The following is a 57,671-nucleotide window of genomic DNA, read 5'->3' as shown; positions in this document are numbered from 1 at the left end:
CGTCATCCTCGAGGGGTTCGTCTTCGCCCTCATCGGCCTCCAGCTCAACACCGTCGTGCAGGACCTCGTCGAGAGCGAGCGCAGCCTCGGGCAGACCCTGACCGCCGCGGCCGTGGTGCTCGTGGTGGTGATCCTCGTGCGGCCGCTCTTCGTGTTCGAGTCCTACGTGCGCAACCGCTTCAACGGCAGGTGGTTCCGCCCCCTGCGCATCCGGCTCTCCCGCGGCCACCCGTCCCTGCGGTGGATGCGCGGCTCGGCGGAACCGAAGCTCAACTGGCGCGAGCTCACCGTCATCTCGTGGACGGGCATGCGGGGCGTGGTGACCCTCGCCGCCGCCGTGTCGGTCGTGGCGAACCCGGTCGACATCAAGGCCCAGGACACCATCTTCATCATCGCGTTCATCGTGACGGTGGGGACCCTCCTGCTCCAGGGACTCACCCTGCCGTTCGTGATCCGGTCGCTCAAGGTGCAGGACCCGGCCGAGGGCGAGGAGGACGTCCGCAGCGAGATGCGCCTCAACCAGCGCACGACCGAGGCCGCGATCGAGCTGCTCGAGAAGCGACGTCCGGACTGGTCGAAGCAGTACGGCGACGAGGCCGTCGACGCCGTGGTGAACCGGCTCAAGGCCCGGCTCGAGCGCCAGGCGGAGACGTTCCGCCGCGACGCCGAGGAAGAGGAGGACGAGGAGCGCAACGCCCCGGTCCGCCTGCGGGGTGCCCAGATCCAGGACATCCGGCGGGAACTGCTCGACCGTCGCCGCGAGATCGTGCTCGAGGAACGCGAGAAGGGCAACCTCGACGAGGAGGTCATGCGCCGCGTGCTCGTGACCCTCGACGCCGAGGAACTCGCGATGGACTCGGCGCAGGCGTCGCGCAGCCGGTCCTGACCGCGACCAGGATCCCGGGCGTATCCTGGCGGCCCGACCCAGAACAGGAGCGCATCGCCGAGTGAGCACGCCGCGGAACGACGTCCCCAGGAACAACGACCTCCCGGATCGTGACGGGGGGCCGCGGCAGTCATCCGCTCCCAAGCAGCGCACGACACGTCCGTCCACCCGCGGTGGTTCGAAGCCCCGACGCGGTGCCCCGGTCGCCGGCACCCGGCCGACCCGAACCGGCTCCGGTGGTTCCGGTCGCGTCCGGCAGGCACCCGTCCCGGAACCGCAGCGCATCAGCGGCTACCGGCGCTGGTTCGGGACGCTGCACCCGTCGCTCCAGTTGATCGGCCTGCAGCTCTGGATGCCGCTGTTCTTCATCGTCGGCTTCTGCCTGTGCTACGTCTTCGCGTTCCACGCCCCGCACCCGCACGACGTCCCCGTGGCCCTCGTCGGCAGCGACCCGACCCTGGTGGCCGCGATGCAGAAGGCGCTGCCGGGCGAGTACCTCTTCCACACCTACGACTCCCTCGCGCAGGCCAAGCGCGACGTGCTCGCCGGCACCATGGCCGTGGCGTACGACCCCTCGACGAACGAGGTCTTCAAGGCCACCGCGCACCAGTTCCAGGTCGCCTCGCTCGTCCCCGTGACGCTGACCACCGTCCTGACCGGCATCGGGGTCGCCGCCCCCACCGTGACCGAACTGGCTCCGCTGCCCGCCTGGGACGAGTACGGCACCGTCGCCATGTACGTCATGCTCGCCTGGTGCATCGGCGGCTACATGGTCGCGATGTTCATCGGCATCATGGGCGGCCCGCTCCGACACCGCACCCGCATGGCCGTCATCGTCGTCGGTGGCCTGGTCATCTCGCTCATCACGAACACCCTCGCCGGGCCGGTGGTCGGCGCCATCCACGGACACTGGATCGAGCTCGTCCTCATCGCCTGGGGCTGGATCGTCGCGATCGGCCTCGCCGTCAACGGGCTGAGCTACTTCGTCGGCCGGTTCATCGCCGCGCCGGCCATGATCTGCTTCGTCTTCCTGTCGATGCCGTCGTCCGGCGGCGCCTACCCGAAGTGGTTCATGCCGGAGCCGTTCGCGTGGCTCAACAACGTCGTCGTCGGCTCGAGCATGGTCGACATGATCAAGCACCAGATCTACGGCGTCGGCCCGTCGTACTCGCGCGGCCTCATCACGATGGCCTGCTACGCCGGCGCCGGACTCGTCCTCATGTACTTCGGCAAGAAGTGGTGGGAGCGCCGACGCATCCGTGCCATCGTCACCGGCCGCACGACGATGTTCCAGGACGCCCAGACCGCGAACCGCGAGTTCCTCGGCAAGCAGCGCGACGCCGAGCTCGAGCGCCACGGGCTCACCTCCACCGAGACCGGCACGCTGAGCGTCCTCCACGACGACGACTGGGAGGACGAACGCGTCGGTGGCGACGTCTTCATGGGCGGTCGCGACGGCCTCGAGACCGAGACCACGCCCACGGGTCGCATCCCCGTCGTCCGTGGGGACCGCACCGGTCCGGTGCAGCGTCCAGGAGGCGCGGCGACCGGCCCCCGCACCCGTCCCGTCCCACGGGCCGACGGGTCCAGGGCACCGGGTCGCGCCGACGCCACGGGTCGCGCCGCCGACGGCGCCGGCGAGCGCCCGCACGGTCGGCACGCGGACCGCTGAGCCCCGGGCTGCGCGCGCAGCCCCGCGCGCGCGGCGCCCGTGCGTGTGCGGCGCCCGTGCGTGTGCATGTTCCGACATCGCACGCGTCGATCGACGGGCACGATGTCGAACGGTGCACACGCATCCGATGCACGTGCACACTTCGACACTGTGCCAGTCGATCGACGCGCGCAGTGTCGCACGGTGCACGCGCATCGACACGACCGACGCCCGGATCGCCCGCGCAGGGCGCGTATCCTGGGGGCATGAACCCGCGCATCGCCTGGCACCGCGTCCTCGTCACCGTCGTCGTCGTGTTCCTCGTGCTGACGGTCGGGTTCTACGCGGCGAGTGTGCTGCTCGCCCCCGCCGACGGCCGCAACGTCGCCGGGCTGTTCGTCGGCTGGGCGATGTTCGCGATGATCGGCGCGATCGTGTTCGGCATCATCGACTTCTTCGTGCGCCCGCTCGGCGGACGGAGCGGTGACGCCGAGGTCATCGCCGCGGCCGAGGAAGCCCGCACCGGCAGCACCCGCACGCAGACCCCCACCCGGTAGGACGACGCGCTGGGACGGCGACGGGTCAGGGTCCCGACGGCGCTGCCACCCCGGTGCCGGTGTAGCCCGACACCGTGGCATCGTCCTCGGCGAACGTGAACCGCGCCCGCACCGATCCCCCGCCGAGCACGCCCGGCAGCCAGTACTTCGCGTCGTCCCACATCGCGTCGAACGGCACGGCGTCGACCGGGATCCAGCGGGGTTCGAGTTCGTCGCTGCCCGACGGGCTGCCCTGCCAGCGGCGGCAGACGAAGACGTCCGAGACCTGGGACCAGGACGGGCGGTACGGGAACCGGTAGTCCAACGTGCCCCGCGCCTCCAGGTCCGCCGCGTCGATCCGCAGGCCGACCTCTTCCGCGACCTCGCGCACCGCCGTCTCGACGGCGGACTCCCCCGGTTCCCGCTTGCCGCCGGGTCCGACGAGCCGGCCGGTCCCGAGGCCGCGTCGCTTCTCACCGAGGAGCACCTCGGGGCCCTGCTCGCCGTCGCGCACGAGGTAGACGACGACCACGGCTGGGTGCTGGGACTTGCTCGGGTCGCGTGGGGTCACGCGTCCAGTCTGGCCGAAGTTCTGGCGTAGGCTTTTTCCATGGCGGGCACGCTGCGGGGGCACCATGGCTGAGCCGGGCAGGACCGGGCGCAGCCTCGAAGTGCTGCGCGCCGAGGCAGCCGAGGAGATCTCGATGATCGTCGAGCACCGCAGCCGCCAGGGCGAGGACCCGTGGGAGTTCATGCCGACGCTCCCCACCGTGGACGAGCAGGTCGTGCTCATCCTCCGCGCCGACTCCGTCGAGCTGGACGCCGCGATCGGGCAGCGGAGCGCGCAGTGGTCGATGCACCCCGCCTCCGGGCAGGGCACCCGCCTCGGCGAGGAGTACCACCGGCTCCGCCGCATCGCGCTGCAGCACCCCGAGCTGACGCCGGCAGTGTGGAAGCTCATGGGCGCGCTCCCCGAAGCCGGCTAGGTCGTTCCCGGCCGGGCTGCGGTTGGATGGCCCCATGACCGAAACCGTGCTCGCCGTCCTGAACCAGCCCTCCCGCGATCGCGCGCCGCACGACCCCGCGGCGGACGCGTTCACGTGGGCGAAGCCCCTCGAGGAGCACGTCCAGGTGCAGGACCTCGGCATGATCCGCGGCGACGGGGTCTTCGAGACCGTCACCGTGATCGACGGGCACCCGCAGGCGCTCGAGGCACACCTGGCGCGCTTCGGCCGCTCGGCCGCGATGCTCGACCTGCCCGCACCCGACACCGACGCCTGGCGCCGGGCGATCGAGGCGGTGTGCGCCCGGCTCGACCCGGTCCGCGAGGCCTTCGTCAAGACCGTCCTCACCCGCGGCGTCGAGGGAACGGACCGCCCGACGGGGTGGGTCTACGCGGCACCGTCCGGCGACTCGACCGCCGCACGCACCGAGGGCATCTCCGTCGTCACGCTCGACCGCGGCTACCGGCACGACGTCGAGCGGACGTCCCCGTGGCTGCTGCAGGGCGCGAAGACGCTGTCGTACGCGGTGAACATGGCAGCGCTCCGCGAGGCCGGCCGACGCGGAGCGGACGACGCCGTGTTCGTCTCGACGGACGGCTACGTGCTCGAGGGCACGCGCGCGAACCTCGTCCTCTCCGTCGGCGGGCGGCTCGTGACGCCGCGCACCGACATCGGGATCCTCGCCGGGACGACGCAGGCCGACGTGTTCCGCTTCGCCGAGGAAGCGGGCATCGAGACCGCCTACGAGCTCCTCACGCTGGACGACTTCCACGCGGCGGACGCGGCCTGGCTCGTCTCGAGCGTGCGCCAGGCGGCCCCGATCCGGTCGGTGAACGGTGTCGCGCGGGCGATCGACGCGGAACTCACGACGCGGATCAACGACTTCCTGCTGGCGCGCGAGGTCTGAGACCCGCCTGCGGGCGGCGGACTGGAGGCGCGGTGCGGGCCCGCACCGTGCCTCCCGTCCGGAACCTGGTCGCTACCAGCGCGGCGTGGTGACGCCCGTGCCGTCGGCCCACTCGAAGACGGACTCGCCCTCGATCCAGACGCGCGTCGCGCGGCTGGTCGCGTCGAGCGGGTCGCCGTCCCACAGGACGAGGTCGGCGTCGTAGCCCTCGGCGAGGCGGCCGACGCGGTCCCCGAACCCGAGGAAGTCGGCGGGGTTCGTCGTGAGCGCCTCGAGCGCGGTCTGGCGGGGCAACCCCTCCTTCACCGCCGCGGTGGCCTGGTCCACGAGCATGCCGATCGGGACGACCGGGGCGTCGGTCGTGATCGCCACGCGGACCCCGGCCGCCGCGATCGCCGCGAGGTTCGGGATCCCGCGGTCGCGGAGCTCGACCTTCGAGCGGCTCGTGAAGAGCGGGCCGTAGATGACGGGGATGTCCTTCTCGGCGAGGACGTGCGCGATCTTGTGCGCCTCGGTGCCGTGGTTCACGACCAGGCGGTACCCGAACTCCTCGGCCAGCCGGATCGCGGTGGCGATGTCGTCGTGGCGGTGCGTGTGCTGGTCCCACGCGAGCTCGCCGTCGAGGACGCGGACGAGTGCCTCCTTCGTGAGGTCGCGGGCGAACGGGTCGCCCTTCGCGGCGGCGGCGTCGCGGGCGGCGCGGTAGTTCTGGGCCTCGACGAAGGCGTCGCGGATGATCTTCGCGACGCCGAGACGGGTGGACGGGGTCTGTCCCTTGCCGCCGTACACGCGCTTCGGGTTCTCGCCCAGCGCGCTCTTGATGCTCACCGTGTCGGAGATGAGCTGCTCGTCGATCGTGCGGCCGCCCCAGGTCTTGATCGCGACGGTCTGGCCGCCGATCGGGTTGCCGGACCCGGGCTTGACGACGATCGAGGTGATGCCGCCCGCGAGGGCGTCGCGGAAGCCCTCGTCGTCGATGTCGATCGCGTCGATCGCGCGAACCCCGGCCATGTTCGGGCCGGTCATCTCGTTCGTGTCGTTGCCCGCCTCGCCGTTCGCCTCCTCGTGGATGCCGACGTGCCCGTGCGACTCGACGAAGCCCGGGACGAGCCACGCACCCGCGGCGTCGACGACCGGCAGCCCGGCCGGGGGCGAGACGTCCGGGCCGATCGCGGTGATGCGACCGTCCTCGACCACGACGGCGCCGCCGTCGAACTCGGGGGCGGTGACGGGGACCACGTGTGCGTTCGTCACGACGAAGGAGTTGCTCATGCCACCACGGTACCGACGGGGGCGGACACCGCGGCCGTGCACACGACATGCAGATTCCTCGCGGCGGTGGCCGGGGCCGCTCTAGCGTCGAGCCGTCGGCCGGTCGTCCCGTCGTCCCGTCTCGTCTCGTCCCGTCTCGTCTCGTCCCGTCTCGTCCCGTCGTCCACCGTGGAGGAACCGATGCCCCGCACCGAGCACCCCTGGCCGTCCCACACCACCGTCACGCTCCCCTGGCGCAGCAGCGTGCGCGGCCCGCGGCAGGACCGCGAGACGACGTCGGTGGTGGCGTCGGTCCCGCCGCGCATCGCCCGGCTCCCCTGGTCCCCGGACGCCGACACCGCAGCGCTGCTCGACCGCGCCGCCACCGCGCTCGTGCACCTCGACGAGCACCACGGCGACCGGCTCGCCGTGCTCGGTCGCGTGCTCGACCGGACCGAGGCCGTCGCGACCTCCCGCATCGAGGACGAGCACGCCACGCTCGACGACCTCGCGCGTGCCGTGGTCGGCGTCCGGGCGAACCGCAGCGCGACGGCGATGGTCCGGGCCGGCGGGGCGATCGAGACGCTCGTGTCCTCCGCGGCGTCCGGCACGATCACGGAACGGGCGCTGCTCGCGGCCCACCACCGGCTCCTGCGCGACGACCCGGTCGACGGCCGGTACGCCGGACGCTGGCGGGACGTGCAGAACTGGATCGGAGGCGGCGCCACGCCCCGGCTCGCGCGTCACGTCCCGCCGCCGGCAGCGCTCGTGCCCGAGCTGATGGACGACCTGTTCGCGTTCCTCCACCGCGACGACCTGCACCCGATCGCGCAGGCGGCCATCGCGCACGCGCAGTTCGAGTCGATCCACCCGTTCACCGACGGCAACGGGCGGATCGGCCGCGCGCTCGTCGCCGCCGTGCTCCGGCGTCGTGGCCTCGCTCGGATCGTCACGGTGCCGGTCGCGACCGCCCTGGTCGCCGAGCGGGACCGGTACTTCTGGCACCTCGACCGGTACCGTCGAGGTGTCGTCGACGAGTGGGTCCGTGACCTCGCGATCGCGATCGGCACGGTGTGCGACGAAGCCACGGTCACGGCGCTGCTCCTCGACGAGGCCGCCGTCCCCCGCGGGTCGCGGTGGTGGCCGACCCGGGCGCACGACGCCGTCGCCCGGACCCTCCTCGACGATCCCGTCGTCACCGAGGACCACCTCGAGCAGCTGCTCGGCGACGACGCCCGCTCGATCGACACCGTGACCGACGACCTCTGCCGGGCCGGGGTGCTGCGGCCGGTGACCGAGCGGCGCCGTCGCCGAGCGTGGCTCGCGGTGGCCGTCGCCGACGAGGTGACGGCCTTCACCGACCGCGTCCACGACGCCGTCACACACCGGGCGAATAGGGTGGGGTGGTGAGCACCGAGCACGCCCAGGCCACCCCGCCCACCGCCGCCAAGCGGCCCGTGACGCGGACCCACCACGGCATCGACTTCGTCGACGACTACGAGTGGCTGCGCGACAAGGAGTCGCCGGACACCCTGGCCTACCTCGAAGCTGAGAACCGCCACACCGAGCAGGCGACGGCGCACCTCGACGGACTGCGCGACCGGATCTTCGCCGAGGTGAAGAACCGCGTGCAGGAGACCGACCTCTCGGTCCCCGTCCGCATGGGCGACTGGTGGTACTTGACGCGCACGGCCGAGGGCAGCCAGTACGGCGTGCACTGCCGTGCGCCGATCAGCGGGCCGGGGGACTGGACCCCGCCGGCGGTGACCGAGGGCGAAGCGACGCTCCCCGGCGAGCAGGTCGTCCTCGACGGCAACGCGCTCGCGGACGGGCACGACTTCTTCTCGCTGGGTTCCTACGACATCAGCGACGACGGCACACGGCTCGTCTACGGCATCGACGTCGAGGGCGACGAGCGGTACACCCTGCACGTGCGGGACCTCACGACCGGCACCGACCTCGGCGACGAGATCCCGAACACCGGGTCCGGGGCGACGTTCGACCCGTCCGGGCGCTTCGTGTTCTACCCGACCGTCGACGACTCCTGGCGGCCCGACCGCATCTGGCGGCACACCGTGGGCAGCCCGGCGGCCGACGACGTCGTCGTGTTCGAGGAGCCGGACGACCGCTACTGGGTCGGCGTCGGGGTCACCCGGTCGTCGCAGTACATCGTGATCGAGCTCGGGTCGAAGATCACCTCCGAGGCGCTCGTCCTCGACGCGGCCGACCCCACCGGCGAGTTCCAGGTCGTGTGGCCCCGGCGCGAGGGCGTCGAGTACGAGATCGAGCACGCGATCGTGGGCGGCAGCGACCGGTTCCTCGTCCTGCACAACGACGGCGCCGAGAACTTCGAGCTCGTCGACGTCCCCGCGGACGACCCCACGTCGGAGCGCGACCGGCGGGTCGTCGTCGCGCACCACGCCGAGCGTCGGATCGAGGCGGTGGACGCCTTCGCCGGACACCTCGCGCTCGAGTACCGGTCCGAGGCGCTCCCCCGCGTCGCGATCATCCCGATCGAGGGCGACGGCTACGGCGACGCGCACGAGGTCCCCTTCGACGAGGCACTGTTCTCGGCCGGGCTCGGTGGCAACCCGGAGTGGGACCAGCCGACGCTCCGGATCGGGTTCACGTCGTTCGTCACCCCGTCCGAGGTGAGCGACCTCGACCTCGCGACCGGCGAGGTCGCGGTCCTGAAGCGTCAGCCCGTGCTCGGCGGCTACGACCCGGCCGACTACGTCCAGGAGCGCGACTGGGCCACCGCCGACGACGGTACCCGCGTGCCGATCTCCCTCGTGTGGCGCCGTGACGCGGTCGACACCGACCGTCCGGCACCGCTGCACCTCTACGGCTACGGCTCGTACGAGCACTCGATCGACCCCGGGTTCAGCGTCATGCGCCTGTCGATGCTCGACCGCGGCGTCGTGTTCGCCGTCGCCCACGTGCGCGGTGGCGGCGAGATGGGTCGGCACTGGTACGAGAACGGCAAGACCCTCACGAAGAAGAACACCTTCTCCGACTTCGTCGCGGTCGCCACGCACCTGATCGACACCGGACGCACCACCGCCGACCGGCTCGTCGCCGAGGGCGGCAGTGCGGGCGGGCTCCTCATGGGCGCTGTGGCGAACCTCGCCCCGGAACGGTTCGCCGGGATCCTCGCGGCGGTGCCCTTCGTCGACGCGTTGACGAGCATCCTCGACCCCGACCTGCCGTTGACGGTCATCGAGTGGGACGAGTGGGGCGACCCGCTGCACGACCCCGAGGTCTACCGGTACATGAGCGAGTACTCGCCGTACGAGAACGTCCGCGACGACGTGCAGTACCCGAAGATCCTCGCCGTGACGTCCATCAACGACACCCGTGTGCTGTACGTCGAGCCCGCGAAGTGGACCGCGAAGCTGCGGGAGGTCGGCGCTCCGGTGCTGCTCAAGACCGAGATGGCAGCGGGGCACGGCGGGGTCAGCGGCCGGTACGCCTCGTGGAAGGAGCGGGCGTTCGAGCTCGCCTGGCTCCTCGACGTCCTGGGGCTGGCGGACGAAGCGCCCGCCGCGTGACGACTTCGTGAGCAGGAATGGTCGGGTTGCCCATCGGCACCCGACCATTTCTGCTCACCAAGCGAGCGCGCGCCGCGTCACACGCGGTTGAGCGCGTGCACCGCCTCGTCGTAGGACTCCTCGGCGAGGCGCACCCGGTCGCCCGCGAGAACCCCGTACCCGAACGTGCCCTCGCCGCCGCGCTCGGCGATCGCCGCGTTCGTGCGCAGCGTGTCGAGCGCGTGCAGGGAGCGCACCCGCTCGGTGAGGACGTCGGCCGCCGTCCCGATCCGCTTCCACAGTGCGTGCGGGAAGGCGTCGTCGCCGAGCACGTCCATCGTCAGGCGCGCGCGCATCGTCGCCTGCCAGGCGGCCTCGGTCGTGGCGCGGTCGGCGGCCTCACGCGCAGCGGCGGTGTCCGAGGTGTCGTCGGCGACCGCGGCGCGCACGAGTTCGCGGACCTCCGGCTTCACCTGGGCGACGACGTCCTGCGCGACCTTCTTCGGCGACCGGAGGGCCCACGCGGTCGGTGCGGGTCGCTCGACCGCGTCGTCGAGGGCGTCGAGGAGCTCGAGGAACGGCTCGCCGTGCAGGAACGCCACGACGTCCCGGACCGACTGGTCGCGACGTTCGCGGGTGGCCGCCAGGATCCGCTCGCGCGTCATCGCGTCGACGAGCTCGTCCTGCGCCGGGGTCGACGCGCGCGGCAGCCGGTCGATGAGGTACTCCGCCAACGCAGCGCGCGCGGTGACGGCGGCGAGTCCGTCCGCCCCCGCGGCAGCGCGGTCGACGGCGTCGCCGGCGGCGAACGCCGGACGGTACGCGCCGAGGATCGCGGCGATCTCGAGGGCGGTCTCGGCCGCCTGCCGGAGGTCGGTGGCGTCGCCGGAGCGGAGCCGCGCCTCCTGGGCGAGGAGCGCGGCGCGGAGCTTCCGCAGCCGCTTCACCAGCACGCGTGCGGTCGTTCCCTTGTCCGGCTTGTCCTCGGCCTGGAGGCGCGGTGCCGGTGCTCCTGCCAGCCCACGTGCCAGCTTGGACGAGACGGCGGCGGGGCCGGCGCCGACGGCGGCGAAGCGCCCGTCGAGCGACGCGAAGAGCTCGTGGGCGACCTGCGGGTCGACGCCGCCGACGATCTCGACCTCGACCTCGCGCCAGGTGCGCGGGGTCTCGGGGGCGTCGTCGTCGAGCCGCGTCGCGCGGACCTGGTCGTCGGCCAGCTCGGCGATCTGGTCGCCGTCCTCGTCGAGCAGCCGCGTCACCGTGCGGGTCGTCGTGATCCGGACCACCGGGTGGAGGCCCCGGCCACGGCGCTCGGTGAAGAGTGCGGCGAGGACCTCGTCGGGGACGGTGTCGGCGTCGTCGGTGAGCGGGAAGTGCTGCTCGTGCCGGACGGTGTCGGACGAGGCGCGCTTGATGTGCCAGCCGGCGTCGGGGCCACCGGTCCGGCGGCGCACCGTCACGCGGGCGGCCACGAGGTCGTACCGCTCGGTGTCCCAGTACGTCGCGTCGAGGTCGAACGGCTCCTGGTGCTCGGTGCGGATGATGCCGCCGATGCCGACGAGGTCCGGCAGGGCACCGCCCTCGGGCAGGTCGTAGGTTCGCTCGATCTCGAGGTGCGTGTCGCTCACGCGGTCCTGTCTACCAGGGCTTCCCCGTGTTCCCCGAACCGGCGGGGTTAGCCTGAGCGCATGAGCGAGACGATCACCCGCGACGCGTTCGTGCCGGAGGCCGGCGCCGTCACGATGTTCACGACCAGCTGGTGCGGCTACTGCGCGCGCCTGAAGAACCAGATGTCCAAGGCCGGGGTCGCCTACCGCGAGGTCGACATCGAGCAGACGCCCGGCACGGCCGAACTCGTCGCCGAGGTCAACGGCGGCAACCAGACCGTGCCGACGCTGGTGTTCCCCGACGGCAGCACGGCGACGAACCCCTCGCTCGCCGAGGTCCAGTCGCGCATCTGACGCCGCGGGCGCCCACGTCGAACCACGAAACCGACATCGAACCAGGCCGAAGCCCCGGTTCGATGTCGGTTTCGTGGTTCGTAGCCGGGCGCGCCGGGCGCGCCGCACGCGCCGGACGGCGCCGGCGCTAGCCGCGCTCCAGCGCCTCGGTCAGCAGCGCCGCCATCGCGTCGAGCTGGATGTCGCCGGAGTCGACGATCTCCTCGTCCGAGCCGTCGAGCGCGCGGGCGGCCAGGGACGCCTTCGAGTCGATGAGCTCGGCGATCTTGGTGTCGATCGTCTGGGCGGCGATGATGCGCCACGCCGTGACGGGCTCCTCCTGCCCGATGCGGTGCACGCGGTCGATCGCCTGGGTCTGCTCGGCGCTCGTCCACGACAGCTCGGCGAGCACGACGTTCGACGACACCTGCAGGTTCAGGCCGACGCCCGCCGCGGTGAGCGAGCAGACGATCACGGCGACGTCGGGGTCGTTCACGAACGAGTCGATCTCGGCCGTGCGCTGCGCCGGCGTCTGGTCGCCCCGGACCGTCGCGGTGCGGAGGTGTCGACGTGCGAACACCTCTTCCGCCTGGTCCATGACGTCGAGGTGCTTCGCGAAGAACACGACCTTGCCGACGTTCGAGGCGAGCTGCGCCGCGTAGTCCGCCGCGAGCTGTGCCTTGGCCCGACCGATGCGCCGCACCATCGAGAACACGTTCTCCCCGGTCGGCGAGGCGTCCTGGTCCTCGAGCTCCCAGCGCGCGACCTGGCGGACGAGCTTGTGGTCGATGCCGACGACCGGGTCCTGCCCGGTGCGGGCGTCGAGCGCCTGGTGGTACCGCTTGACGAGCTTCGCGGTGAGCTCGCGCTCGGCGTCGCGGATCGAGCGGCCGACCTCGTCGTCGAGTTCGACGGGGATGTCGGCGATCCGACGTGCCGGGATGTCCGCGGCGACGTCGACCTTGCGGCGGCGGACGATGCCCTGGTCGATGACGGCCTTGCGGGCCTCGACGAAGAACCCGGGGTCGGCCGGCGTCAGGCCGATCTCCTCGAGCTCGTTCATGAGCTTGGCGCGCGGCTTCTTGTCGTCGATCCAGCCGAGGTACTCCCAGATGGTGCGGAAGTCCTCGACCGAGTTGATCAGCGGCGTACCGGTGAGGGCCATCAGCAGCGGCGACGCGGTGCGCGACCGGATCGCCTCGGCGAGCTGCAGCACGAACTTCGAGCGCTGCGAGTCCTTGTTCTTGATGAAGTGCGCCTCGTCGACGACCATGCCCTTGAACCCGAAGTTCCCGAGCCAGCCGGCGTGCCGGTCGAGGATCTCGTAGTTCACGATGACGATGTCGGCGAACCCGTCGAGGTCGTCCCCGTCGCCGTGGATGACCGTGGCGGTGCGGTTCGGGACCCAGCGGGCGGCCTCGCGCTTCCAGTTCGTCTTGACGACGTTCGGCACGACGACCAGCAGCGGGAAGGCGTTCGCGGCCTCGGCGGCGAGGAGCGACTGCGCGGTCTTGCCCAGGCCGGGCTCGTCGGCGAGCAGGAACGTGCGGTGGCCCTGCGCCGCGGCGGCGATGAGCTCCGCCTGGTGCTTCATGAGCGTGGTGCCCGACCGCGAGTGCAGCGTCGTGGGCTCCGGCAGCGGCATCGTCGCCGCTCCCCCGCCCGCGCCGTACTCGAACGACTTGAACAGCGGGCCGAACAGCTCCCAGTTCGCCAGGCGACGCGGGTGCGCGACGGGCTGGTCGGCGAGCGCGAAGTCTGGCGGCAGGAACGGGTTCGCGAGCTGGCGCTGCACGACCGCCTGCGGCACGACGGCACGCACCGGGCTCTCCACCGTCGGCGAGGGCTCCGCCGCGATGACGAGTTCCTCGGGCTGCAGTTCCATGCCGCCCGCGATCATCATGTCGCGCTTCACGGTGCGGGTCGTCTCGCTGACCGACGCCTCTTCCGTGAGGAGTTGGATCACGCTGGTGTCCCGCGCCGCGGTCTTCGCGAGGATCGTCGCGACGCCGTCGAGCCGCTTGAGCTGCTCGGCGCGCTGCGAGTCGGTGAGTTCGGTGTCCGCCTTGACCCGTGCGCGTTCCTCGCGCATGAGCAGGGCGACCGCCTGGAACTTCGAACGGTTCGACGCCTTGAGCGGTCCACGCTGCGCCGCCGCCTCGACCTCGCGCACGGCGCGGGCGAGCACGGGGATGACGCCGTCGTTGTCGAGCGGCCTGGTGCGACGCGACGCGGTCCGCGTCCCGCCGGCTGCTCGCCGGGTGCCTGATCGAGCCAACGCTCCTCCTGTTCCGCCCGTTCGTGCGGGCGAGCCGCCCCGCGGGGCGGAAGTCCTGAACCGGCGCCTGGCACGGCTCCGGTGTTCCGGGGGCCACCGTGGCCCACCGCTTCGCCGGTCCCCGTCCGGGGGACGTGGAGTCCCGCGGACCGTTCCCATCGCGGCCACCGGGTGGGGCCGGATGCGACGGTCCGCGCCGGGATCCGGCGCCGTCACACGCACGTGATGCCCCCTCGGAGCGGTCACGGACCCGGTTCCCACGTCGGTCAAGTGACCGACTGCTGCGTCCGGAATCGACGCGGCACGCGGGAACGCGGTGCGTGCGCGCTCAGTTTACTCCCCGACCACCGACGGAGGCGACTCGACGACGCCCGCGCGAGTCGCGCCTCCTGGGATCCGCCTGCTGTCGGGTCCAGGAGGCGCGGTGCGGACGCGTCCCGCGACCGGCGTCGCGCAGGTGGTCGCGTCAGGCCTGTGGTGCGGAGCGCGGGCGGAGGAGGCCGTCGGACGGGACGATCGGCGTCGCCTCCGCGAGGGCCGCCTGCGTCGCCGCCAGCAGCTGCTCCGCCGTGTGGATGCCGTTCGCGGAACCGGTCGTGGCCTGGCCGCCGGCGTGCGCGAGCAGTTGCGCGCCGATCGCCGGGCCGATCCGGTCCGACTGGTCGGGGTTGCGCGCGATCCAGTCGCGCGCGACGGCGTCGGCGAGGCGTTCGGCGGCCGCCCCGCGCTCCGCGTCGCCGCGCGACCGGTGCCACAGCCCCGTGACGACGAGGTGCGCCACCACGGCACCGATGTCGCGCACCGGGTAGCCCCAGCCCGCCGTGTCGATGTCGAGCAGGCCGGAGATGCGCCACGGCTCGTCCTCGTCGACGAAGACCTGCTCGAGGTGCAGGTCGCCGTGCACGACCTGCTTCGTGGCCGTCGCCCAGCCGATCGAGCGTCGTCCGATGGCGTCGTAGAGCGCGTCGATCTCCTCGGCGTCCTGCGGCAGCGCGGCGACGAGGGTGCGGCGGTGCCAGTCGGCGTGGTCCATCGCGTCGGCGCGGGCCTGCTGCGTCATCGGGACCGTCGCGATCCGCCCGGTGAGCGCGGCGAGGGAGGCCACGAAGCGCGGGTCGTCCGCGATCTCGAGGATGCGACTGCCGGCGGGGACCCCGCGGATGCGTTCGAGGACGAGCAGACCGTCCCCACGGCTCGACAGCACCCGCGGCACCGGCAGTCCGGCGGCGACGAACTGCTCGTGCGACTTCTCGATCGGGGCCACCCGGTGCGGACGCACGACCTTGAGGAAGAGGGTCCCCTCGGCGGCGTCGACCCGCACCACCGCACGCTTGCCCGGTCGGTACGCCGCGACCGTGAGGGTCGGGTCGGTGACCGGCATGCCGAGAGTCGTGAGGAGCTCGGCGACGGCGTCGCGGTACGTCACCTGGGGCAGCACCGGCAGCCCGGGGTCGTTCGGGTACGCCCACACCGAGACCGGCTCGCCCGTCGCGGGGTCGGTGACGATCGCGCTGTTCTGGTCGTGGGTCCCGCCGGTGTCGACGTAGGTCAGGACCGTGGCGCGCTGGCCGTTGCGGTCCACGGTGTCGACCTCGTAGCCGTACAGGTAGCCGTTGCCCGAGGGTTCGACCGAGTGCGCGCGTGCGGCCACCACGGAGGTCCCGGAGCCGGCGAAGGCCTGCGGGATGACGCGCTCATGGTTGGGCCACACGAGACCAGTCAACCGGACGGGGCGGGATTCGTCGCGTTCGTGCACGGCTCGGCGCGCGCACCGTGGCTACCGTGGTCGTCGTGAACCCGGTCGCGCGTCTCCGCAGCTCCAGTCGCACGCCGTTCCTGCAGGTCGTCAAGACCGCGGTCGCGGTGGTCGCCGCCGTGCTGCTGTGCCGGGTGCTCATCGACGGCCCGTTCCCGACCTTCGCCGCGATCGCCGCGCTCCTCGTGGTGCAGCCGAGCATCAACCAGTCGTTCGTGAAGGGACTCGAGCGCAGTGCCGGGGTCGTCCTCGGCGTCGTGCTCGCCACCGGGTTCCACCTGCTGCTCGGCGACGCCGTGTGGGTCGTCCTCCTCGTCATCGTGCTCGCGATCCTCATCGCGTGGGCACTGCGGCTCACCCCGACCTCGGCGACGCAGGTCGGCATCAGCGGCATGCTCGTGCTGACCGCGGGCGTCGTCACGCCGAACTACTCGGCCGACCGGATCCTCGAGACCGTCCTCGGGGCGATCGTCGCCCTGATCGTGAACGCGCTCATCGTGCCGCCGGTGCTGCTCGGTCCGGCGCACCTCGCGGTCGCACGGCTCGCCCGGGACACCGCCGCCGCGTTCGAGCGGGTGGCGATCGGGCTCACCGAGGGGTGGGACCAGGACCGCTGGCACGAGGCGCTCCTGCAGGCCCGGGCGCTCCGGCAGCAGCACGCCCGCGCCGAGGCGTCGCTCACCGCGGCCCGGGAATCCCTCACGATGAACCCGCGCGGCGGCCGGCACCGGACCGTCCTCGACGAGGACATCGTCGTGGCCGAACACCTGCGTGTCCTCGTCACCCGGGTCACCGGCATGACCCGGGCGATCCAGGACAACACGGCGCCCGACCTCCGGGCCGACCCCGTCGTCGGGAGCATCGCCACCGAGGTCGCACGGATCGCAGCCGACGTCCGGGCACTCAGTGCCCGGGTCGCCGCGAAGGAGGTGCCCGTGTCGACCGCCGCGTCCCCTCGGCCCCGGTGGTCGGTGCCGACGTCGCCGCAGCACGACGAGGACGTCGCGGAGCCGGCACTCACGGCGCCGCTCGAGGTGATCCGGCCGAATTCGCGGCACTGGATCCTGATCGGGGCGCTGCTCGAGGACATCCGGCGCGTGCGCGAGGAGCTGCTCGGCGAGGACGACTGACGCGGAACGTGGGCGGGCGCGTGCGCGCTCGTGGCGCGTCAGCGTGCGGCGGACGCTGCCTCGGCCGCCGAGTGCACGATGTCGTCCCAGATCGTCGCCGTCGGCACGGTCGAGTCGCTCGAGACGACCTCGACGCTCGCGAACCTGCTGATCTCGGCCACGACGGCATCGGCCCCCGCGGCACGAGCGGCGACGCTCGCGATGTCCGGGACCGCCGCCCGGAGCTCGGCGACCACACGGTCGCGGCTGTCGTCCTCCATGTCGCCGAGCACGCCGATGCCCTTCCAAGCGGCGTCGAGCTCGGCACGCAGACGGACGAGGGCCGGGTGTTCCGGCATGTCGTTCATGGTGCCCCCACTGCGGATGTGACGTCGGGTACGCCGCTTCCGGTGCGCGAGCATAGCAACGAAGCAAGCAGTCCTCACGTCCCACGAACGGGGGACAGACCGTTCTACCTGTCCGGCCGCCGTGACTGTGACGAGATTCAGCGAGTTCAGCCGTGGGATCTCCCGCATGTACAGGTTCGATGCCACGATGGGGTAGAGGAGGTCGCTATGCGCCTGTTGGTGGTCGAGGACGATGACGAGATGCGCGCGCTCATGGAACGTGGGCTCGCGGCAGAGGGGTACCGCGTCACCGCGGTCGAGAACGGGGTCGAGGCGCTGATCGCGCTCGGCGACCAGGCGTTCGACCTGGCCGTCGTGGACGTCATGATGCCCGGCATGTCCGGCTTCGAGCTCGCCCGCCGCATCCGCGAGCGCGAGGACCCGGTCCGGATCCTCCTCGTGACCGCGCGGGACGCCGTGGACGACCGGGTGTTCGGCCTCGACGCCGGCGCCGACGACTACCTCACGAAGCCGTTCGCCTTCGCCGAGCTCACCGCTCGCCTCCGCGCCCTCGGCCGTCGCGAGTCCGCCGGCGCCCCGCGCACCATCGAGGTGGGCGACGTCGCGATCGACTCCGAGGCCCGTCGCATCCTGATCAAGGGCCAGCGGGTCGCCGTGAGCCCCACCGAGTTCGCGCTCCTCCGGCTGCTCGCACGGTCGGTGGGCACCGTGGTCGACCGCCCGAAGATCCTCGAAGAGGTCTGGGACGGCTCGCAGCACGTCGACCCGAACGTCGTCGAGCAGTACATCTCGTACCTCCGCAAGAAGCTGACCTCGCACGAGGCGACGGTCGCGATCTCCACCGTGCGCGGCCGCGGCTACCGGCTCGATCTGCTCGGGGCGTGACCGGTTCCGGGCGTGGCCTGATCCGTCCGCTGCGGAACCTGTCGCTCCGCGCTCGGATCACCATCGGGTCCACGGCGATCGCGGCGGTGGTCATCGTGCTGCTCGTGCTCGTCATGCGGTTCCAGGTGGTCAGCGTCGTCGCGAGTGCCACGCGCACCCTGCTCGACGCGGACGCCGACCCGTACGTGGCCACGCTCGAGGTCGACAGCGATCCCGACCTGTCCCCGCCGGGCAACGCGCAGCTCGTGGCCGTGGTCTCGCCGTCCGGTGACATCGCCCTGTCGACCATGCCGCCCCGCGTCGAGCGCGCGCTCGGCAGCCTCACCGAGACGAAGGCCGGGACGTCCCTCATCCGGGTCGCCGGCTCGGAGTACCGCGTCGTCGTCGAGCACCCCGTCAACCAGGCGGGTCGGTGGACGGTCGTGGCGGCCCGCAACTCGCAGGCCGAGGCGATCGTCGTCGACGACTTGACCTCGACGCTGTCGCTCACCGGGCTCGCGATCCTGGTCGCGTTCGGCGTCGCCTCGTGGGTGCTCGCGACCGCCGCCCTGCGCCCGGTGAACCGGATGCGCCGCGAAGCCGAGCGTCTCTCCGTCGCCCCCGAGCGCGCCGAGCTGCCGGTCGGTCCGGCCCAGGACGAACTCGCCTCGCTGGCGACGACCCTCAACGCCTTCCTCGCCCGCACACGCCAGGCCACCGAACGCGAGCGCCAGATGGTCTCGGACGCGAGCCACGAACTCCGCACACCCCTCGCGATCCTGACGACCCAGCTCGACCTGGCGTCCCTCGACGGGGACGACGCGGCCGCCCTCGCCGCCCACATCGAGCGGGCGAAGCTCAGTGTCGCGCGGCTGTCCCGCCTGGCGAACGACCTGCTCGCGCTGTCCCGCATCGAGGAGTCCGAGCGCCGCGAACAGGACGGCGCCGAGCAGCAGCCCACGGGCTGGTCGGACCTCGGCGACGAGGTCATGAGTGCCGTCGACCGCGTCCGGCTCATCGCGTCCGCCAAGGACATCACCGTCGACTTCGACCTGGAGTCCCCGGTCGCCGTCGGGGGTTCCGGCCCGGGCATCGGCGGCGGCACCGTGGAACCGCGGTACCGGCTCGACACCGGTGGCATGGCGCAGCTCGTCACGAACATCGCCGGCAACGCGGTCTCGGCGCTCCCCCGCGGCGGCGGCGTCTTCGTCTCGTGGCGCAGTGCCGGCGGCGAGGGGATCCTGCAGATCACGGACGACGGCCCCGGTGTGCCGGAGTCGTTCATCCCCGTCGCCTTCGACCGGTTCACCCGCCCCGACGAGGCCCGGAAGTCCCGCCCGAACCCCGACCCCGCGACCGGCACGATTCCCCTGCCGGGTGGTTCCGGACTCGGGCTCGCGATCGTGCGGGCCGTGGCGGAGCGTGCGGGCGGGACGGCATCGCTCCGCAATGTGCGGTCCGGCGGGCTCGAGGTCACGATCCGCATCCCCGAGGTGCAGTAGCCGGACGGTCACTGGAAGTCCCTCGACCGGGTGCGGACCGACAGGGACAGGTGTTCGATCCGGTCGGCCACCAGGTTCACGACCCCGTCCGGCGACCGCTCGAGGATCCCCCGCACGATCACGGCCGGCGCCTCGCGCGCGACCCGTCGGTACCGCCCCCACACCCCGACGCTGCAGATCACGTTCACCAGCCCGGTCTCGTCCTCGACGTTCATGAACGTGATGCCGGACGCCGTCGCCGGACGCTGCCGGTGCGTCACGATCCCCCCGACCTCGACCCGCCGTCCGGTCTCGGCCGTCGCGGTGTCCTGGACGCTGAGCACCCCGCGGGCCACGAGGCCGTCACGGACGTGCCGCACGGGATGGTCGTCCGTCGTCATCCCCGTCGACCACATGTCCGCGATGAGGACGTCACCGCTGGTCATCTGCCCGAACAGCGGCGGCTGCACCGTCACCTGGGTGTCGGGCAGCTGGTCGGGACGCTCGGCCGCGGCCTGTGCTGCCGACCACATCCCACCGCGCCGGTCGACCCCGATCGACGCGAAGGCGTCGGCGGCGGCGAGCGCCTCGAGCTGCGCCGTGGTCAGGCCGACACGGCGAGCGAGGTCGGACATGTCGGTGAAGGGACCGTGGGCATCCCGCTCGGCGACGATCTTCTCGGCGCTCTTCCGGCCGAGCGAGGAGACCTCGGCCAATCCGAGACGGACCGCGAAGGCGCCGTCCCGCCGGTGCCGCGCCGTGTCGTCGGGCGTGGCCTTGTCGAACGGCAGCACCGGGGGTTGTTCCTCGGCCAGGCAGTCGTCGTGACCCGTCGCGTGGACGTGCGCCGCGCCTCCTGGACCACCGTCGGCGTCGTCGTCGTCGGCGGCGTCGTTGTGCAGCGGCTCCAACGTGGCGTCCACGCCGGAGCGCAGGATGTCCGGTCGCAGGACGGTGACCCCGTGCCGTCGGGCGTCGGCCACCAGGGTCTGGGGTGAGTAGAACCCCATCGGCTGCGCACGGAGCAGCGCGGCGAGGAAGGCGCCGGGGTAGTGCAGCCGCATCCACGCGCTCGCGTAGACGATGAGCGCGAAGCTGATGGAGTGGCTCTCCGCGAAGCCGAAGTTCGCGAACGCCTGGATCTTGGCGTAGATGGCGTCGGCGTCCTCGCCGTGGATGTCGTTCGCGGCCATCCCGGCGTAGAGCTTCTCGCGGAGCCGGTCGATCTTCTCGTGCCCGCGCTTCGACCCCATCGCACGCCGGAGCAGGTCGGCGTCGTCCCCCGAGCACCCGCCCACCGCGATCGCCATCTGCATCAGTTGTTCCTGGAAGAGCGGGACGCCGAGGGTCCGCTCGAGCACGGGTTCGAGCGACGGGTGGATGTACGTGATCGGTTCTTCGCCCGTGCGCCGCCGGATGTACGGGTGGACCGCGCCGCCCTGGATCGGCCCGGGGCGCACCAGGGCGACCTCGATCACGAGGTCGTAGAAGCGCCGCGGCAGCAGTCGGGGCAGCGTCCCCATCTGCGCTCGGGACTCCACCTGGAACACCCCGATGGTGTCCGCGCGGCACAGCTGGTCGTAGACGCCCTGTTCCTCCTTCGGGATGGAGTGCATGTCCCACCGCTCCCCGCAGTGCTCGTCGGCGAGGTCGAACGAGTACTGCAGCGCGGCGAGCATGCCGAGCCCGAGCATGTCGAACTTCACGAGCCCCATGTAGGCGCAGTCGTCCTTGTCCCACTGCAGCACCGTCCGACCGTCCATGCGGGCGTGCTCGATCGGCACGACCTCGCCCACGGGCCGGTCGGTGAGGACCATGCCGCCGGAGTGGATGCCGAGGTGCCGGGGGAACCCGAGCACCTGCTGCGCCATGTCGACCACGGTGTCCGGGATGTCGTGGTCTTGGCTCTCGGTCACCGAGCCCCAGCGTTCGACCTGCTTCGACCAGGCGTCCTGCTGCCCGGGGCTGTGGCCGAGCGCCTTCGCCATGTCCCGCACGGCGCCCTTCGGCCGGTAGGTGATGACGTTCGCGACCTGTGCGGCGTTGAACCGGCCGTACTTCTCGTAGACGTACTGGATGACCTCTTCACGCCGGTCGGAGTCGAAGTCGACGTCGATGTCGGGTTCCTCGTCGCGCATGGCCGACAGGAAACGCTCGAACGGCAGCCCGTAGCGGATCGAGTCGACCGCGGTGATCTCGAGCAGGTAGCAGACCGCCGAGTTCGCCGCCGAGCCGCGGCCCTGGCAGAGGATGCCGCGCTCACGGGCGTACTGCACCATGTCCCGCACGATGAGGAAGTAGCCGGGGAAGTCCTTGTCCTCGATCACCGAGAGCTCGCGCTCGATGCGCTCGCGCTTCTGCGGATCGACACCGTCCGCGCTGCCGGGGTAGAACCGACGGGCGCCGCGCCAGGTGAGCTCCCGCAGCCAGGACATCGTGGTGTGCCCGTCGGGGACGTCGATGTCGGGCAACCCGGGCTTGACCGTCTTCAGCCGGAACCCGAGCTCGTCGGCGAGTTCGACGCTGTGCTCGATCGCCCCGGGGTAGCGGGCGAACCGCCGGGTCATCTCGGCCCCCGAGCGGAGGTGGGCCGTCGGTGCGGCCGGCAGCCAGCCGTCGATCTCGTCGAGACTGCGGCGGGCCCGGACCGCGGCGAGCGCCGTCGCCACCGGGAAGCGATCCGGGGTGGCGTAGTGCACGTTGCCCGTGGCCACCGTGGGCAGCACGTGCTTCGCGGCGAGCGCGGCCAGGGCGTCGTTCCGCGCGGTGTCCATCGGGTCGCCGTGGTCGGTGAGCTCGACGACGACCCCCGCCGTGCCGAACCGGTCGAGCAGGGCGCGCAGGGCGTCCTCGGCCGCGGACTCGCCCCCGCGCTCGAGCGCCTGCCGGACGGCCCCCTTGCGGCACCCGGTCAGCACGCGCCAGTGCCCGTCCGACCGTGCGGCGAGGTCGTCGAGGTCGTACCGGGGTCGTCCCTTCTCGGCGCCGGCGGCCAGGTGCGCCCGGGTGACGGCGCCGGCGAGCCGGTGGTACCCGTCCTGCCCGTCCGCCAGCAGGAGCAGGTGCGTGCCCTCGGGGTCGGGTACGCCGTTCTGCGGTTCGGTCAACCCGAGGGACAGCTCGGTGCCGTACACCGTGGCGACGGTCGGGTAGGCCTCGGCCACCTCGGCCATGCGCGCGGCACCGTAGAAGCCGTCGTGGTCGGTGAGGGCGAGCCCGTGCAGGTGCAACCGAGCGGCCTCTTCGAAGAGCTGTTCCGGGCCGCTCGCGCCGTCGAGGAAGCTGAACGTCGAGTGCGCGTGCAGCTCGGCGTACGGCACGACCGGCACGTTCGTGTCGTCGGCCACCGGCGGGGTAGTCGGCGCGTAGGGCTCGCGCTTGCGGGACCACGCGGGGCTGTCCCCGCCGTCGCCGTCGTGCGTGCTGCCGGGGCTCCGCTTGTCGGACAGCGCACGTTCGAACTGGGACCACGGGATCGGCGGGTTGCTGTACCCCATCAGTGTTCCCCCGTCCGGGCGGTCACGTCGCCACCGCCTCGGCCCACCACCGGTGGTCGGCGAGCACGAGGTACCACGCACGTCCGTCGGCGTCGACGAGCTGCAACCGGTGGAGTCGGCGTCCGCCGGCCTCCCACCAGCGCACGACGAGCGGCCACGGTCCGGCCCACGCGGTCACGGCGTCGAACCGGCCACCTCGCTCCCCCTCGGCACGGAACCGTTCCGGGACCCCGGTGAGGACGCCGCGGTCGTCGACGTCGACGGTGCCGCCGTCGCCGGTGACGACGTCCACCGGGCGCGGACGGTCGAGCACGGTCGCCGGCGGCGGACCGGGAAGCTTGCCGGGCCACGGGCGGTCGCGGACGGTCGCCAGCGCACGCTCGCCACCGGCGGGAGCGTCGCCCCACGGCACGAGCACCACGCGTTCGGCCAGGGTGCGCCCGCCGCCGATCCGTGGCGTGACCACCCCGTCGTGCCCGACCAGTCCCTGCACGCGGGCGAGACCGTGGTGCACGCGTTCGTCCGGTCCGGTCCCCCAGAGCCCGCGTTCGTGGTTCGCCATGTCGTCGACCGCGACGGGCTCGAGCACCACCTGGACGACCGGCGCCTCGAGCCCGGTCGGGTCCACCCCACCGGCGAGCTGCCAGCGCACCCGGTCCACCACGTCGGCGGCGTCGAACCACCGCGGGTGCACCCACGTGCGCTCGAGCAGGATGTCCCGCTCGTCGACGATGCCGACCCGGATCGTGGTGGCGACGAGTCCGGCTGCCCGGAGGCGTGCGGCGAAGTCGTCGGCGGAGCGACGGAACGCGAACGCGATCTGGTCGGCACGGTCGAGCGGGGGTTCGAACGACGCCTCGACCCGGAGTTCGGGCGGGACCGCGCGCGCCGCGACCTCTCGCGGGTCACGACCGCCGGCGAGCCGGTGCAGGAACGCCCCGGCGAGTCCGAACCGGTCGCGCACCTGTTCGTCGGCCAGCGCGGCGAACTCGCCGAGGGTCTGGATGCCGAGGCGCCCGAGCAGCATCGCGAGGTCGGCGTCGCCGAGCACGCCGAGCGGCAGCCCGGCCAGGAACGGCGCCGAGCCGTCGACGGGCACGATCCGCACCCGCTCCCCCGGACGTGCCGGGCGAGCCCGTGCGGCCTGTTCGGCGGCGAACGGGGTGTCCGCGACGCCGGCGCGCACCCCGGGAGCGCCGTGGTCGGCAGCGATGCCGGCGAGGGTCGCCGCGGCGGCTCGTTCTCCGCCGTAGTACCGGGCCGGCCCGCGGGACCGCAGCGCGAGGGTGCCCGGGCGGAGCACCTCGACACCGGGGACCGCCGCCTCGACCGCGCGGATGACCGGTTCGAACGCCCGGTGGTCGAGCGCGTCGTCGTAGGGCTGCACGACGAGCTCGGGGCAGCGCGCCTGTGCCTCGCGCACGCGGAGCCCACGGACCACGCCGTGCTGCCGAGCACTGGCGGAACTGGCGTACACCTGGCCCTTCACCACGAGGGCGAACGGGTGGTCCGGCGGCGACCCGGCAGCGCGAGCGGCCGCGATCACCGGCCAGTCCGGGCACCACAGCACGATCGTCCGGGTCGGCGGGGGCTCGGGCAGCGCCCCACCGCGGGCGAGTGCGTCGGCTCGGATCGACCGCGCATCGGGCACGCCCGCCGCACCCGCGCCGGCCCCGGGCCCGCGTCCGGCGAGGGCACCGGTGACCCGGGACCCGGTCGTCCGGGTCCGGCCGCCGCCCCGGGGGCTCACGACGCCACCGCCACGGGACGCAGCACGGGTGTCGTCCGGCCGGGGCCGGACGCCGCAGCGGTGGGGACGGCGGCCCGGACCGTGCCGTCCGCCGCGGGCAGCAGCAGGTCGGCGTCCACCGGTCGCCCCGCTCCGGCACGACCGGACGCCGACACCGTGACCCGTCGTTCCGTCAGGAAGCCGTGCCCGTCCCCGATGCCGCTCCACTCGGACCGGGTCACCCGCAGCGAGACGTCGGCCCCGGGCCAGGACCCGAGCGCGACGAGCGCCCCACCACGCTGACGCAGCCGTGCCGACAGCCGGGAGACGTCGCCGGGCACCACCCGACCGAGCGGACGGGTGAGGACGATCTGGGCGACGTCCGCCAGCGCGGCCGTCACGGTGAGCCACTGGTCGCCCGGGTCCGGCACGAGCACGAGCCGTTCGAGGTCGATGCCGGCCGCGGCCGCTGCCTCGACCCCGAAGGACGGCACCCCCACCACCGCGCACCAGGCACCGGCGGCCGAGGCTGCCTGCAGCATCGTCATCGCGAGGAGCACCGACTCGTGCACCGAGTAGGACCCGCCCACGCGGATCGCGCCACCCGGCAGGAGCGGTGCGAGCGCCTCGGCCGTGGGCAGCCCCTCGGTGTCGACCCGGGTGGACTCCATCTCGGCCACACGCGACCGCAGCGAGGTGATCCGTTCGAGTGCGGCGCGGGCGTCACCGAGGTGGTCGACCCGCCGCACCGGCCGGGCAGGACCGGGCCGCCCGGTCGGCTCTGGGTGAGCCCCGGGCGATCGGAGTGCCGCCGCCGTCTGCATGCCCTCATATTCGAACATGTGTTCGATGATGTCAATCGGGTCCGACATCCTGTGGACAGTTGCTTCGAACACGCGTTCGACACGCCGTGTGAGCGGTGGATCAGCGCCCTGTGGAGGAGTACTCCGGCACCGCCGCCCGACGATCCGCCGTCACCAGCGGGCGACGGCCCCCACACCGGCGAGCACCGAGCGCGTCTTCGTCTCGACCTCGTCCGCCTCGTCCGTGGCGACCGACGACCACGTCACCGCGCCGCCGGCACCGAACGACCGCGACCGCACCGTGCCCCGGTCGTCGATGACCGTCACCAGTGTGCGGATCACCACCGACAGGTCGACCGCGCCGCTGGCCGAGAAGTACCCGATCGCACCCGAGTACAGCCCGCGAGGCCCGTCCTCGAGCCGATCCGCGATCCCCATGGCACTGATCTTCGGCGCGCCGGTCATCGACCCCGGCGGGAACGCGGCGTGCACCACGGCTGCCCGCGACGTCCCCTCGGGCAGGACCGCACCGATCGTCGACACCATCTGGTGCACGCTCGCGTACGTCTCGACGTCACAGAGCCGGTCGACGTGCACCGACCCCGGTACCGCCGTCCGGAGCAGGTCGTTCCGGAGCAGGTCGACGATCATGACGTTCTCGGCACGGTCCTTCGCGCTCACGGCGAGTCCGGCACGGACCGCTTCGTCCTCCACAGGGTCGTCGGAGCGCCGACGGGTCCCCTTGATCGGCTCCGCGGACACCGTCCCGGACGCATCGATCCGCAGGAACCGCTCAGGAGACCGGCTCGCCACGCGCAGCGGGCCGAGCCGCAGGTACGCACCGAACGGGACGGGGTCCGCCGCGCGCAGCCGCAGGTACTCGGTCAGGTGGGGGTCCGTGGCGGAGCCCCGCCGCGCCTCCTGGACCGGCGGCACCGCGAAGGCGGTCGTGAGGCACACCTGGAACGCGTTGCCCGCACGGATCTCCGCGCGGCACGCGTCCACCGCCGTCTCGTAGGCGGCGCGCGTGACGCGCCCGGTCGCCGGAGCGGGGCCCGGGAGGAACGGGGCCACGTCGTCGACGTCGACCCGCGTGACCGGAGCGGTCACCGTCTCCAGCCATGCGCGGTTCCGCGCGCTGGCCCCGGGTTCCGCATCGCTCGCCAGGGCGAGTGCCCAGGCGTCACCGGCGGCGTCCACGACCACCGCGCGGTCGACGAACCGCAGGTCCGCGTCCGCGTGCCCCTCGGCCGTCCGGTCGACGCCGCCCGACTCGCGACCGAGCTCGTAGCCGAGGAACCCGACCCACCCGAGCGCGAAGCCGCAGCCCGCGACCGGTTCCGGCAGCACCGGGGTGCGCGCGAGCAACTCGGTGAGGACCGCGAAAGCGGGTCGGTCCGATCCCTCGGCGGTCGCGACGCCCCCGAACCACGATCGGGACGCCGGGGTCGTCTCGACGAACGCCCGTCGCGTCTCGTGCCGGAACCGCGCTGCGAACGGGCCGTCCGTCAGCGCCAGGACCGACCACCGGGCACGGGCGCGCGCGGTCGGGGGCGAACCGGCCGGCAGCGAGGAGTCGAGCCAGACCACGTCGGCGCCGGACGCGGCGGCGAGGGCGCCGAGGTCGGGAGTCGACGGCAGCCGCCGGACCTCGATCCGGGCGGACGCGGGTGCTGCCGTCAGACCGCCGCGATCGTCCACGAGGCCGCCGACGAGGACCCGGGCTCGAGCACGACGAGTCCGGCGTCGGACCCGGCGTTGAAGGCGTCCGGCGCACAGGTCATCGGCTCGACCGCGAGACCCGCACGGTGGTACTCCGGCACGACGTGGTCGGCGGTGTGCACCTGCGCCCACCCGCACTCCGGGCCGAACGAGGCACGGACACCGCGGCCGTCGGCGGCGGTGAGGACGATCGTCGCGGTGCCGTCGGCGTCGCGGTCGAACCCGGTGAAGGCGTGGTCGATGAACCGGTCGCCGATGCGCGTCGCGGAGCGCAGGTCGAACTCGTCGTGCACGGGCGCGAGGCCCGTCGGGACGAGGCGGTCCTCGGTGACCTCGAGCACCTCGGCCGCGGGCAGCGTCAGGGTCCAGTCGTCGACACGACCCTCGCCGGCGACGAGGTACGGGTGCGGACCGGTCCCCCACGGTGCCGCGTCGGCACCGGTGTTCGTGCCGGTGATCGTCGTGTGCAGCCCCTCGCCGTCGACGCGGTACTCGACCAGTACCTCGACGCGGAACGGGTACCCGTCCTGGGCGGGCACCGTCGTGGCGAGGACCGCGCGGTCCGGTTCGTGCGCGACGATCCGGAAGTCGGTCCAGGCGACCAGCCCGTGCAGGGCGTGCTGCCGCTTCGGCTCGGTCAGCGCGAGCTCGTGCTCGGTCCCGCCGAACGTGTACTTCCCGTCGACGACCCGGTTCGGCCACGGCGCCAGGACGGCTCCGCGGAAGGCCGGGCGGACCTCGTCGGCGTCGAACGGCACGACCAGGTCGCGTCCCTCGAACCGGAACGTCCGCAGTGTCGCCCCCACCGAGGCGATCTCGGCCGTGTAGCCGCCGGCGGTGATCGTCAGGGCGGAACCGGACAGGGGTGCGTCGCTGCTCATGCGCTCAGCGTACTGGGGACGCGGGAGCCGGATCGCCTCGGGCGCGCGTCCCCGGAACGAGAAGACCCCCGCGGTTCCGGAGAACCGCGGGGGTGATGGTGGATCTGAGGGGACTCGAACCCCTGACCCCCTGCATGCCATGCAGGTGCGCTACCAGCTGCGCCACAGACCCGAAGTGTTGGTGTTCCCACCGACTTCAGTGTGCCCCCGTTCCCCGGAGGCACCATAGAAGCGTACACCATGCGAACGCCGGGTGACGAAATCGTCGCCGCCACCCGGGCGCGTCGCAGCTACGCGGTGTGGTCCACCGGGAGCTCGAGCGGGATGGTCGGGCAGTCCGACCAGAGACGCTCGAGCGAGTAGTACTGGCGGTCTTCTTCGTGGAAGACGTGCACGACGATGTCGCCGAAGTCGATGAGGACCCAGCGGCCCTCGCTCCGGCCTTCACGACGGAGCGGCTTGGCCCCGGCTTCGAGGAGGCGCTCTTCGATCTCGTCCGCGATGGCGAGCACGTTGCGCTCGTTCCGGCCGGTCGCGAGCAGGAACACGTCGGTGAGCTGCAGCGGCCCGGTCACGTCGAGGGCGACGAGGTCCTCGGCCTGCTTGGCGTCGGCCGCCTGGGCGGCGATCTGCACGAGTTCCACTGCGCGTGAGGAGGCGGTCACGGATTCCTTCCGGTCGGTCGACCTGGCAGGCTGCCGGATCGCTTGATGGGTCACGATCATAAGCCACCCACCGACACACGGCCAGGCCGTGCGCGGTGGGGAGGACTCAGAACGTGTGGGTCGTGACGAGGGCCACGATGATGACGGCTGCAGCGGCGACGCCGACGGCACCGACCGTCACGCCGAGGATGAGTGGCGTGCGCGACTCCTTCGGCTTGGCCGCCGCGAGGACGACCTGCCGCGTGGAGGTGTGGCTCGACACCGCACGGCTGGCACGGACCGGGCTGGCGTCCGTGTCGGGCTGTTCGTCGTGCTGCTCGAGCAGACGGTCGACCTCGGCACCGTCGATCGGCCGGTGCGATCCGGTCGAGGACAGCGACGCCGGCAGGTCGATCGAGCCGGTGAGGATGACCTCGCCCGTGGCGTTCAGCGCGCCCGTCGGGTCGGCGAGGGCCGAGTTCGGCAGGATGATCGCGTTCGTGTTGGTCACGGCGACGCGGCGGGTGCCGGTCTCCTCGTCGTGGACCTCGGCGTCGTTCGAGTCGTGCGCCTGCTGCGACCAGTGGCCGACGGGCGGCTCGAACGCGGTCGTGAGGGGCTTCGGCTCGGCCGGACGCTGGAACGAGGCCGGCACGCGGGGGGCATCGGCGTCGCCATCGGTGTCGCCGGCGGACGACGGCGCGCCACTCGACGTGGGTGCCGAGGCAGCACGCGCGGGCTGGGCGGCGTTCTGGACCGGGACCTCGTTCGTGTCGTCCTCGTCCAGCGAGAGCGGGAACACCGCCGGCGTGGAGGACTCGATCGGGGTCGGCTGCGCCGTGGCAGGAACGTCCGGCGCGTCCGGCGTGTCCGAGTCGGCTTCGGTGTCGGACGGCTCGGTGGCCTCGGGCGGGGCCCAGGTCGAACGGTGGCGACGCGGCTCTTCGCTGTGGGCGGCGGCTTCCTCGAGGGGCTCGACCGCGTCGGGCGATCCGTCCGCCTCGGTCGCCTGCGCCACGGCTGCCTGGTCGAGCACGACCGTCTCGGCCGAGGGCTCGGGCTCGGCGGCGGCCGACGTGCCCGTCGCGTCCGGCGTGCCGGGGCGCTCCGGTCCACCGTGCAGCGCGTCGACCGAGCCGAGGACGTCCTCGACGGTGCGGTCGGACGACTGCGGCGTCGGGTTCTGCAGCGGGACGGGCTGGATCGCCTGTCCCTCGGCCGCACGCAGCTGCCGGATCTGCCTACGGGTGAGTCCGCCCGAGCCGGGGACGATCTCGGTCGCCGAGGCCGGGGGCATCGACGGCACACCGGAGCCGCCGGACGAGGCCGACGACGGCACGGCGGACTGTGCGGGTGCGCCGGGGGCGGGAGCGACGTGGCTGCCGGGACGGTGGCGCACTTCCGGCTGCTCGGCCGGGGCGGCGACGGTCGGGGGCGGCGTCACGGGCTGCGCACCGCCCGCGGCGGCACGCTCCCGCTCGCGCGCCTGGCGCCGCGACAGGGGCGGCTGCGCGTCGGACGAACTCATGCAACGCTCCGATACAGATGGTGCTTGGAGATGTACTGGACGACACCGTCGGGGACCAAGTACCACACGGGGAAACCACGTCTCACCCGGTCGCGGCAGTCGGTCGACGATATTGCCAGCGCGGGAACTTCGAGCAAGCTTACGTCTCGTTCGGGCAGACCCGTGATGCTCAAGGCGTGTCCCGGACGTGTCACAGCGACGAAGTGCGCGAGGTCCCAGAGGCCATCATGGTCCTTCCAGTCGACAATCTGCTGGACGGCGTCTGCGCCGGAGATGAAGACCAGCTGCGCGTCGGGTCGCTGCTCGTGCAGGTCCTTCAGCGTGTCGACCGTGTAGGTCGGGCCCGGGCGGTCGATGTCCACGCGGCTCACGGTGAACATCGGGTTCGACGCCGTGGCGACGACGGTCATGAGGTAGCGGTGCTCGGCGTCGGTCACACCGGACTTCATGTACGGCTGCCCCGTGGGGACGAAGACCACTTCGTCGAGGTCGAACGCGCGCGCCACCTCGGACGCTGCCACGAGGTGGCCGTTGTGGATCGGGTCGAACGTGCCACCCATCACGCCGATGCGAGGCCGCCCCGTGCTCTCGAGCATGGAGTCGCGGGTCAGTGCTCGGCGCGACCGAACTCGTCGACACCCGTCTCGTGGGTGCGCGTGGCCTCGAACTTGTGCGAGTGGCGGTAGGCCACGTCGCGGAAGCTCCAGGTCACGAACCCGAGGAACGCGAAGAAGAGGGCACCGACGAGCGGGAACACGTACGCGGGGACCCCCGAGGCGTGCTCAGCGGCTTCTGCGAGGAAGGTCATTGATCCGATGCTCCGTTCGGTCGGGGGAATTCGCCGTTCAGTCTAGCCGCGGATCTGTCCCTGCCCGCGCACGATCCACTTCGTGCTCGTCAGCTCGGGCAGCCCCATCGGCCCACGAGCGTGCAGTTTCTGCGTGGAGATCCCCACCTCGGCACCGAACCCGAACTCCCCGCCGTCGGTGAACCGCGTCGAGGCGTTCGCCATCACGACCGCGGAGTCGACCTCGGCCAGGAAGCGCTCGGCCGTGTCGATGTCGTTCGTGACGATCGACTCGGTGTGGTGCGTCGACCAGCGCGCGATGTGCGCCATCGCCGCATCGACGTCGGGCACCACGCGGACGGACAGGTCGAGGTCCATCGACTCGGTCGCCCAGTCGTCGTCCGTCGCCCGGAGCACACCGGGCACGAGCACCCGCGTGGCGTCGTCACCGCGGAGCGTGACGCCCGCGGCCCGGAGCCGGTCGGCCAGCGCGGGCAGGAGCCGGTCGGCCGCCCGCTCGTGCACGAGGAGCGTCTCGAGCGCGTTGCACACGCTGGGCCGCTGCACCTTGCTGTTCAGGACGATGTCGATCGACCGGTCGAGCGGTGCCGACTCGTCGAGGAACACGTGGACGACCCCGGCACCCGTCTCGATCACGGGCACCTGCGACTCGGTCACGACGGTCTGGATCAGTGACGCGCTGCCCCGCGGGATGAGCACGTCGACGAGCCCGCGCGCCCGCATCAGGTCGGTCGCGCCGGCACGCCCGAACTCGTCGATCGTCTGCACGAGTTCGCGCGGCAACCCCGCCGAGGCGACGGCGTCCTGGATCCGGGCGACGAGCACCGCGTTGGTGCGCTGCGCCGCCGAGCCGCCCCGGAGCACGACCGCGTTGCCGCTCTTCAGCGCGAGGCTGGCGATGTCGACCGTGACGTTCGGCCGCGCTTCGTAGATCGCGCCGACGACCCCGAACGGCACCCGCACCTGGGAGAGCTGCAGCCCGTTCGGCAACCGCGACCCGCGGACGTGCTGCCCGACCGGGTCGGTGAGGCCGACGACGTGCTCGACCGCGGCGGCGAGGGCGTCGATACGGACGGGATCGAGCCGCAGCCGGTCCAGGAGCCCGGACGAGAGCCCGCTCTCCTCGCCCGCCAGGAGGTCCTCGTGGTTGGCCGCGACGATCTCGTCCGTCGCCTGTCGCACGCCCGCCGCGATCGCGAGGAGCGCCGCGTCCTTCACCGCGGTCGTCGCCGTGGCGAGGACCGACGCCGCGTCGCGCGCAGCGACGAGCTTGTCGGTCAGGGTCGGGGCGGATGCGGTCAGCGACATGGCTCGATTCTAGGCGCGGGGGTCCGCCACATGACGGCGGTCCGGCTCACCTGTGGAGGGCCCTGGAGGCGCGGCTCCTGTGGAGGAGTCAGCACACGCCCGCAGCGCCCTCGCCCCTCGGTCCGCGCGCCCCGCGAGCGGGCACGACACGCCGCAGGCGTGCCGCCGAGGTCGCGGAATCCGTCGCTCGGAGGCGCCGAGCGTGACGAACAATGCCCCCTCGGCGGACGTGAGCGGCGCGTCGAAGCCGACCCGCGCCTCCCGTACCCCGTCAGCCCCGCGCCGCCGCCTCGAACCAGGTCCCGACCTGCTCCCCCGCCAACGCCCGCTCCACGAGCGCCGTCGCCGTCACGAGCACCGCCGTGCCGGCCTCGGCCGCGAGCCGGGCGGCAGCGACCTTCGTCCCCGCTCCCCCGGTCCCCACGCCCGCGGCACCGATCGACCCGAACGTGACCCCGGCGAGCTCGTCGCCGAACGGCACGTGCGTGATCGGCTCCGCGCCGGGCTGCTCCGGGGGCCGCGTGTAGAGCGACTCCACGTCGGACAGCAGCACGAGCGCATCGGCCCCGAGCAGCCGGGCCACGAGCGCCGCGAGCCGGTCGTTGTCCCCGAAGCGGATCTCGTGCGTCGCCACGGTGTCGTTCTCGTTCACGATCGGCAGCACCCGAAGCGCGAGCAGCCGGTCGATGGCCCGCTGCGCGTTCACCCGGTGCGTCGGGTTCTGCAGGTCCCCCGCGGTCAGGAGGATCTGCGCCGCGACGACCGCGTGCCGGTCGAGTTCCTTCTGGTACCGGAACATCAGGACGTTCTGCCCGGTCGCGGCGGCGGCCTGCTGGGTGGCGAGGTCGTCGGGGCGGCCCTCGAGCCCGAGGAACGGGAACCCGGTGGCGATGGCGCCGGAGGACACGAGGACGACCTCGGTCCCCCGGGCGTGCGCTGCCGCGATGGCGTCCACGAGCGGAGCGATCTGCCCGGTGTTGTCACCGCTGACCGACGACGACCCGACCTTGACCACGATCCGCTTGGCACGCGGGATGTCCTCGCGCCGGGTGACGGGTCCGAGGTCGGTGCGTGCGGTCGTGTCGGTCATGCCGTGGTCAGTCCCTGTCGTCCCGGTCTGCTTCGGCGGGAGACAGGTCTCCGTCCTCCGCCCACAGCCCGGCGATGCGCTCCTGCTCGAGCTCGGCACGCGCCGCGGCCTTGGCGTCCATGCGCTCGAAGTACTCCTCGCGACGCTCGTTGCGGGTCGGACGCGAGGTCGCGCCGATCCGGGCGTCGGTACCGCGGGCGCTCGTGATGAGCTCCGCGGTCGAGGTGAGCGTGGGCTCCCAGTCGAAGATCGTGCCGCCGTCGCCACCGATGACGACGGTGGACCCGGCGACGGCTCCGGCCTTGAACAGGCCGTCCTCGACGCCGAGCTTCGCCAGGCGGTCGGCGAGGTAGCCGATCGCCTCTTCGTTCGTGAAGTCGGTCTGCTGCACCCAGCGCTCCGGCTTCGCACCGCGGATGCGGTAGAAGCGGTGTTCCTCGCCGCCTTCGGCGCGGATGGTGAAGGGCTTGTCGTCGACCGCCTTGGGACGGAGGACGATGCGCTCGGCCACCGGCTCGGCGGCACGGGAGGCGCGGGCCTGCTCCACGACGTCGGCCAGCGCGAACGTCAGCTCGCGCAGGCCCTTGCGGGACGCGGTCGAGATCGGGAAGACGCGGTAGCCACGGCCCTCGAGCTCGTCGCGCACGAAGGCGGCGAGTTCTTCGGCCTCGGGCACGTCGACCTTGTTGAGCGCGATCATCTGCGGGCGCTCGAGCAGCGGCACCTGGCCCTCGGGGACCGGGTAGCGCTCGAGCTCGCCGAGGATGACGTCGAGGTCGCTGATCGGGTCACGGCCGGGGTCGAGCGTGGCGCAGTCGATCACGTGCAGGAGTGCCTCGCAGCGCTCGACGTGACGGAGGAACTCGAGGCCGAGGCCCTTGCCCTCCGACGCGCCCTCGATCAGACCGGGGACGTCGGCGACGGTGAAGCGGGTGGATCCGGACTCGACGACGCCGAGGTTCGGCGTGAGGGTCGTGAACGGGTAGTCGGCGATCTTCGGCTTCGCGGCGGAGATCGCGGCGATGAGCGAGGACTTGCCGGCGCTCGGGAACCCGACGAGGGCGACGTCGGCGATGGTCTTCAGCTCGAGGCTGACGTCACCGGCCCAGCCCTCGGTGCCGAGCAGCGCGAAACCGGGGGCCTTGCGCTTCGTGGTCGAGAGCGCGGCGTTGCCGAGACCGCCCTGACCGCCGGGGGCGATGACGACGCGCATGCCCGGCTCGGTCATGTCCGCGAGGACGTCGCCGTTCTCGTCGTACACGACGGTGCCGATCGGCAGCGGGAGCTCGAGCGTCTCACCGCTGATGCCGCTCCGCATGTCGCCCATGCCGGGCTGCCCGTTCTTGGAGGAACGGTGCGGCGAGCGGTGGTAGCCGAGCAGGGTCGTCACCTGGGGGTCGGCGACGAGGACGATGTCGCCACCGTCACCGCCGTTGCCGCCGTCCGGGCCGGCCAGCGGCTTGAACTTCTCACGGCGGACCGACACGCAGCCGTTGCCGCCGTTCCCCGCGGTGAGGTGCAGGGTCACGCGGTCGACGAAGGTCGCCATGGGTCCACTCCTTGGTGTTGCAACGAAAGAACGGGAGGGGCGGCCACGTGGCCCGCCCCTCCCGCAGAGTCAGATCGTCGAACTGCTTACGCGTTGACGATGTTGACGACCTTGCGGCCGCCCTTGGTGCCGAACTCGACCGCACCGGCCGAGAGGGCGAACAGCGTGTCGTCGCCACCGCGGCCGACGTTGGCGCCCGGGTGGAAGTGGGTACCGCGCTGGCGGAGGATGATCTCACCGGCGTTGACGACCTCGCCACCGAAGCGCTTCACGCCGAGGCGCTGTGCGTTCGAGTCACGACCGTTGCGAGTGGAGCTCGCACCCTTCTTGTGTGCCATCTTCTACTCCCGCCTTACGCGATCGAGGTGATCTTGACGCGGGTGAGCTCAGCGCGGAAACCCTGACGCTTCTTGTACCCGGTCTTGTTCTTGAACTTCTGGATGACGACCTTCGGACCGCGGAGGTCCTCGAGCACCTCGGCGGTGACCGTCACGTTGGCGAGCTCGGAAGCCGCCGACGTGATCTTGTCACCGTCCACGAGGAGCACCGGGGCGAGGTCGATGTTGCCCTTGTCGTCGGCCTTGGCACGGTCGATCGTGATGATCGTGCCGACCTCGACCTTCTCCTGACGGCCGCCGGCGCGCACTACTGCGTAAACCACGTGGAAATCCTTACGTAACTCTGCTTGAGGGAAGTCTCGGGTGCCCACTTCTGCACGAGCGGTTCCCGGAGGGCCGGGCCCGATCGGCGACGCAGGCAGAACGGCCCGCTGACACCAGGGATCGAGAATACTCGATGCCCCCAGGTCCGGTCAAACGGCGACACACGTACGATTGCCGTGTGACCGTGATGATCGACCCGCCGACGTGGCCCGCACACGACACTCTGTGGTCGCACCTCGTCAGTGACACATCATACGACGAGCTGCACGAGTTCGCTGGACGCGTCGGTATCCCACGCCGTGCGTTCGACCACGACCACTACGACGTGCCGTTGTCGCGCTACGAGGAACTCGTCGCCGCGGGGGCCACGGCGGTCACCGGGCGGGAGCTGGTCCTGCGCCTGATCGGCAGCGGGCTGCGGGTCGCCCAGCGGGACAAGCACACGTTCTGAGCGCGCGGCCGCCCACGCACGGTGCGAGGTCCCGTGCTGGGTGCGGCGGTCGCACCCTCGCACCCTGCCCGGCGCCTCGCACGCGGCACGGCGCGGTGGCGCCATGCACGGTGCGAGGTTCCGTGCTGGGTGCGGCGGTCACACCCTCGCACCCTGCCCGGCACCTCGCACGCGGCACGGCGCGGTGGCGCGCGGCGGTCCAGGAGGCGCGGCGCACCCCCGCCCCGCCGGGCACCTCCCTCGGCGCGCGGCCGACTCCCGGGCGTGGCGTGGCGTGGCGGTGCGGCGCCGTCGCGCGTGGCGAGGCCGAACGACATCGCCGAGGTCGGACGACGTCGGGGATGTCGCACCCCCGCGGGCGCAACGGATGGTGCACGCAACCTGCGACAAAGTCGACGTCGTACGACATCGACCGTGTCGCACCACGTCGGCACACGGCACACGGCACACGGCACACGGCCACGAGCCGCACGCGGCCGCTCAGCGGCTCAGCGCGGCGCCGGACCACCCCAGGGGTTCGACGGGGGCTGCGGCGGCGCGTACGGCGGCACCTGGCCCCCCTGCGCCCCCGGCTGACCCGCCTGACCCTGCTGCGACGACGGCTGCACGGTCGCCGGCGGCACCGCGTCGGCCGGTCGGACCGTCCCGGGCGTGCCGGGTGCTCCGGGTGCACGACGTCCGCCCCGGGGCCGCCCGAGCCAGAGCCACGCCGCGGTCGACGTCGCGATGAGCATCAGCGTGAACGGCACACCGGACTGCAGCGGGCGGGTGACGACGTCGATGAGGAGCTGGGCGCCTCCCGAGCGGACGGCGCTGAACGTGCCCGTGAAGACCCCGACGAGCGCCAGGGCGATCGTCCCAGCGGCCCCGGCGAGCACGGCGCGGAGGAGCACCGTCGGCAGCGGGCTCCGTCGGTCGACGGGCGTGAGGAACGCCAGCGCGAGGAAGGCCCCGGCGTAGAACGGGAACGGCGTGGCGAACACCCCGGACACGAACCCGCCGACCAGGCTGCCGCCCGCGCCGTAGCTCGCGAACGGGTGCACCACGAACGAGGCGCCGAGCAGGCCGACGAGCCCTGAGACGAACTCGACGAGGACGATCGACACGACGGCGATGAGCGCGCCGGCCGTGTTCGTGACCGACGCTCCCGGAGCGAAGGCCCGACGCGGATCCGCCGGCGTCCGCGGCGGCCGCGGAGCCGGCGCGGACCCGCCGTACTGCGGCCCGCGGTACGGGCCGCCTTGCGGCGCACCGTACGGGACACCGGACTGCTGCGGTCCCCCGTACGCTCCGCCCGGCTGCTGCGGGGCACCGGCGGGCGGCGCGGGCTGGGACCAGCCCGCGCCGTAGTACCCACGATCGTGCTGCGACCGCTGCGACCGCTGCGGATCGCCGGGGTTCGACATCGTCAGTTCCCCAGGATCACGGCGCCGTCGTCGGAGTCGTCACCCTCGGCCGTCGCCGGTGCGCTGATGCTCGGGGACGAGACGCGACGGGACCGCGAACGGCCCTGCCCCGGCTGCTTGGGCTCCGGGAGCGCCTGCAGCACGGAGTCGAGCAGGGACTCGGCGTCCCCGCTGACCTGGCGCGGCTCGCGCTTCGTGGCGGCGATCGGGATGTCGAGGATCGCGACCGAGGTCTCGGCCGGGGTCACCGGGGCACTCGAGCTCACCCGACGGCGGGTCGGCGCCTTGGCCGGCACGTCCTCGACGACGGGGGCAGCAGCGACCGGAGCCGCCGCAGCCGGAGCCGCAGCAGCCGGAGCGGCAGCCGCCGAGGTGCCCTGCTCGGGCGCGGACGGCGCATCGGGCGTCGAGGACGAGCCGGACGCGGTGTCCGCCGTCGTCTCGGGCGCACCGGCACCGCGGCCACCACGACGACGTCGACGCTTCGAGCCCGACGACTGCTCGCCGTGCTCGGACTGCGACGCGCCGGTGTCCGGACCGGACTCCGCGGCGGGTGCCTCCGGCGCCGATGCCGCCGATGACGCCGATGACGCCGAACCCGCCGACACCGCAGAGGACGCCGAAGCCGGGGTCGCAGCCCCGTCGTGCTCCTCGTGCGGGATGGTCGATGCGGCGATCCGGGACAGCGCGCTCTTCACGTCGTCCGTGATCTGGTGCGCGTGCGACGAGCCGTTCGACGACGAACCGTTGCCGGACCCGCCGTTCGACCCGTTCCCACCGTTCGAACCGTTCGAACCGTTCCCACCGTTGGACCCGCCGTTGCCGGCCCCACCGCGGCTCTTGCGACGGCTCTTCGACGGCCCCGGGTCGGCGTTGTTGTCGTTGACCTTGGCGTTGACCTCGTCGAGGGACTCGCGGAGCCCCACGCCGATCTTCTTGCGGGTCATCTGCACGAGGCCGAGCGAGGTGACCTCGGCGACCTGGTGCTTCGTCCGGTCACGGCTGAGGCACTCGACGAGTCGACGCAGCACGAGGTCGCGGTTCGACTCGAGCACCATGTCGATGAAGTCGACGACGATGATGCCGCCGATGTCCCGCAGGCGGAGCTGGCGGACGATCTCCTCGGCCGCTTCGAGGTTGTTCTTCGTGACGGTCTCCTCGAGGTTGCCGCCGGACCCGACGAACTTCCCCGTGTTGACGTCGACGACCGTCATGGCCTCGGTGCGGTCGATCACGAGCGAACCGCCGGAGGGCAGCCAGACCTTGCGGTCGAGGGCCTTCTCGATCTGCTCGTTGAGGCGGTACTCCTCGAAGGAGTCCGGGCCGTCGTAGATCTCGACGCGGTCCTTGAGGTCCGGCGCGACCGCGGTGAGGTACTCGTCGATCGTCTCGCGCGCCGCGGAGCCGTCGATGATGAGCTTGGTGAAGTCCTCGTTGAAGACGTCGCGGACGATCTTCACGAGCAGGTCCGGCTCCGAGTGGAGCATGACCGGCGCCTGGCCGTTCGCGACCTTCTTCTGGATCGCCTCCCACTGGCTGGTGAGCCGCTGCACGTCGCGGGTGAGCTGCTCCTCGGTCGCGCCCTCGGCGGCGGTGCGGACGATGACGCCCGCGTGCTCCGGGAGGACCTCCTTGAGGATCTTCTTGAGGCGCGCACGCTCGGTGTCCGGCAGCTTGCGCGAGATGCCGTTCATCGAGCCGTTCGGCACGTACACGAGGTAGCGGCCCGGCAGCGAGACCTGGCTCGTCAGACGGGCGCCCTTGTGCCCGACCGGGTCCTTCGTGACCTGCACGAGGACCTTGTCGCCCGGCTTGAGCGCGGCTTCGATCCGACGCCCGTGGTTGCCGGTGTCGACCGAGTTCCAGTCGACCTCGCCCGCGTACAGCACGGCGTTGCGGCCGCGACCGATGTCGACGAACGCCGCCTCCATCGAGGGCAGGACGTTCTGCACCTTGCCGAGGTACACGTTGCCGATGAGCGACACGTTGTGCGACTTCGTCACGTAGTGCTCGGCGAGGACACCGTCCTCGAGCACGCCGATCTCGATCTTCGAGGCGCTCGACCGGACGATCATCTGCCGGTCGACGCTCTCGCGGCGGGCGAGGAACTCGTCCTCGGTGACGACCTGGCGACGACGACCGGCATCGCGCCCGTCGCGGCGGCGCTGCTTCTTCGCCTCGAGCCGCGTCGAGCCCTTCACCTTCTGCGGCTCGGTGATGTACTCGACCTCGCGGCGGCGGGGCTCCTGGTGGTCCCGCGGCTCGCGCGGTTCGCGCGGCTCGCGGCCTTCGCGGTCGGCGCTCGTGCCGCGGCGACGCGACCGACGGCGTCCGCCGCCCTGCTCGTCGTCGTCGTCCTCGTCGTGACGGGGCGCGCGCTCGGGCAGGTCCGGCAGGACCGGGGCGTGGAAGATCAGGCTGAGCGTGCTCGTCGCCTTGGGGACGAACGGCTCGTCGCCGGGCTCCGCCGGACTGGAGGCGCTGCTCGCGTCCGCCTCGACCGTCGCGGCCGGTGCGGCTGCGGTCTCGGTGTCGTCACCGGCCGTGATGACCGGCAGGTCGCCCGTGAGGGTGCTCACGTCGTGCGGCTCGTCGCCGCCGGCGGTCGCCTCGACCGCGACCGACACGGTGGGCGCCTCCGGCGCTCCCCCGGCGTCCGGCGCTGCGTCCGTCACCGCGAACGTCTCCGCGCCGGCGTCGGACGTGCCGTCCGCCGGAGACCCGGTCACCTGCTCGACGGGACCGGTCTGCGCGGCGTCACCCCGTGCCTCCTGGCCGGCCGACCGGGCGCGCCGACCGCCGAACAGGCGGCCTCGACGCTTCGGTGCGACTTCTTCGTTGTTCGTGTTGTCGTTGTTCTGCTCCACCATGGACCTGGTGCACTCCTTGACCCCGCTCGCATCCTGTCCGGACGGCGGGAATTCTGTAGTTGTAGCGGGTGGCGACCACGCCCCCGCGTTCGCTGTCTTGTGACCGTCGCGTCGCGCGCGTCCCGGTCACGGTGCGCTCTCACCGCACCTGATCGTCCGGGCTGGGCCCGGAAAGCTTTCGTCGTCGTGCGGATGGCCGCACGACCTCCAGGGATTATCGCATGCCGCACCGGGAAAGGACCGGATCGAGCATGCGATGATGACGCCGTGAGCACGCCAGCACCTGCCGTCCGCCGTCCGATCGCCATGGGCGTCTTCCTCCTGATCACCGGCGCGGTGGGTCTCTACGGGGCGTTCCGACTGGTCATCGACGAGTTCGAGAAGTACGCGCACCCCCAGGCAGTGCTGTCCTGCGACGTCAACCCGTTCATCAACTGCTCGGACGTGATGGCCAGCTGGCAGGGGCACCTGCTCGGCTTCCCGAACCCGCTGCTCGGCGTCATGGGCTTCGTCGCGCCGATCGCCGTCGCGGTCATGCTCCTGGCCGGGTTCCGGAACGGTTCGCGCTGGTTCTGGATCGCGTTCAACGCGGGCGTGTTCCTGGCGTGGGTCTTCGTCACGTGGCTCTTCACCCAGACCGTCTGGTTCATCGGCGCGCTCTGCCCGTGGTGCATGCTCGTGTGGTCGATGACGATCCCGATGTTCTGGGTGTTCACGATCTGGAACGCCGCGCAGGGACGCTTCGGCGCCGGCGCCCAGCGGCTCGGTCGGACCCTGCTGCCCTTCTGCTGGGCCTTCCCGCTGGCGAACTACCTGTTCATCGCCGTGTCGATCCTCATCGTGTTCCCGCGGGTCCTCTCCTCCTTCTGAGCGCCCGCTGAGCGTTGCCGATGACGCGTCATCGAATTCCTGGGTCCTTCCCAGCCAGATCGGCCGATCGGCCGACCGGCACGACCTACGCTCGATGGCGATGAGCGAGAACGAGAGCAAGAAGGCCCGGCGGGAGGCAGCGCGGGAGCGCGCACGCCTCGCCCGCGCGAAGGAGCAGGCGCGTCGACGCCGCAACAAGACCCTGGGGATCAGCGGCATCATCGTCGGCGCGCTCGCGGTCGCCGCGATCGTCGTCGTGGTCGTCGCGAACTCCGTGCAACCCGCCGGCCCCGGGCCGAAGAACATGGCGAGCGACGGTGTGCTCCTGACGGGCTCGAACGGGCAGATCGTCCCGGTCACCACGAAGGCCACGCCGGAGGGCGGGAAGCCGACCCCGACGAAGCAGGACGACTCGGTCGCGAACATCACGGTGTACTCGGACTACATGTGCCCCTACTGCAACCAGTTCGAGACGAGCCAGATGTCCCAGATCCAGCAGTGGGTGAAGGACGGCTCGGCGACGCTCGAGCTGCACCCGTTCAACCTGCTCGACCGCGTGTCCCTCGGCTCGAAGTACTCGACCCGTTCGGCCGCCGCCGCGGCCTGCGTCGCGAACTACGACCCGGACGCGTTCCTCGCGTACAACACGTCGCTCTACGAGAACCAGCCGTCCGAGAGCACGCGCGGCCTCACGAACGACAAGCTCGCATCGCTCGCGAAGGCCGCCGGGGCGACGAACGAGAACGTGGCGTCCTGCATCACGGACCAGAAGTTCGCCGGGTGGGTGGCCGACGCGACGAACCGGGTGCTCAACGACCCGATCCCGAACTCGTCGCTCGACAAGGTCACCGGCACCCCCACCGTGATCGTCAACGGCAAGCAGTACAACGGTTCCCTCACCGACACGGACGCCTTCGCGGCGTTCGTGGAGCAGAACGGCGGGAAGGCGTAGTACCGGCCGCTCCGGACGACGACGGCCCCCGCTTCCGATCGGAAGCGGGGGCCGTCGTCGAGCGTGCTACTTCGACGCGGCGTCGATCTCGGTGATGACGTCGGTGAGCGTGGCGATCTTCTTGCCGTTCACGAGGACGGTCGGCGTGCCGAAGCCCTGCGTGCCCTGCAGTGCCGGATCGGCCAGCACGGCGTTGGTGGACTTCGTCACCCACCCGCGGAAGCGCTCGCTCGACAGGCACTCGGAGACGTTCGACCCGGTCGCTCCGCCGGCCGTGACGAGCTTCGCGATCTCGGCGTTCGTCAGGCCCTTCGTGCCCTCCTCCGGCTGGTTGTCGAAGAACTGCGTCTGGACGTCGAGGAACTTGTCCGGCGCGTAGTTCGCGACGCACATCGCGGCGTTCGCGGCACGGCTGGCGTACCGCGAGTTCTGGTAGCTGCGGTCGAGGATCGACACGGGCTGGATCGCGAGGGTCGCGTCGCCGGACTTCACCTTGTCGAGGATCTGGTCGGCGTAGGCGGCCTCGAACTGCTTGCAGACCGGGCAGGCCCAGTCGACGTACTCGGTGACCTGGACCTTCCCGTCGGCGGCCGCGGTGGGCACCGGGGACGGGGTGGCCTTCGCCGACACCGCGCCGGAGGTCACGGGGGTGACCGTCCCGTCGCTGCCGGTGAACTGGATCGCACCGGTCGCCATGTTCTTCGGCCCGGCCGCGGACACGGCGGGCTGGTTGTTCACGTTCACCACCACGATCGCGACGATCGCGGCGACGGCGATGATCCCGAGGCCGATGCCACCCTGCAGGAACCAGCGGTTGCGGCGCTTGCGGCGCTTCTCGGCCTCGGCGCGCTGCCGGGCGACGTCACGGGCGTGCTGGCGACGCTCGTTCTTCGTGGGACGGTCGTTGTTCGTCACGCGTCGATCCCCCGGACTCAGGCGAACCAGAGCGCGAGCTCGCGCGCCGACGACTCGGGGCTGTCGGAGCCGTGCACGAGGTTCTGCTGCACCTTGAGGCCCCAGTCGCGGCCGAGGTCACCGCGGATCGTCCCGGGCGCGGCCGAGGTCGGGTCGGTGGTGCCGGCGAGCGACCGGAAGCCGGCGATGACGCCGTTGCCGGCGACGCGCACGGCGACGACCGGGCCGGACTGCATGAACTCGACGAGGGGCTCGAAGAACGGCTTGCCCTGGTGCTCCTCGTAGTGGGCGTCGAGCAGGTCACGGGGCGCCGTCACCATCTTCAGGTCGACGATCTCGTAGCCCTTGGCCTCGATCCGGCGGAGGATCTCACCGGTGAGCTGGCGGGCGACGCCGTCGGGCTTGACGAGGACGAGGGTCTCTTCGAGATCGGACACGCGGAACTCCTGGTGTTTCGTGGTCGAACGGGGTGGTCAGTCCTCGCCGAGGGCCGCGCGTCTCGCGGCGTTCTGACGGTCGAGCTGACCGCCCTTGACGAAGCAGAAGACCCACAGCGCCAGGAACACCACGGCCACGGCGAACATGAACGGTTCGATGAACCCGGTGGCGAGGATGGCCGCCTGCAGCAGCCACCCGAACCCTACACCGGCGCGGTTGCCGGTCAGGCGAGAGGCCAGTGCCAGCACGATCATCGAGCCGATGCCGCCGCCGAACGCGACCGCCGGCGGGAGCGTCCCCTTGCCGAACACGACGAGCATCGGGAAGAAGAACATGATCGCCTCGAGCACGAGGGTGATCGACAGCAGGCTCTCCCGTGCGCCGCGATCGCGTCGCGGCCGACGGGTGCGCGGTGCGCGTGGGGTCCTGGAGGCGCGGCCCGCGTCCGTCACTTCGTCCCGCCTTCGGCGTGGACCAGGTCCATGACGCGGCCCACCATCACGATCGAGCCCGCGACGAGCACCATGGCGTCGTCCGGCTCGGCGTCGTCCGCGAGGTCACGGGCCTCCTGGAGGGCGGCCTCGAGCGACGGCTCGACGACGACCCGGTCCTCGCCGACCTCGTCGACGACGACCCGGGCGAACTCGTCCGCGTCGAGGGCGCGCTCCCCCGGCGGCTGGGTCACGACGAAGGTCGCGACGGTGTCCTTGAGCGCGCGGACGAAGCCGCGGGCGTCCTTGTCGCCGAGGATGCCGACGACGCCGACCACGTGCTCGGACGGGAACGCCACGGGGAGCGCCTCGGCGAGCGCGCGTGCGCCGTGCGGGTTGTGCGCCGCGTCGACCACCACGGTCGGACCCGTGGCGATCGGCTGGAGCCGGCCGGGGCTGGTCGCACCGGCGAGTCCCTCGGACAGGACGTCCTCGTCGAGGGCCTGCGAACCGCGGCCGAGGAAGGCCTCGACGGCGGCGATCGCGACGGCGGCGTTGTGGGCCTGGTGCCGGCCGAAGAGCGGCAGGAACAGGTCGTCGTAGCGGCCGGCGATGCCCTGCACGGTGATGAGCTGGCCGCCGACGGCCGGCGTCACGTCGACGAGCCGGAAGCCGTCCCCCTCGACCGCGAGGGTCGACTCGGTGAGCTCGGCCGCGCGCTGCAGCTCGGCGAGCGCCTCGGGCGTCTGTGCGCTCGAGACGATCGACGACGAGGGCTTGATGATGCCGGACTTCGTGCGGGCGATCTCGGCGACGGTACTGCCGAGCTGCTTGGCGTGGTCGATCGCGATCGGCGTGAACACCTGCACCTGGCTCTGCACGACGTTGGTGGAGTCCCACTCGCCGCCCATGCCGACCTCGATCACGGCGACGTCGACCGGCGCCTCGGCGAAGCACGCCAGGGCGAGGACGGTCAGCGCCTCGAAGAAGGTCAGCGGGAGCTCGCCCTTGTCGGTGAGCTCCTGGTCGGTCATCTCGAGGATCGGGGCGATGTCGTCCCAGTTCTCCACGAAGCGGTCGGCGGCGATCGGGGTGCCGTCGATGACGATGCGCTCCCGGATCGACACCAGGTGCGGGCTCGTCATGAGGCCGGTCCGGAGGCCGTGTGCCCGGACGATGCTCTCGGCCATGCGCGCGGTCGAGGTCTTGCCGTTCGTGCCGGTCAAGTGGATCACGGGGTACGACAGGTGCGGGTCGCCGAGGAGCTCGACGGCACGCCGGGTCGCGGACAGCCGGTGTTCGGGCGACTGCTCGCCGATCCGGGCGTACAGGGCCGCCTCGACGCGCTTGACCTCGTCGTCGTCCGCGCCGTAGGGCACGGCGTCGGCGGGGTCCGTCGCACCGGCGGGGCCGACGGGGATCTCGATGCCGTCCTCGGACGGTTCTTCGGGGTACTCGCTCATGCGCGTGACACCTCCACGGTCACCTTCGCACCGTCACCGACGTCGGTGGTGGTGGCGTCTGCCCCGAGGGGCACGATCTCGACGCTCGTCGACAGGGTCTCCCCCGCGATGAGCTGCTGGTGGGTGCGGACCGCCGCGTCGGCGACCTCGTCCGCACCGAGGGTGAGGACGATGCGGTCGCTGACGTCGAGGTCGGCGTCACGGCGGGCCTGCTGGACGGCGCGGACGACGTCGCGGGCGAGCCCCTCGGCCTCGAGCTCGGGCGTCGTCACGGTGTCGAGCACCGCGAAGCCGCCGCCGTCGAGGAACGCCACCGCCACGGAGTCGTCGGCGACGGTGAGGTCGAGCGTGTACTCGCCCTCGACGAGGTCGACGCCGCCGACGGTCACGCCGGACTCGGTCGCGGTCCAGTCGCCCTTCTTGGCGGCCGGGATGACCTGCTGGACCTGCTTGCCGATGCGGGGTCCGGCGGCACGGGCGTTCACGGTGAGCTTCCGCTCGATGCCGTACCGACCGAGCGACGACTCCTCCTGCTGCTCGAGCACGACCTGCTTGACGTTGAGCTCGTCGCGGAGGATGTCCACGAAGGGCTCGACGGCCGCCGGGTCGGGCACCACGAGCGTCAGGGTGGCGAGGGGCAGGCGGACGCGCTTGCCGGTGGCCTTGCGGAGCGCGAGCCCCTTCGAGGCGACGTCCCGCACACGGTCCATGGACTCGACGAGCGCCTGGTCGGCCGGGAACTCCTCGGCGTCGGGGAAGTCCTCGAGGTGGACGCTGCGGCCGCCGGTCAGTCCCCGCCAGACCGCGTCGGTCACGAGCGGGGCGAGGGGTGCGGCGACGCGGGTGAGCGTCTCGAGCACGGTGTACAGCGTGTCGAACGCGGCACGGGCCTCGGACGAGGACTCGGCGCCGAGCCAGAACTTGTCGCGCGACCGGCGCACGTACCAGTTCGTCAGCACGTCGGCGAAGTCGCGGACGGCCTGGGCGGCGAGCGGGGTGTCGAGCGCGTCGAGGTGCTGCTGCACGTCCGACACGAGCACCCGGGTCTTCGCGAGCAGGTAGCGGTCGAGCACGTCGGTGCTCGCCGTGCTCCGCGACGCCTGGTACCCGGACTCCCCCGACGCGTTCGCGTAGAGGGTGAAGAAGTAGTACGTCGACCAGAGCGGCAGCAGGAACTCGCGGACGCCCTGGCGGATGCCCTCTTCCGTGACGACGAGGTTCCCGCCGCGGATGACCGACGACGACATCAGGAACCAGCGCATCGCGTCGGCACCGTCGCGGTCGAACACCTCGGAGACGTCCGGGTAGTTCCGGAGCGACTTCGACATCTTCTGGCCGTCGGAGCCGAGCACGATGCCGTGACTGATGACGTTCTTGTACGCCGGCCGGTCGAACAGCGCGGTGGACAGCACGTGCATGACGTAGAACCAGCCGCGGGTCTGCCCGATGTACTCGACGATGAAGTCGGCCGGGTTGTGCGACTCGAACCACTCGCGGTTCTCGAACGGGTAGTGCACCTGGGCGTAGGGCATCGACCCGGAGTCGAACCAGACGTCGAACACGTCGGTGATCCGGCGCATCGTCGACTTCCCGGTGGGGTCGTCCGGGTTGGGGCGCGTCAGGTCGTCGATGAACGGGCGGTGCAGGTCGACCACGCCGTCGGCGTTCACCGGCAGTCGACCGAAGTCACGCTCGATCTCCTCGAGCGAGCCGTACACGTCGGTGCGCGGGTGTTCGGGGTCGTCGGACTGCCACACCGGGATCGGCGTGCCGAAGTACCGGTTGCGGGACACCGACCAGTCGATGGCGTTGCCGACCCACTTGCCGAACTGGCCGTCCTTGACGTTGTCCGGCACCCAGTTGATGTCCTGGTTGAGCTCGCCCATGCGGTCGCGGAACTCGGTCACGCGGACGAACCAGCTCGACACGGCCTTGTAGATGAGGGGCTTCCGGCAGCGCCAGCAGTGCGGGTAGCTGTGCTCGTAGGACGCCTGGCGGAGCAGTCGCCCGGCGTCGCGGACGGCTTTCGTGAGGGGCTTGTTCGCGTCCGACCAGAGCATGCCGGCGACCTCGCCGAACTGCGACGTGAAGACACCGCCCTCGTCGAGCGACAGCACCACGGGGATCCCCGCGGCGGCGCAGACCACCTGGTCGTCGGCACCGTAGGCCGGGGCCTGGTGCACGATGCCGGTGCCCTCGCCCGTCTCGACGTAGTCGGCGACGAGGATCTTCCAGGCGTTCTCCATGCCCTCGGTCTCCGCGAGGAAGTCGAAGAGGCGCTCGTACTCGACGCCGTCGAGCTCCGCACCCGTCAGGGTGCGGACGACCGCGGCAGCGGCGTCCTCCGCGCTCTCGTAGCCGAGGTCCTTCGCGTGGGCGGCCACGGTGTCCGACGCCAGCAGGTAGTGGACGGAACCGGCGGTGCCACCGTCAGCCGCGCCTCCTGGACCGGCGGGCAGCACCACGTACGCGACCGCAGGGCCGACCGCCAGCGCGGCGTTCGTCGGCAGGGTCCAGGGGGTCGTCGTCCAGGCGAGCGCACGCACGCCGTCGAGCCCGAGCTCCGCGGCGCGCGCACCCCGCAGCGGGAACGACACCGTGACGGACTGGTCCTGGCGCATCTTGTAGACGTCGTCGTCCATGCGCAGCTCGTGGTTCGACAGCGGCGTCTGGTCGTTCCAGCAGTACGGCAGGACCCGGAAGCCCTCGTACGCGAGCCCCTTGTCCCAGAGCTGCTTCCACGCCCACAGCACGCTCTCCATGAACGTCACGTCGAGGGTCTTGTAGTCGTTCTCGAAGTCGACCCAACGCGCCTGGCGGGTGACGTACTGCTGCCACTCGTCGGTGTACTGCAGGACGGACTTCTTGGCGGCGGCGTTGAAGACGTCGACGCCCATCTCGTCGATCTCGTGCTTCTCGGTGATGCCGAGCTGGCGCATCGCCTCGAGCTCGGCGGGCAGGCCGTGCGTGTCCCAGCCGAAGCGGCGGTGCACCTGCTTGCCGCGCATGGTCTGGTAGCGCGGGAAGACGTCCTTCGCGTACCCGGTCAGGAGGTGGCCGTAGTGCGGCAGGCCGTTGGCGAACGGCGGGCCGTCGTAGAACGTCCACTCGTCGCAGCCCTCGCGCTGGTCGATCGACGCCTGGAACGTGCCGTCGCCCTTCCAGAAGGCGAGGATCCCCTGCTCGACGGCGGGGAAGGACGGCGACGGGACGACGCCGTCTGCGTCGGAATCAAGTGGGTAGCGCACCGCGGGGCTCCTGTGGGTTGCCGGTTCTCAGGACCACGAGGACGGAGCAGGCTCCGCGGTACCACCTCGCTTGCCGCTCCGGGTGACCCGGGGCGACCGCTCGTTGCCGGGGGCGTGCGCGGCCCGGTCCGCCCGGTTCTACTGCCGACGGTCGATGGTGCTGACGGCCGGGTTCTTCCGGAGACTCCCCGGTGATGGCCGGATCGACGCCTGTGTGCACGAGTTTAGCGGACGGGAGCATGCTGGAGCGATGCCCTCGTCAGATGCTGCCCCCGCGCAGCAGGAGCGTCCCGATTCCCTGCTCACCGTCGTCATCGCGTTCGGCGCGAACCTGCTCGTCGCGATCGCCAAGACGATCGCCTCCCTGATCTCCGGATCGGCGTCCATGGTCGCCGAGGCCGCACACTCGTGGGCCGACACCGGCAACGAGATCTTCCTGCTCGTCGCCGAACGGCGTGGCTCGAGGAAGCGCGACACCGCGCACCCGCTCGGCTACGGCCGTGAGACGTACATCTGGTCGATGTTCGCCGCGTTCGGTCTCTTCACCGCCGGCGCCATCGTCTCGATCTACCACGGCATCACCGAGCTCGGGGACACCGGGCCTGCCGAGGACGTGCTCCTGAACTACATCGTCCTCGGGCTGTCGTTCTGCCTCGAGGGCACGAGCTTCCTGCAGGCGTACCGGCAGGCGCACGGCGCGGCGACGAAGCGGCGGGTGCCGGTGCTCCGGCACGTCCTGCAGTCGTCGAACCCGACCCTCCGCGCCGTCTTCGCCGAGGACGCCGCGGCGCTCATCGGCCTCGTGGTCGCGTTCCTCGGGGTGTTCCTCCACCAGGTCACCGGCCTCGCGGTCTTCGACGCCATCGGCTCGATCGCGATCGGCATCCTGCTCGGGGTCGTCGCGATCGTCCTGATCGACCGCAACCGCCGGTTCCTGCTCGGGGAGAGCACGTCCCCGGAGCTGGAGAACGCGGTGCTCGTCGAGCTGCTCGGGCGGTCGCAGATCGAGCGCGTCACCTACCTGCACCTCGAGTTCGTCGGGCCCTCGCGGGTCTACCTCGTCGCCGCGGTCGACCTGACCGGCAACGAGAACGAGGAGCACGTGGCGGTGCGGTTGCGCGACGTCGAGAAGTCCCTCGAGGAGAGCCAGTACATCGAGGAGGCCGTGCTCACCCTGAGCTACCCCGGCGACGAGTCGCTCGTGCCGACGGGCGACGACGTGCCGGAGGTGGTGCGGAACGGGACGGCCGAGGACGTCGCCGCAGGCGGGGCCGGTACGCTCCGGACCGACTGAGCCGCACGCGGCTGCTGCACGGCCGGGTCAGCCGCGGTCGGCGGGCACCAGGGTCGCGGTGTCCCCGCGGCGCTCGATCACCAGGCCGTCCCGCACGACCCACACCCGCAGCGCGTCGAGCCGGAACTCCTCGAACCGCTCCGGGTGCTCGCGCAGCAAGGCCCGCAGGTCGTCGTCCATCGGGAACCGCGGGTCGATCCCGGCGACGAGCACGCCGTAGTCCCCGTGCGTCACCCCCTGGGTCGCGCCACGACGGCCGATGAACACCGCGAACGACTGCTGCGCCGACCCCGACACGAGGACCCGGACGTCGTCCGGCACCCCGCGTTCCTCGAGGACCCCCTCGAGCCGGGCGAACCCGGTGGTGCGCGTCTCGGCGACGGTCCGCACCACGACGACCGCGGGGACGATCGTCACGACGACCGCGAGGAGCGCCACCACGGTCGTGAGCGGCGGCCGAAGCCGGGCGAGCCGGGTGTACCCGACCGCGGCGAGCGCGATGATCCAGGGCATCCACGCCTGGTAGTAGTGCGGCAGCGCGACGTTGGCCGTCGAGTAGAAGACGACGAGGATCCCGAGCGCGATCCCGAGGAGCGCGACGAGCCGGTCCGGGCGGATCGCGAACGCCGCGGCCGTGCCGACCAGGAGCACGACGACCGTCGGCCACCCGACCCCCTCGACGACCCGCACGAAGTTCGTCCACCACGGCGCGATCATGTACGTCTTCCCGAGGACCGAGATGATGTGTCCGCGGGTGTCGTGCTTGCCCTGGAACTCGATCATGAAGGTGATCGCCCGGACACCGCCGACGGGCACGTACGCGACGACGAACACCACGGCGAACGCCGCGGCGGCCGCGACGCCCCCGGTCAGCAGCCCGGACCAGCGCCGGAACAGCAGCGGGACCGCGACCAGCGCGAGCACGAGGACGGTGGTGGTGACCTTCGACGTGACCGACAGTGCCAGGAGGGCACCGGCGAGCGCCATCCACCACCAGCCGTCCCAGGCCGTGGTCCGGTCGGCGGCGCGTCGGGGTCGGGTCGCCCACTGCCAGGCCGCGGCGAGCGCCGCCACGGCGAAGAAGGTCATCAGCGGCTCGAGGAGGGCGAGCCGGTCGATCCGTGCGGCCGTGCCGGACGCGACGTCAGCCCACGTCGGCGAGTCGGCACGCGGCGTGAGCCACCAGAGCCCGGCGGCGAGCACGGCGCCCCAGTACCCGATCGGACGCCGGAGCCAGGCGAACAGGACGATACCGGTGCCGAACGAGGCCGTCGCGGCGACCAGACGGGGCCCGAGCACGCCCTCGCCGAACACGAGCTGCGCGACGCCGAACAGGTACTTGCCGGTCGGCGGGTGCTGCAGGTTCGAGGTGAGCACCCCGTGCACGTAGTCCCACCCGGCCCGCGTGTAGGTGAACTCGTCGACGTAGGTGCTCTGGCGGCCGATGTGCCAGTACGCGACGAACACCCCCGCGAGGGCGACCACGGCGAAGACCGCGGTTCGTGTCCATCGCGCGCGGGTCATGGGGAGAGAGCCTATTGGGCCGGACCTCAGTGGGAGTCGAGACCCGCTGCGACCGGGGTGAGCGCCGCCCCGACGTACTCGACGAGCGGTCGGCGCCCGACCCCGTCCGAGACCCAGACGCCGAAGGCCGCTGCGGCCGCCCCGAGCATGGCGCCGGACACCGTCTGGGGCCAGAGCGCCGCCGGGTGCTCCCCCGTCCGGCGGGCGACGAAGGCCGCGACCGCCGCGTGCTGGGCCGTCACCCGTGCCGCGACGCTCGCCACGAGCTCGGCACCGATGCCCATCACCTCGACCTGTGCGATCGCCCAGGGGACCCGGTCGGGGTCGTGGGCGCGGGCGGTGGCGAGCAGCGCGGCCTCGACGGCCCGCACCGCGGACTCCTCGGTCGAGGCGGCGAGGCACGCCGGGAGCGTCGCGACCGCGGCGTCGAGGTCGAGCCAGAGCACGTCAGACTTCGCCGTGAAGTAGTTGAAGAACGTCGCACGGCTGACCCCGGCCCGTGCGGCGATCTGGTCGACCGTGGTCCGGCCGTAGCCCTGTTCGAGGAACAGCTCGGCCGCGGCGTCGGCGAGCACCTCGGCGCTCGAGCGTCGGGGGCGGCCACCGCGGCGCATCGGTTCGTCCATGGGCCCCAGTAAACCGCTAGACTCGTCCAGCCATGATCTTGGACTCAGTACAGAAAACCACCGCAGTGGTCGCCGGCGCCGCCGCACTCCTCCTCGTGCTCGCCGGCTGCACCGGTGGCGGCACCGCGACGTCGAACAGCACACCGGTCGACGGCGGCACGCTCACGTACGCCTCGGGCGACGCCGAACCCACCTGCCTCGACCCGCACGTCGGCGGCAACTACCCGCAGGCGCTCCTGTCCACCCAGTACATCGAGGAGCTCACCGCGCTCGACGACGGCAAGCCCGTCCCCGCGCTGGCGAAGTCCTGGACGACGAGCGACGACGGCAGGACGCTCACCTTCACGCTCCGCGACGACGTGACCTTCACCGACGGCACGCCCTTCGACGCCGCCGCGGTCGTGGCGAACATCGAGCACGTGCAGGACCCGGCGACCGCGTCGAGCACGGGGTACCTCGCGCTGCAGTCGATCACGAAGGCGACGGCCACCGACGACCACACGGTCACCCTGACGCTGAGCCGTCCGGACAGCGCACTGCTCGAGTCGTTCTCGCAGCCGTGGGTCGGCATGGAGTCCCCGAAGGCGCTGGAGCGCTCGCAGGCGGTGAACTGCGAGTCGCCGGTCGGCACCGGCCCGTTCGAGGTCATCGGCTGGAAGCACGGCGACCGGGTGACGCTCCGCAAGAACGCCGACTACACGCCGCTCCGCGGCAGCACGGAGCCCCGCCTCGACGGCATCACGTGGCGCTTCCTGCCCGACTCGACCTCGCGGTACGCGGCACTGCAGTCCGGCCAGGTCGACGTCATCGACAACGCCCAGCCCGACCAGCTCACGGCGGCCTCGTCGAAGGGTTCCATCCGCGACCTCGACGCTCCGCGCCCCGGTGCGTCGAACCGCCTCGAGCTGAACTCCGGCCACGGGGTCTTCCGCGACGAGGCCGTCCGCAAGGCCTTCATCGCCGGCGCCGAGATCGACCCCGGCATCCGGTCGCTCTTCCTCGGGACGGCGAAGCGCTCGTACTCGGTGCTCTCCAGCGTCGAGCCGTACGGGTACTCCGACAAGAGCCTGTTCGAGTACTCCCCGACGAAGGCGAAGCGACTCCTCGACGACGCCGGCTGGAAGGTGGGCAGCGACGGCATCCGCGAGAAGGACGGCGAGCAGCTGACCGTCACGTTCCCGGTGTCGACGAACCAGTCCGTCCCCGCCGAGCGCAGCCTGTTCCAGCAGATCCAGGCCTCCGAGAAGGCCGTCGGCTTCAAGGTCGTGCTGCAGGAACTCGACCTCTCCAGCTGGTACGCGGCCCTCGCGGCGAACGAGTACGACGTCGTCAGCGCGCCGTACACGAAGGTGGGCGCGGACGTCCTCCGCATCCTGTACGACTCCGCCAGCATCACGCCAGCACCGTCCGGGTACTTCGCGAACCTCGCCCAGCTCGACGACCCGGAGCTCGACGACCTGCTCCAGCGGGCAGCGCAGACCTCGGACACGTCCGAGCGCGGCGACCTCTACGAGCAGGCGCAGGAGATCATCCTGTCCAGCGGCACCGTCCTCCCGCTCTACGACCAGCAGAACCACTTCCTGCTGCGGTCGAGCGTGCACGGTGTGCAGACCACCGCGGTGTCGACGCCGTGGTTCGGCACGGCCTGGATCGACCGCTGATCGCGACGTCGCGATCGTCGGACGGGAGGCACGGATTGCGTCGCGGACGTCGAGGCACGCCCGCCGCGTGGTCGGCGTGGACCCTGTGGGGACTGCGCCGCCTGGCCGGCGGCATCGGGGTGCTCTGGGCGGTCGCCACGATCGTGTTCGTCGCGATCCGGCTCATCCCGGGCGACCCGGCGCTCGCGATCCTCGGCGGACCTGGCTCCCAGGCCTCGGCCGAGGCGGTCGCGCAGGTCCGGCAGGAGTACGGCCTCGACCGACCGGTGCTCGTGCAGTACGCGGTGTTCCTCGGGCGTCTGGCGACCGGGCACCTCGGTGACTCGTACGCGTTCCGGACGCCGGTGTCGACGCTCCTCGGGCAGCAGCTCCCGGTCACGCTGACCCTGGCCGTGGCCGGGCTCGTCGTCGCCTGGGTGCTCGCGATCGTCGCCGCGTGGTGTTCGACGCAGCGCGGCCGGTTCGCCGCGGGACTCACGAGCGCCCTGAGCGTCACCGCGAGCGTCACCCCGCACTTCTGGCTCGGCAGCGTCCTCATCGTGGTGTTCGCCAGCGCCCTCGGCTGGGTGCCGGCGGTCAGCGACGGCTCGGCCCGGGGCTGGGTGCTGCCGGTCGTGACGGTGGCCGTGCCGGTCGCCGGGTACCTCGCCGAGACCGTCCGGGACGGCGTGGTCGACGCCCAGCGGTCAGCCTTCGCGCTCGCGGCCCGCAGTCGTGGCGAGACCCGCGCGGGACTGTTCGGCCGGCACCTGCTCCGGCACGCCGCACTCCCGGGGATCGCCCTGTCCGCCTGGGCGTTCGGTTCGCTCGTGTCCGGTGCGGTCGTCGTCGAGTCGGTGTTCGCGCTCCCGGGCATCGGGCGCGCACTCGTGACCGCGGTGACGCAGCGGGACATGCCGCTCGTCGCGGGCATCGCGCTGGTGTCGGCCGCCGCGTACGTGGTCGTGCTCGCCGTCGCGGACCTCGTCGAGCGTGTGGTGGACCCGCGTGCCGGCGGGACGGCCGGGGCGGGGGCGACCCGGCGTCGCGCCCCGCGCGTCACCCGGCACGGGGCGGGCGCACGGTGAGCGGGATCGCCGAACCGCGCCTCCAGGCCGGTGCCCAGGGTGACGCGTCCGCCGGACGGTCCGAGCGAGTCCGTGGGGGGACGCTCGGCCCGGCCGGATGGACCGCTGCCGCCGTCGTGGCGCTGGCCGTGGTCGCGGCGGTGTGGCCGGCGCTGCTCGGCGGTGGCGACCCGCTCGCCGTGCACCCGGCGCAGGCGCTCCAGGCGCCGTCGTGGTCGAGTCCGTTCGGCACCGACGAGTCCGGGCGGGACGTCCTCGCCCGGGTCGTCGCCGGCACGCGGGCGTCGCTCGTGGTCGGTGTGGTCGCGACGCTCGTCGGCGGCGGGGTCGGGGTCGTGCTCGGCGTGGTCGCGGGACTCGGCGGACGCGTCGTCGACGGGGTCGTCGGCCGACTGACCGAGGTCGCGTTCGCGCTCCCCCTGCTCCTCGTGGCGCTCGTCGTCATCGCGGTGACCGGCCCCGGACCCGTCCCGGCGATGCTCGCGGTCGGGTTCGCCACGGCGCCCGGGTACGCCCGGATCGTCCGCGGGCTCGTGCTCCGGGCGCGCCGCTCCCAGGTCGTCGAGACCGCCGTGCTGATGGGCCGCTCCCCCGCCGTGATCACCGTGCGGCACGTGCTCCCCGCGGCGCTCTGGCCGGTCGTGGCGGTCGGGACGCTCGGTGTCGGGCAGGCGATCGTGTGGGCCTCGGCGCTGAGCTACCTCGGCGTCGGCACCCCGCCACCCGCGCCCGAGTGGGGCGCGATGCTGGCCGACGGTCGCACGTACCTGCTGACGGCCCCGTGGATGAGCACCTTCCCCGGCCTCGCGATCGTGGTCCTGGCGACCGCGGTGACCGTGCTCGGCCGGGCGATCCGACGAACAGGAGCGATCCGATGACCGTGCTCGACGTGCAGGGGCTGACCGTCAGCATCGGCGGATCAGTGGTCGTGCAGGACGTCGCCCTGCACGTCGATGCCGGCGAGTGCGTCGCGCTCGTCGGTGCCTCCGGCTCCGGCAAGACCGTCACCGCACGGGCGGCGCTCGGCCTGTCGGCACCCGGTTCCTCGGTCCGGGTCGACCGGCTGACCGTGGCCGGGCTCGACGTCCGGGCGTTCTCGGACCGCAGGTGGCGGAGCGTGCGCGGCTCGCGGGTCGGCTACGTCGGCCAGGAGGCCCTGGGCGCCCTGGACCCGCTGCGTCCCGTCGGGCGAGAGGTCGCGGACACCCTCCGGCTGCACACGGACATGACGGCGGCGCAGCGGGTGGGGGCCGTGCGGGACGCCCTCACCGCGGTCGGCCTCGACCCGGCGCTCGCCACGGACGGTCGGCTCGCGGGCACCCTGTCCGGAGGGATGCGCCAGCGCGCCCTCATCGCCGCGGCCACGGTCGGGTCGCCGTCGCTGGTGGTCGCCGACGAACCGACGACGGCGCTCGACGCCGGGGTCGCGGTCACCGTGATGGAGCAGCTGCGTGCGGCCCAGTCGCGCGGCGCCGGGCTGCTCGTCATCACGCACGACCTCGGGCTCGTCGCGGGGTGGGCGGACCGGGTGGTCGTCGTGCACGAGGGACGCGTGGTGGAGCAGGGGCCGGTGGCGTCGGTGTTCGCGGCGCCGCAGCACGAGGCGACGCGGGCGCTGGTGCGGGCGGCGGGCGCGGGCGCGGGTGGGCCCGGCGGGTCCGGCGGGTCCGGCGGGTCCGGCGGGTCTGCAGTGTGCGAGGTGCCGGACACGGTGCGGGGGCCGGAACCTCGCACGGAGCGCGGAACCTCGCACGGTGCTGGCGTGGTGCTCGCGGCCGAGGGGCTCGCGCGAGCGTTCGACGGCGTCCCCGCCGTGCGCGACGTGTCGTTCGGGCTCGAGCGCGGGCGCGTCCTCGGGGTGATCGGCGCGTCGGGGTCCGGCAAGACCACGCTCGCGAGGATGCTCCTCGGCCTCGAACTCCCCGACGCCGGCACCGTCACGCTCGACTCGTCGCCGTGGGTGCCGCTCGACGAACGCACCCGCCGGCCCCTGCGGCACCGGGTGTCCGCGGTGGTGCAGGACCCCGGGGCGACGTTCGACGAGCGGTGGAACGTGGAGCGGGTCCTCGCGGACGCGTTCACCGGCGGCTCCGAGCGGTCGGCCCGTGGTGCGCTCGGTGCCCGCATCGACGCGGCGCTCGACCAGGTGGGGCTCGACCCGGCACTCCGCCGACGCTCGCCGCTGACGCTGTCCGGCGGGCAACGGCAGCGCCTCGCGATCGCCCGCGCACTCGCGACGTCGCCCGAGGTCATCGTGCTCGACGAACCGGTCACGGCACTCGACGCCACGGTGCAGGACGCGGTGCTGACGCTCCTCGAGCGGCTCCGGGACAGCACGGGGGTGGCGATGGTCTTCGTGTCGCACGATCTCCGGGCCGTCCGGCGGATGGCCGACGACGTGCTGGTCGTGCACGAGGGCCGGGTCGTCGAGCACGGTCCCGCCGCGACGGTGTTCGACCGCCCGGCGCACGCCGTGACCGCGCGCTTGCTGCGGGCCGCCGAGCGGCTCGCCGCGGGCCCGCGGCCCGAGGCCGGCGCCGCGTAGCGCGCGCCGCGGGCGCGGCCGCGGCCGCGGCCGCGCCCGCGCGGCGCGCGCCCCGCCTGTGGGCGCCGAGACACGGCCCGGCGGACCCCTTCGCGGGGCGGGGGCCCGGGGGACGGCCCGCCCCCCCC

At 72.3% G+C, this 57,671-nt stretch carries 48 protein-coding genes and 1 tRNA gene (1 of these 49 running past the window's edge); 19 read left to right on the top strand and 30 right to left on the bottom strand.

Annotated elements, in window-relative coordinates:
* The 3 genes from WFH25_RS12110 to WFH25_RS12100 form a co-directional block, all read left to right on the top strand.
* Positions 1-886, top strand: the 3' portion of a protein-coding gene (locus WFH25_RS12110; protein ID WP_071295413.1) for a cation:proton antiporter. 803 nt of this gene lie to the left of the window's left edge; the window shows 886 of its 1,689 coding nt (coding positions 804-1,689); its start codon lies off the left edge, out of view; its stop codon occupies positions 884-886.
* A 61-nt stretch (positions 887-947) separates the two neighbouring features.
* The gene (locus WFH25_RS12105) at positions 948-2,558 is read left to right on the top strand and encodes an ABC transporter permease (RefSeq protein ID WP_336697847.1); all 1,611 of its coding nucleotides are present in this window, start codon (positions 948-950) and stop codon (positions 2,556-2,558) included.
* Positions 2,559-2,803: 245 nt separating this feature from the next.
* A complete protein-coding gene (locus WFH25_RS12100; protein WP_071295411.1) occupies positions 2,804-3,094 on the top strand; it encodes a hypothetical protein in 291 nt (96 codons plus the stop codon).
* Between the two features lie 25 nt (positions 3,095-3,119).
* On the opposite strand, the gene WFH25_RS12095 is transcribed toward WFH25_RS12100, so the two are convergent.
* The gene (locus WFH25_RS12095) at positions 3,120-3,644 is read right to left on the bottom strand and encodes an 8-oxo-dGTP diphosphatase (RefSeq protein WP_175475779.1); all 525 of its coding nucleotides are present in this window, start codon (positions 3,642-3,644) and stop codon (positions 3,120-3,122) included.
* Between the two features lie 64 nt (positions 3,645-3,708).
* Between WFH25_RS12095 and WFH25_RS12090 the strand changes: the two genes are divergently transcribed.
* Together WFH25_RS12090 and WFH25_RS12085 are read left to right on the top strand one after the other, a co-directional pair.
* Positions 3,709-4,059, top strand: a complete 351-nt coding sequence (locus WFH25_RS12090) for a tryptophan synthase subunit alpha (protein ID WP_336697846.1) — start codon at positions 3,709-3,711, stop codon at positions 4,057-4,059.
* A 34-nt stretch (positions 4,060-4,093) separates the two neighbouring features.
* Entirely contained in the window at positions 4,094-4,984 is an 891-nt protein-coding gene (locus WFH25_RS12085) for an aminodeoxychorismate lyase (RefSeq protein ID WP_336697845.1), read from the top strand.
* 72 nt (positions 4,985-5,056) lie between these two features.
* On the opposite strand, the gene WFH25_RS12080 is transcribed toward WFH25_RS12085, so the two are convergent.
* Complete coding sequence (locus WFH25_RS12080; RefSeq protein ID WP_336697844.1) at positions 5,057-6,256, bottom strand: amidohydrolase; 1,200 nt, start codon at positions 6,254-6,256, stop codon at positions 5,057-5,059.
* Positions 6,257-6,436: 180 nt separating this feature from the next.
* On the opposite strand from WFH25_RS12080, the gene WFH25_RS12075 reads away from it, so the two are divergent.
* Together WFH25_RS12075 and WFH25_RS12070 are read left to right on the top strand one after the other, a co-directional pair.
* A complete protein-coding gene (locus tag WFH25_RS12075; RefSeq protein WP_336697843.1) occupies positions 6,437-7,645 on the top strand; it encodes a Fic family protein in 1,209 nt (402 codons plus the stop codon).
* Entirely contained in the window at positions 7,642-9,786 is a 2,145-nt protein-coding gene (locus WFH25_RS12070; RefSeq protein ID WP_336697842.1) for a S9 family peptidase, read from the top strand. The genes WFH25_RS12075 and WFH25_RS12070 overlap by 4 nt, the downstream gene beginning before the upstream one ends.
* A 77-nt stretch (positions 9,787-9,863) precedes the next feature.
* Here the strand turns inward: WFH25_RS12070 and WFH25_RS12065 are convergent, their stop codons facing one another.
* Positions 9,864-11,393: a CYTH domain-containing protein gene (locus WFH25_RS12065; protein WP_071301692.1), complete on the bottom strand. Its 1,530-nt coding sequence runs from the start codon at positions 11,391-11,393 to the stop codon at positions 9,864-9,866.
* Between the two features lie 60 nt (positions 11,394-11,453).
* Between WFH25_RS12065 and WFH25_RS12060 the strand changes: the two genes are divergently transcribed.
* Positions 11,454-11,726: a mycoredoxin gene (locus WFH25_RS12060; protein WP_336697841.1), complete on the top strand. Its 273-nt coding sequence runs from the start codon at positions 11,454-11,456 to the stop codon at positions 11,724-11,726.
* Between the two features lie 127 nt (positions 11,727-11,853).
* On the opposite strand, the gene WFH25_RS12055 is transcribed toward WFH25_RS12060, so the two are convergent.
* Positions 11,854-13,983, bottom strand: a complete 2,130-nt coding sequence (locus tag WFH25_RS12055) for a DEAD/DEAH box helicase (protein WP_070416539.1) — start codon at positions 13,981-13,983, stop codon at positions 11,854-11,856.
* A gap of 466 nt (positions 13,984-14,449) precedes the next feature.
* Positions 14,450-15,694 carry an aminoglycoside phosphotransferase family protein gene (locus WFH25_RS12050; protein ID WP_071295406.1) on the bottom strand — a complete coding sequence of 415 codons (1,245 nt, stop codon included), beginning with the start codon at positions 15,692-15,694 and terminating at the stop codon, positions 14,450-14,452.
* 80 nt (positions 15,695-15,774) lie between these two features.
* Here WFH25_RS12050 and WFH25_RS12045 point away from each other — a divergent pair, with 80 nt between their 5' ends.
* On the top strand, positions 15,775-16,869 hold the full coding sequence (locus tag WFH25_RS12045) for an FUSC family protein (RefSeq protein WP_336697840.1): 1,095 nt from the start codon (positions 15,775-15,777) through the stop codon (positions 16,867-16,869).
* Positions 16,870-16,907: 38 nt separating this feature from the next.
* Here the strand turns inward: WFH25_RS12045 and WFH25_RS12040 are convergent, their stop codons facing one another.
* Complete coding sequence (locus WFH25_RS12040) at positions 16,908-17,207, bottom strand: hypothetical protein (RefSeq protein ID WP_139199160.1); 300 nt, start codon at positions 17,205-17,207, stop codon at positions 16,908-16,910.
* A gap of 216 nt (positions 17,208-17,423) precedes the next feature.
* Between WFH25_RS12040 and WFH25_RS12035 the strand changes: the two genes are divergently transcribed.
* Both WFH25_RS12035 and WFH25_RS12030 read left to right on the top strand, forming a co-directional pair.
* On the top strand, positions 17,424-18,101 hold the full coding sequence (locus WFH25_RS12035) for a response regulator transcription factor (RefSeq protein ID WP_070416542.1): 678 nt from the start codon (positions 17,424-17,426) through the stop codon (positions 18,099-18,101).
* On the top strand, positions 18,098-19,582 hold the full coding sequence (locus WFH25_RS12030) for a sensor histidine kinase (protein ID WP_083294996.1): 1,485 nt from the start codon (positions 18,098-18,100) through the stop codon (positions 19,580-19,582). Before WFH25_RS12035 ends, WFH25_RS12030 begins: the two co-directional genes overlap by 4 nt.
* Before the next feature lie 8 nt (positions 19,583-19,590).
* Here WFH25_RS12030 and WFH25_RS12025 read toward each other — a convergent pair whose 3' ends face one another.
* The 15 genes from WFH25_RS12025 to rplU form a co-directional block, all read right to left on the bottom strand.
* Positions 19,591-23,058 (bottom strand): error-prone DNA polymerase, encoded by a 3,468-nt coding sequence (locus WFH25_RS12025; protein WP_336697839.1) that lies wholly within the window; start codon positions 23,056-23,058, stop codon positions 19,591-19,593.
* Positions 23,059-23,080: 22 nt separating this feature from the next.
* Complete coding sequence (locus WFH25_RS12020; RefSeq protein ID WP_229085106.1) at positions 23,081-24,808, bottom strand: DNA polymerase Y family protein; 1,728 nt, start codon at positions 24,806-24,808, stop codon at positions 23,081-23,083.
* Positions 24,805-25,629 (bottom strand): hypothetical protein, encoded by an 825-nt coding sequence (locus WFH25_RS12015; protein ID WP_175473611.1) that lies wholly within the window; start codon positions 25,627-25,629, stop codon positions 24,805-24,807. The genes WFH25_RS12020 and WFH25_RS12015 overlap by 4 nt, the downstream gene beginning before the upstream one ends.
* Before the next feature lie 132 nt (positions 25,630-25,761).
* Positions 25,762-27,291 (bottom strand): anthranilate synthase component I family protein, encoded by a 1,530-nt coding sequence (locus WFH25_RS12010; RefSeq protein WP_336697838.1) that lies wholly within the window; start codon positions 27,289-27,291, stop codon positions 25,762-25,764.
* Positions 27,270-28,193: an aldose 1-epimerase family protein gene (locus WFH25_RS12005; protein WP_071301695.1), complete on the bottom strand. Its 924-nt coding sequence runs from the start codon at positions 28,191-28,193 to the stop codon at positions 27,270-27,272. The genes WFH25_RS12010 and WFH25_RS12005 overlap by 22 nt, the downstream gene beginning before the upstream one ends.
* A 96-nt stretch (positions 28,194-28,289) precedes the next feature.
* Positions 28,290-28,365: transfer RNA gene (locus WFH25_RS12000), tRNA-Ala, on the bottom strand.
* A gap of 118 nt (positions 28,366-28,483) precedes the next feature.
* A complete protein-coding gene (rsfS, locus tag WFH25_RS11995) occupies positions 28,484-28,858 on the bottom strand; it encodes a ribosome silencing factor (protein ID WP_070416546.1) in 375 nt (124 codons plus the stop codon).
* Positions 28,859-28,964: 106 nt separating this feature from the next.
* Positions 28,965-30,365 carry a hypothetical protein gene (locus WFH25_RS11990; protein WP_336697837.1) on the bottom strand — a complete coding sequence of 467 codons (1,401 nt, stop codon included), beginning with the start codon at positions 30,363-30,365 and terminating at the stop codon, positions 28,965-28,967.
* Positions 30,362-30,961, bottom strand: a complete 600-nt coding sequence (gene nadD / locus WFH25_RS11985; protein ID WP_022907294.1) for a nicotinate-nucleotide adenylyltransferase — start codon at positions 30,959-30,961, stop codon at positions 30,362-30,364. Before nadD ends, WFH25_RS11990 begins: the two co-directional genes overlap by 4 nt.
* A gap of 11 nt (positions 30,962-30,972) precedes the next feature.
* Complete coding sequence (locus WFH25_RS11980; RefSeq protein ID WP_070416548.1) at positions 30,973-31,173, bottom strand: hypothetical protein; 201 nt, start codon at positions 31,171-31,173, stop codon at positions 30,973-30,975.
* Between the two features lie 42 nt (positions 31,174-31,215).
* The gene (locus WFH25_RS11975) at positions 31,216-32,481 is read right to left on the bottom strand and encodes a glutamate-5-semialdehyde dehydrogenase (RefSeq protein WP_336697836.1); all 1,266 of its coding nucleotides are present in this window, start codon (positions 32,479-32,481) and stop codon (positions 31,216-31,218) included.
* A gap of 271 nt (positions 32,482-32,752) precedes the next feature.
* Positions 32,753-33,571 carry a glutamate 5-kinase gene (gene proB / locus WFH25_RS11970; protein ID WP_254789344.1) on the bottom strand — a complete coding sequence of 273 codons (819 nt, stop codon included), beginning with the start codon at positions 33,569-33,571 and terminating at the stop codon, positions 32,753-32,755.
* A gap of 7 nt (positions 33,572-33,578) precedes the next feature.
* Positions 33,579-35,120: a GTPase ObgE gene (obgE, locus tag WFH25_RS11965; RefSeq protein ID WP_070416550.1), complete on the bottom strand. Its 1,542-nt coding sequence runs from the start codon at positions 35,118-35,120 to the stop codon at positions 33,579-33,581.
* A gap of 86 nt (positions 35,121-35,206) precedes the next feature.
* A complete protein-coding gene (rpmA, locus tag WFH25_RS11960; RefSeq protein WP_070416551.1) occupies positions 35,207-35,458 on the bottom strand; it encodes a 50S ribosomal protein L27 in 252 nt (83 codons plus the stop codon).
* Positions 35,459-35,472: 14 nt separating this feature from the next.
* Positions 35,473-35,781 (bottom strand): 50S ribosomal protein L21, encoded by a 309-nt coding sequence (gene rplU, locus WFH25_RS11955; protein ID WP_022905369.1) that lies wholly within the window; start codon positions 35,779-35,781, stop codon positions 35,473-35,475.
* Positions 35,782-35,969: 188 nt separating this feature from the next.
* Between rplU and WFH25_RS11950 the strand changes: the two genes are divergently transcribed.
* A complete protein-coding gene (locus WFH25_RS11950) occupies positions 35,970-36,233 on the top strand; it encodes a DUF4031 domain-containing protein (protein WP_229085138.1) in 264 nt (87 codons plus the stop codon).
* Positions 36,234-36,721: 488 nt separating this feature from the next.
* On the opposite strand, the gene WFH25_RS11945 is transcribed toward WFH25_RS11950, so the two are convergent.
* Together WFH25_RS11945 and WFH25_RS11940 are read right to left on the bottom strand one after the other, a co-directional pair.
* On the bottom strand, positions 36,722-37,639 hold the full coding sequence (locus WFH25_RS11945; protein ID WP_336697835.1) for a hypothetical protein: 918 nt from the start codon (positions 37,637-37,639) through the stop codon (positions 36,722-36,724).
* Between the two features lie 2 nt (positions 37,640-37,641).
* On the bottom strand, positions 37,642-40,509 hold the full coding sequence (locus WFH25_RS11940; protein WP_336697834.1) for an Rne/Rng family ribonuclease: 2,868 nt from the start codon (positions 40,507-40,509) through the stop codon (positions 37,642-37,644).
* Between the two features lie 267 nt (positions 40,510-40,776).
* On the opposite strand from WFH25_RS11940, the gene WFH25_RS11935 reads away from it, so the two are divergent.
* The gene (locus WFH25_RS11935) at positions 40,777-41,379 is read left to right on the top strand and encodes a vitamin K epoxide reductase family protein (protein WP_229085097.1); all 603 of its coding nucleotides are present in this window, start codon (positions 40,777-40,779) and stop codon (positions 41,377-41,379) included.
* A gap of 100 nt (positions 41,380-41,479) precedes the next feature.
* A complete protein-coding gene (locus WFH25_RS11930) occupies positions 41,480-42,331 on the top strand; it encodes a DsbA family protein (protein ID WP_336697833.1) in 852 nt (283 codons plus the stop codon).
* Between the two features lie 66 nt (positions 42,332-42,397).
* Here WFH25_RS11930 and WFH25_RS11925 read toward each other — a convergent pair whose 3' ends face one another.
* From WFH25_RS11925 to ileS, 5 genes are read right to left on the bottom strand one after another with little or no spacing between them, the layout of a single operon-like run.
* On the bottom strand, positions 42,398-43,246 hold the full coding sequence (locus tag WFH25_RS11925; protein ID WP_092384010.1) for a DsbA family protein: 849 nt from the start codon (positions 43,244-43,246) through the stop codon (positions 42,398-42,400).
* Between the two features lie 17 nt (positions 43,247-43,263).
* Complete coding sequence (ndk, locus tag WFH25_RS11920) at positions 43,264-43,683, bottom strand: nucleoside-diphosphate kinase (protein WP_070416558.1); 420 nt, start codon at positions 43,681-43,683, stop codon at positions 43,264-43,266.
* A gap of 36 nt (positions 43,684-43,719) precedes the next feature.
* A complete protein-coding gene (locus WFH25_RS11915) occupies positions 43,720-44,136 on the bottom strand; it encodes a DUF4233 domain-containing protein (RefSeq protein ID WP_070416559.1) in 417 nt (138 codons plus the stop codon).
* Positions 44,133-45,578 (bottom strand): bifunctional folylpolyglutamate synthase/dihydrofolate synthase, encoded by a 1,446-nt coding sequence (locus WFH25_RS11910; protein WP_336697832.1) that lies wholly within the window; start codon positions 45,576-45,578, stop codon positions 44,133-44,135. Before WFH25_RS11910 ends, WFH25_RS11915 begins: the two co-directional genes overlap by 4 nt.
* A complete protein-coding gene (gene ileS, locus WFH25_RS11905; protein WP_336697831.1) occupies positions 45,575-48,826 on the bottom strand; it encodes an isoleucine--tRNA ligase in 3,252 nt (1,083 codons plus the stop codon). The genes WFH25_RS11910 and ileS overlap by 4 nt, the downstream gene beginning before the upstream one ends.
* Positions 48,827-49,076: 250 nt before the next feature.
* Between ileS and WFH25_RS11900 the strand changes: the two genes are divergently transcribed.
* Positions 49,077-50,120, top strand: coding sequence for a cation diffusion facilitator family transporter (locus WFH25_RS11900; RefSeq protein ID WP_336697830.1), 1,044 nt, complete (start codon positions 49,077-49,079; stop codon positions 50,118-50,120).
* Between the two features lie 27 nt (positions 50,121-50,147).
* Here the strand turns inward: WFH25_RS11900 and WFH25_RS11895 are convergent, their stop codons facing one another.
* Together WFH25_RS11895 and WFH25_RS11890 are read right to left on the bottom strand one after the other, a co-directional pair.
* Positions 50,148-51,644 carry a hypothetical protein gene (locus WFH25_RS11895; RefSeq protein ID WP_229085093.1) on the bottom strand — a complete coding sequence of 499 codons (1,497 nt, stop codon included), beginning with the start codon at positions 51,642-51,644 and terminating at the stop codon, positions 50,148-50,150.
* 26 nt (positions 51,645-51,670) lie between these two features.
* Complete coding sequence (locus WFH25_RS11890) at positions 51,671-52,270, bottom strand: acyl-CoA-like ligand-binding transcription factor (RefSeq protein ID WP_336697829.1); 600 nt, start codon at positions 52,268-52,270, stop codon at positions 51,671-51,673.
* Positions 52,271-52,302: 32 nt separating this feature from the next.
* Here WFH25_RS11890 and WFH25_RS11885 point away from each other — a divergent pair, with 32 nt between their 5' ends.
* From WFH25_RS11885 to WFH25_RS11870, 4 genes are read left to right on the top strand one after another with little or no spacing between them, the layout of a single operon-like run.
* Complete coding sequence (locus WFH25_RS11885; RefSeq protein WP_336697828.1) at positions 52,303-53,931, top strand: ABC transporter substrate-binding protein; 1,629 nt, start codon at positions 52,303-52,305, stop codon at positions 53,929-53,931.
* A gap of 35 nt (positions 53,932-53,966) precedes the next feature.
* Positions 53,967-54,998, top strand: a complete 1,032-nt coding sequence (locus tag WFH25_RS11880) for an ABC transporter permease (protein WP_336697827.1) — start codon at positions 53,967-53,969, stop codon at positions 54,996-54,998.
* A complete protein-coding gene (locus WFH25_RS11875; RefSeq protein ID WP_336697826.1) occupies positions 54,995-55,876 on the top strand; it encodes an ABC transporter permease in 882 nt (293 codons plus the stop codon). The genes WFH25_RS11880 and WFH25_RS11875 overlap by 4 nt, the downstream gene beginning before the upstream one ends.
* Positions 55,873-57,543, top strand: a complete 1,671-nt coding sequence (locus WFH25_RS11870) for an ABC transporter ATP-binding protein (RefSeq protein WP_336697825.1) — start codon at positions 55,873-55,875, stop codon at positions 57,541-57,543. Before WFH25_RS11875 ends, WFH25_RS11870 begins: the two co-directional genes overlap by 4 nt.
* Positions 57,544-57,671 lie beyond the last annotated feature (128 nt).

It is taken from the genome of Curtobacterium sp. USHLN213, from assembly GCF_037144815.1.
Lineage (GTDB): Bacteria > Actinomycetota > Actinomycetes > Actinomycetales > Microbacteriaceae > Curtobacterium.
This window is presented reverse-complemented; position numbering and strand designations above follow the sequence as displayed.

What these genes read in the sequence shown, in the direction of transcription:
- WFH25_RS11900 (WP_336697830.1), top strand. Translation starts at nt 49,077, where the DNA reads ATGCCCTCGTCAGATGCTGCCCCCGCGCAGCAGGAGCGTCCCGATTCC.
- WFH25_RS12090 (WP_336697846.1), top strand. Translation starts at nt 3,709, where the DNA reads ATGGCTGAGCCGGGCAGGACCGGGCGCAGCCTCGAAGTGCTGCGCGCC.
- WFH25_RS11975 (WP_336697836.1), bottom strand. Translation starts at nt 32,481, where the DNA reads ATGTCGCTGACCGCATCCGCCCCGACCCTGACCGACAAGCTCGTCGCT.
- proB (WP_254789344.1), bottom strand. Translation starts at nt 33,571, where the DNA reads ATGACCGACACGACCGCACGCACCGACCTCGGACCCGTCACCCGGCGC.
- WFH25_RS11885 (WP_336697828.1), top strand. Translation starts at nt 52,303, where the DNA reads ATGATCTTGGACTCAGTACAGAAAACCACCGCAGTGGTCGCCGGCGCC.
- WFH25_RS12035 (WP_070416542.1), top strand. Translation starts at nt 17,424, where the DNA reads ATGCGCCTGTTGGTGGTCGAGGACGATGACGAGATGCGCGCGCTCATG.
- WFH25_RS12060 (WP_336697841.1), top strand. Translation starts at nt 11,454, where the DNA reads ATGAGCGAGACGATCACCCGCGACGCGTTCGTGCCGGAGGCCGGCGCC.
- WFH25_RS12025 (WP_336697839.1), bottom strand. Translation starts at nt 23,058, where the DNA reads ATGGGGTACAGCAACCCGCCGATCCCGTGGTCCCAGTTCGAACGTGCG.
- obgE (WP_070416550.1), bottom strand. Translation starts at nt 35,120, where the DNA reads ATGGCGACCTTCGTCGACCGCGTGACCCTGCACCTCACCGCGGGGAAC.
- WFH25_RS12040 (WP_139199160.1), bottom strand. Translation starts at nt 17,207, where the DNA reads ATGCCGGAACACCCGGCCCTCGTCCGTCTGCGTGCCGAGCTCGACGCC.
- WFH25_RS12080 (WP_336697844.1), bottom strand. Translation starts at nt 6,256, where the DNA reads ATGAGCAACTCCTTCGTCGTGACGAACGCACACGTGGTCCCCGTCACC.
- WFH25_RS12075 (WP_336697843.1), top strand. Translation starts at nt 6,437, where the DNA reads ATGCCCCGCACCGAGCACCCCTGGCCGTCCCACACCACCGTCACGCTC.
- WFH25_RS11910 (WP_336697832.1), bottom strand. Translation starts at nt 45,578, where the DNA reads ATGAGCGAGTACCCCGAAGAACCGTCCGAGGACGGCATCGAGATCCCC.
- WFH25_RS11895 (WP_229085093.1), bottom strand. Translation starts at nt 51,644, where the DNA reads ATGACCCGCGCGCGATGGACACGAACCGCGGTCTTCGCCGTGGTCGCC.
- WFH25_RS12015 (WP_175473611.1), bottom strand. Translation starts at nt 25,629, where the DNA reads ATGTTCGAATATGAGGGCATGCAGACGGCGGCGGCACTCCGATCGCCC.
- WFH25_RS11945 (WP_336697835.1), bottom strand. Translation starts at nt 37,639, where the DNA reads ATGTCGAACCCCGGCGATCCGCAGCGGTCGCAGCGGTCGCAGCACGAT.
- WFH25_RS11930 (WP_336697833.1), top strand. Translation starts at nt 41,480, where the DNA reads ATGAGCGAGAACGAGAGCAAGAAGGCCCGGCGGGAGGCAGCGCGGGAG.
- WFH25_RS11870 (WP_336697825.1), top strand. Translation starts at nt 55,873, where the DNA reads ATGACCGTGCTCGACGTGCAGGGGCTGACCGTCAGCATCGGCGGATCA.
- WFH25_RS12085 (WP_336697845.1), top strand. Translation starts at nt 4,094, where the DNA reads ATGACCGAAACCGTGCTCGCCGTCCTGAACCAGCCCTCCCGCGATCGC.
- WFH25_RS11950 (WP_229085138.1), top strand. Translation starts at nt 35,970, where the DNA reads ATGATCGACCCGCCGACGTGGCCCGCACACGACACTCTGTGGTCGCAC.
- WFH25_RS11890 (WP_336697829.1), bottom strand. Translation starts at nt 52,270, where the DNA reads ATGGACGAACCGATGCGCCGCGGTGGCCGCCCCCGACGCTCGAGCGCC.
- WFH25_RS12005 (WP_071301695.1), bottom strand. Translation starts at nt 28,193, where the DNA reads ATGAGCAGCGACGCACCCCTGTCCGGTTCCGCCCTGACGATCACCGCC.
- nadD (WP_022907294.1), bottom strand. Translation starts at nt 30,961, where the DNA reads ATGCTCGAGAGCACGGGGCGGCCTCGCATCGGCGTGATGGGTGGCACG.
- WFH25_RS11940 (WP_336697834.1), bottom strand. Translation starts at nt 40,509, where the DNA reads ATGGTGGAGCAGAACAACGACAACACGAACAACGAAGAAGTCGCACCG.
- rpmA (WP_070416551.1), bottom strand. Translation starts at nt 35,458, where the DNA reads ATGGCACACAAGAAGGGTGCGAGCTCCACTCGCAACGGTCGTGACTCG.
- WFH25_RS11990 (WP_336697837.1), bottom strand. Translation starts at nt 30,365, where the DNA reads ATGAGTTCGTCCGACGCGCAGCCGCCCCTGTCGCGGCGCCAGGCGCGC.
- WFH25_RS11980 (WP_070416548.1), bottom strand. Translation starts at nt 31,173, where the DNA reads ATGACCTTCCTCGCAGAAGCCGCTGAGCACGCCTCGGGGGTCCCCGCG.
- WFH25_RS12100 (WP_071295411.1), top strand. Translation starts at nt 2,804, where the DNA reads ATGAACCCGCGCATCGCCTGGCACCGCGTCCTCGTCACCGTCGTCGTC.